Here is a 57,671-nt window from a genome sequence, read left to right as displayed (position 1 = left end):
GCCACGAAGGTTCCTGCTTTCTCAGCCGGCAAGAAATTTAAAGAAGCGGTTGCACCCAAAGATTAGTCATAATCAGCAGATGAAACAACCCGTTCATGGTGGTAATTTAGCCTGGGCAGCAGAGCAAATAGGCTGTCCATTTTCTTCTATTTTAGATTTTTCTGCTAGTATCAATCCTCTGGGTCCCCCTCAATCTGTTTTAACCGCCATTAAATCGGCTTTAAGCAGTGTTCAGCACTATCCTGATCCTGAATACACAGAACTAAGGCAAGCACTCTCAGAATGGCATAAACTGCCCTCTGAGTGGATTCTGCCAGGTAATGGGGCAGCAGAATTATTAACTTGGGCTGGCCGTCAGTTAGCCCAGGAAAAATATACTTATGTCATGATTCCTGGATTTAGGGATTATTGGCGAGGTTTACAAGCTTTTGGGGCGAATATTCTGCCCGTCTCTTTTCCTTGGCAAAGTTCTGATGCTCTTAACTGTCTCTATAATCTTCAGGAAAGGGATGCTGGGATTATTATCAATAATCCCCATAATCCGACGGGTAAGTTATTCACTACAGAGAGTTTATTACCTTTATTAGAACGGTTTAAATTGGTGGTGGTAGATGAAGCTTTTATGGATTTTGTTGAGCCTGAGCAACAAGCAAGTTTAATCCCTTTTATTGCTGATTATCCTAATTTAATTATTGTACGATCACTCACTAAGTTTTATAGTCTTCCGGGTCTGCGTTTAGGTTATGCGATCGCCCATCCTGATCGACTTCAAAAATGGCAATCTTGGCGCGATCCTTGGCCGGTTAATAGTTTAGCTGTTCAAGCTGCGATCGCTGCTATAAATGACGAAGTATTTACAGAACAAACCAGGGAATGGTTATCAGTAACCCGTGAACACTTATTAACAGGATTATCAGAAATTAAAGGTTTAAATCCTATTCCTAATACTGTTAATTTTACTTTAGTTGAAAGCGACATTTCTAGTTCTCAAATACAAAAAAAATTATTACAAAAATATCATATTTTGATTAGAGATTGTTTGAGTTTTGAAACGTTAGGCGATCGCTATTTTCGCATTGCAGTTCGTACTGTCACCGACAACAATAAGTTACTTGAGGGGTTATCATATCTTTTTAGTTGATCTATAGGTATTTTAGGGTTTAAAAGTATACTAATCTGGGTAGATTTAAGTATAACTGAAATTAGGTTTAGATATTTTTATTGAGTTCCTTTTTAACTTTTTCAAATAAGATTAATTCTGGTTCAAGAAGCAACTTAAGTTTATCTAAATTGTCAGGTATTTGGACTGAATTTGGCACTAATCTTCTTTCTCTTTTCTCTATCAAAGGTAACTCCAATTTCTTTGACAGAGAATGCATATCTGAATTCATAGTCTCGGTAAAACATACAGCAGAACAAGATAATATTTTTTCGAGAGCTTCCTCTATGGAATATTCAGGAGAAAACATGTATAGATGTGTCAATAAATAAGGTTTGCGAATTTTATCAAGAAAGTCATCAAAATTATCCCCTAAGAAGACGGTTTCTTTAAAAACACTATCGATGAATGGATCTTCTAAATATTTATTTGGATTGTTAATATTTTCTTTTGTCCAAGTCAAATATTTATAAAATGATAAAACTCTTTTAATAGGATTACGTAACATAGTAATCGTAAAAGTATCTGGAGGTAAGCTAATTTGATGGGCTGGATGATGAGAATGAGCAAAAAAATAATTACCTTCTTCTATTAATGGCTTTACACTATGAACAAAGACTAAACTTTTTTTTATCAATCTTCTCTCTTGTTTTTTTGACTGTAAATCAAAACCGCCCAACTCCCAAAAAGAAGAATTTAAACTTGTTCCTCCTGTTTTTCTAATATGATAATGGTAAATTCTTCTGTATTTTCCTGCTATTAAATAGCGAGATGATAAATATTTTATATATGCTTCATAAGCTGGTCTTGCTAAGTTTTTAAAATTGCTTTTTATGTTTTTCAGCATTAGTGACTTCATTGAATTTCCCCTGATTGTATCATTAATCTGCAATTTCCTAACAGAGAATTGGTAAAATTAACATATCGTAACATCTTGAGAAAATAAGATTTTCAGTTTTTAAGTATTTAATATAATAATCAATTTGAGTTATTATGATTAATAATCTAAGGAAAAAATAGTCAGATATGTTAACAGTTATTGGTTGCGGTAATCTAAATCGATGTGATGATGCAGTTGGGGTTATTATTGCTCAAAGATTGCAAGAGATTTTTAAAGATAAAAATTTAGCTAATCTACACATTTATGATTGTGGAACCGCAGGAATGGAGGTGATGTTTCAAGCAAGGGGAAGCACAAAATTAATTATTATTGATGCTTGTTCTACAGAATCAGAACCAGGAACTATTTATAAAGTACCAGGAAAGGAATTAGAAGAATTACCAGAAGCTAGTTATAGTTTACATGACTTTCGCTGGGATAATGCTTTAGCAGCAGGAAGAAAAATATTTAAAGAGGAGTTTCCTGATGATGTTACTGTCTATTTAATTGAAGCAGAAAATCTAGGATTAGGGTTAGAAATTAGTCCTAGTTTAAAAGATTCTGTTGAAAAAGTAATTGATTCTATTCAACAAGAAATTAATAATTTTTATTCGTAAGGTAATAAAAGAAATTTTTCTGGATATTGAGACTCCTCTCTTTTAATAACTTTGTGTTCATCAGCTTTCTAATTGAACTCTTTTAATATTAAGAGAAGTTCGTATATCTTCTAGAGAAATATTCCAAAATTGATCCCAACGAATACCAAATAGAGGAGAAGCATTATTGGCCATTATCCACCCTTCGGTAATTGCGTTTAAATACTTCTCACTATTTTCAATTTGATAAATAGTAGTTTTGAGGAGATTTTTGGCTAATAAAGATAACCAAAAACGAGAAAAACGCAGTTGTTTAACACAGAATGCTTCTAATTGAATTTCTCCTATAATATCAGTATCAAAACCAGTAATAACGTGCCAGATATCGTGGGTTTCCCGAATGTGTAAAAGAATAAATTCAGAATCATTATTTATTGGTATTTGTTCTAGGTTTAATGGAGTTAAACCTCTTTCTTTAAGATGATTACTGTAACAATAACCTAACGTATTTTCTGGTAATTTATGAAGTTCATTCAAGTCAACATCACCTAAGCAATGATATTCCTTAAATGCTTGTTTTCCTTCTTGATTTTCTTTAAGAAATGTAGCTATTTTTTTGAGACTATCAACATCGAAAAGAACCTCAAATAGTTTACCAACTACTTCGAGGTCTCCATCTTTTGCTCTTAACATCTCTAGAAACCTTTGTAACGCCAACTCTTCCCACTTTTCTCGATTATCTTCTATCCTTAACATGGTAAATTGATTTATTTTCTAAAGTTTATATTTCACCCTTATCCTATAATATAACATTAATTTTTCAAGCGATCGTTAACCACGGGGTCTTATTGACCTGAGTTCGATATAAGGAAATTTCGAGAAAACTGACTCAAATCAGAAGTCTCAAACCTTCATTCTCTCGTTAAAAAATTTATAACTCCTAACTCCTAACTCACGTTACTGTACTCCGACACTTCTTCCATTAGAACCAAAAACAATGGGAGTTTCTTGTTTTAAAGGTTCCCATCCTACATTATAACCTGCTTTCCATGCTTGTTTTCTCGCTGCTCTAAACGCAGAAAAACTATCAGGACGCACCAGAAAAGCTAAATAATCTGTATTAGGATCAAAGTTTTTTAGGGTTTGATTAAAGTTAGAATCTGTTTGAGCAATGGTTTTATAAGATTCTCCTGTTTCAGGGGTTAAGGGTTCATAAATGAGCGCATCAAGGTCATAAAATTTAACTTGATAATGTTTAGTTTCTCCTTGAAAACGTCGAAAACTTTGCATAGTTTGCGCTCGACACTTTTCGTATTCTTCAATTCGATTAAGATAAAATTGATACGTGTAAGTATCGAAATTTTGGGGAATTTCAGGTACAGAACATTCTGGTAAATTTTTCGTTAAAAGAGCGATTTGACGATCCACTTCTTCATCGTTAATATAGGATATTTTGTTATTTCTAACTTCAAAAAAGCGAGGTTTTTTCTCAGTATTAGAAACCAAAGGAGTTGTAACAATGGTACTCGATTCCACTGCAACAACGGTAATAAATAAACTAATAAACATTAATACCCCGACGGTATTAGTTAAAATATCTAAAAAAGAATCTAGGTTTTGACTAGGTGAGTTTAGTTGACGATATCTTCTAGTTCTCATTGTTGTTTAATTCTTCTATTTTTAATGTCCAATCTTCATCAATGGGTTCGTATCCAATATCGATCCCCCGTTTTTCTACTATGTCTCTAACTTGTTGAAACACATCGATTCCTTGGGGACGAAGCACAACAATTAAATACTGTTTGTCTTTGTTTATTTCTACCTCACTAATTAATTTATTTAAAGGTGATCGTCGGTTATTAATATCAGATTTGGGAACAAAAACTTGACTGGGATGTAATAAAATTCCATCTTCGCGACACTCTATATATTTAGGAATTTTACCCTGATTTTCTCCACTGGTTTCTTGTTTAGCAATAATAGTAATTTCTCGTTCATCTTTTAATAATTGGGTGGTTAAAACAATGATCAATAAAATGAGTGTACCAATGGTACAAGCTAAAATCGAAAGAAAGGGAAATAACTCAACTTCTAGGGATTTTTTGGCAAAAGAAAGACGACGCATAAATTAAAGTTCTTCGGAATCAGTAAAGGTGATTAAACGGGGTTTACTTAATTTTTCTAGAATGGGTTGAATGTGTTTTATTTCTGTGATCATAGACTGGGAAAGTTGTCGATTGACGTTTACTTGTTGGTCTAATGTTTCTAAGAATTTGCTCTTTTCTTCCAGACTCATGTTATTAATTTTCTCAATTTGTTCCATTAAATTACCGCTTAATTGTTGTAATTTTTCGATTTCTGTAATAAAGCTTTGAGAAAAGTTTTCTGCTGCTTTTTTAGCATAAATTTCTGCTGGTTCAATTAAAGCTTCAGGGTTGGGTAAATATTCTTTAAATACCTCACGAACCGATTGATTAATACCATCATAATCTAAATTATCGCCCTTTTCTTTCAGACGAGGTAAGACAAAATCATTGATATAAATATCGATTCTTAGTAGCAAACGGGATTCCATCCTTTCCACTAAAACTAAAGGAATCATCACCAAAACACTCAATAACAAAGCTAATAAAGTAGTATCAAAAGCAACAGCTAAACCACTGGTAACAGTACCAATTCCTTCTTTAATTTGTTCAATTTCTCCTGCTTGCTCAAGGAAACTAGAAAACCCATTTACTGCTTGACTAATACCGATAACTGTACCAATAAATCCTAATAAGGGAATCGCCCAAACCAAAACACGGGGAAAGCTATAAGAAGTCTCCGTTGCACTTAAATAAAACGTAGAATCATCTAAAGCTAACTCTGAAGCAACTTTACGACTTCCCGACTGAACATAAGCTCCTAAAACACGACTACAACGAATAGGTAAAAGCTGATTTAGTTTACTTAAATTATTTTGTAAGTTCAATAAATCTCGGGATCTTGGATTATCAAAAGTAACAGTTTGGGGAACCCAAGAACGACGCAAAGCCAAAGATTCCTGTTGTAATTTAATCAGTTTCATGATGGTCAAAGAAATCACAAAACAAGCTAAATAAATAACTAAAAATTGAGTAAACCCTCTTTCATATAATAAAATTCCGATAAAAGTGGGTCTTAAAAATAACAAAGTGAGGGTATAGATAGCGACAAAAAGTAATAAACCCATCAAGGATATCAACCAGAAATTAACCTCTAATTTCTGACGTTCCGCATCTCCCGACAATAATAAATATTTGTTAGACTCTTGAGTTGTTGTTGTCATCCTAAATTAAATATGAAAATAGGGAATAGAGAATGACTTAAAGTTATCATAGTTAATAAAATAAGCAAACCCGATCAAGATAAAGGGAAAACAATTGTGAAAGTTGTGCCTTGGTTAGGTTGCGAAATAACTCTAATGGTTCCTCCCATCCCTTCTACTAAACTTTTGACGATAGATAAACCCAGTCCGGTTCCCCCAACGTTACGACTTCTCGCTTCATCTACCCGATAAAACCGCTCAAAAATGCGAGTTTGATGGGTCAAAGCAATACCCACACCCCGATCGCAGACTTGGATCTTGGCCTCTTGTTTTTCTTGAGAAAGTTTGAGCAAAATGGGTTCAGGAGAATGGGAATACTTAACAGCATTATCGATTAGATTCAAAAACACTTGTTTGAGGCGATTTTTATCCCCTTTTACCTTAACTAAGGAATCAGGAAGAGAAAACTTAATAGGAGTTTGGTATTGATCTACCATTCCCTCAATTTCAGTCAATAACTCGTTCAAGACGATGGTTTCCAGATGAAAATACATCCGTCCATTTTCGGCCCTGGCTAAATCTAATAAATCCTGTAATAATTGAATGGTACGCTCAGCCTCAGAAGCAGCCGTTTCTAAAGCTTCCCGTTGGATATCCGTTAAATTACTGCCCCGACGTAGAGTACTCTGTAAATAACCAGAAACCACCGTTAACGGGGTGCGTAACTCGTGGGAAACATTGCTAACTAACTGACGTTGATCTTCCCAAGCGTGGGAAAGATCGGTTAGGGTAGTTTGTAGCGTTTGAGCTAATTCTTTCACCTCACGAGGAGCATTTTCTAACTCAATTTGTACCTTTCCCAAGGTTTCAGGAGAAATATCTTTTGTCTTCTTGCTCATGCGTTTTAAAGGGTGTAAAGCATTTTTGATATACCAAGCGATCGCTGCTGTCATCAAAACAGTTACCATCAAACCCACCAGCAGCAAACTACTCATGATACTCAAAAACATGGTTTGATCCTTGGTTATGTCTTGCGCAATATAAAATTCTCCCACCGTAACCCCTTTAACAACTAATTTTGTGGAACATAATAACCAATAACGATTATTAATCCGTTGTAAATCAGGTTGAAGAGGAATATCCGTCAAAGAAACTAAACTGGTTTCTCCCATCCCCATTTTTAAAGCTTCAGACTGGGCCAATATTTCTCCTTGGGGACTTTTTACCCAGAGTAAGGTTTCGGGGTTAGACAGGTTATCAATGGCCTTTTGAGTTCCTTCTTCCAAAGAAACCATATCGCTATAGATTTCTACATCAGAAGGAAAACGTTCCGCAATGTAGCGTGTATTATTTTTATGAGTGACGACTAAAATACTCTGCATTTGCCAACAGATTCCAGTCACCACCCCACTCAACCCCAAAATAGACATCGCAGCGATACCTACGGTTAGTCGCACTCGTAGAGAAGTTAGATGAGAAAGTTGTTTCACACTAGGGAAGGATTTAATCAGGAACATGACGGACAATCTATGTGAGTTCACTCTCATCCTGTCACAATTAACTAAACCATAAATGATAAAAAGCTGAGTTTTCCCTGAAAGCATTATTATAATTGGACTTGAAAAGCCATAGCGCAAGGGTAAGGCTTTTTGATAGTATCTTGATAAGAGGATTTATCTTCTCAATTAATTATTGTTATACATTACACAAGTAACCATGCCAGAACCATTTAGATTTAGCAGTGGTCACGTCGCCTATACGGTAGCAGATTTAATCGGAGTTTGCAATCAGTCTCCTCAAGAAATCATATATCATTTAAAAAGTGGGGATTTTGAGAAATGGTTAGCCTATATTGGGGAAGGAGAAATCGCCCAAAAAGTTGAAGAACTTAGGAAAATATTAGTTATAGAAGAAGAACAGTTAAAACAGTTTATCCAAGTTTTACAACCCCCAGAAACTTCTGCCATAGAAGAACCTGAAACGGAACAATCTCTAGAAACTTCTGCCATAAAAGAACCTGAAACGGAACAATCTCTAGAAACTTCTGCCATAAAAGAACCTGAAACGGAACAATCTCTAGAAACTTCTGCCATAGAAGAACCTGAAACGGAACAATCTCTAGAAACTTCTGCTATAGAAGAACCTGAAACGGAACAATCTCTAGAAACTTCTGCCATAGAAGAACCTGAAACGGAACAATCTCTAGAAACTTCTGCTATAGAAGAACCTGAAACGGAACAATCTCTAGAAACTTCTGAAACTTCCGAAGTTACCGAAGAAACAAAAGAATCAAAAAAACCTATTGCTCCACTTAATGAGTCTTCTGATGAAAGTATTGAAGCAAACAGTTCTTTTGCTAAAGCAGTTCAAGGCTTTATGTCTAATTATATTAACAAGGAATAATTAGCTTTTATTAGGTAGGGTGGGCAATACTCACCTTACTAGGTTTTATAATTCTCTTCATGTCCTAATTTTATCCTCACTATTCAACCCAAAATAACCTAATCCTGCCCCCATTAATTCGGCTAAAATACTAATTATTCTAAAAATAGCAATGGTTGTTAAAACGATTTCAATGGGTAAAGATGATGTTTCCAATAAAGCAATAATTGTTGCTTCAAAAACTCCCAAACCACCAGGCGCACCAGGAATTACTAAACCTAGTAACCAAGCAAAACTAAAGGCACTAATTATGATTGGTATTTGCTGAAAAGTAATAGACATAAATGCCATCAAAGCAAAAATAAATCCCAATCCTCTTAATAATAAAAAAATAATTTCTCCTGCTAAAATAATACCAGGATATTTCTCGAAATAAACTGTTTTAATCTCTTCATTTTTCTTCTTTTTTTTAAGATTTTTGGTAAAAAAAATAACTCTATTAATAATAATAGGATGAATTCCTACTAAAACAATAATTAATAGCAAGCATTGTAAGAATAAGATATTAAGATTTTTGGTTGTTTCAATGAGACCAATACTATGACTTAATAAAGCAATTAATAAAGCAGCAGCAGCCATTAATAAAGGTTCTAATAACACAGTTAAACTAGCAACAGATAAAGAAATACCCTGTTTAGAAATAGAAGAAATTCGACCATAAAAATGACCAACATTTCCAGGCAAATACTTATAAATATTGGTAACTAAATATATCTTTAATCCCCATTTATACTGACAAGAATACTTAAATAGTTCTAGTATTTTTATCCAAACAATAGCTGACCAAATATGTGCAAATAAGGTTACAATTAAAGCTAATAATAACAATCCCAAACCCGGAAAATCGATCTTTACCTCTGTTACAGCTTGCCAATGATTTCTAAAGGTCGAAATTATAAAAAATAAGGTAATTCCTAAAACTAGCCATTTTAAATAAACTTTAATTGATGACATAATGACATAATCATAAAACCGCTTCATTAACCCCTACAACCTTAACATCTGTAGTCTAAGTTGATGAAAATGGTATTAAAAAAAAATCAAGGAGTAGGTTTTAAAACCTACTCCTTTGAATACCCCCAAGGGAATTTGAATCCCTGTCGCCTCCGTGAAAGGGAGGTGTCCTAGGCCACTAGACGATGGGGGCTTGTTTTTCTAGACCTTTATTAATATAACAAGATTTTTTGTCAGTGTCAAGCGTTTTGAGAAAATTTTTTTTGACCAACTCATGGTAGAGTAGGATTGCAGGTTAAACGGATAGATAGTAACCTCCACAGCGTGAGATTAGCGATCGCTCACTAAACAAATAAAGAAGAACTGAACTATGACGAGGAAATATCGTATAACCCTACTGCCAGGGGATGGCATCGGCCCTGAGATTTTAGCTGTTACCGTTGATATCCTCAAAGTTGTTGGTAAGCAGTTAGACATTGATTTTCAATTCCAAGAAGCATTGATCGGTGGGGTTGCCATTGACGAAACAGGCAAACCACTGCCAGAAGCAACCCTGAAAATGTGTCGTGATAGCGACGCGGTGTTATTAGCTGCCATCGGCGGTTATAAATGGGATAACCTACCCCGTGAACAACGCCCAGAAACAGGTTTATTAGCTATTCGCGCTGGACTCAACCTTTTTGCTAACCTAAGGCCAGCAACCATTATACCTCAATTAATCGGTGCGTCTTCCCTGAAACCAGAAATCGTTGCAGGGGTGGATATCATGGTAGTTAGGGAGTTAACCGGCGGCATTTATTTTGGCAAACCCAAAGGCATTTTTGAGACAGAAACCAAAGAGAAACGAGGGGTCAACACTATGGCTTATACTGAGTCAGAAGTTGATCGCATCGCTAAAGTGGCCTTTGAAACCGCCCAAAAACGTGGTGGTAAGCTATGTTCTGTAGATAAAGCCAATGTCCTCGATGTTTCTCAACTATGGCGCGATCGCGTTACCTTAATGGGGGAAAAATACTCCGATGTGGAACTGTCTCACCTCTATGTAGATAACGCAGCGATGCAGTTAGTGCGCGCCCCTAAACAGTTTGATACCATTGTTACAGGGAATTTATTTGGAGACATTCTCTCCGACGCAGCAGCCATGTTAACTGGTAGTATTGGGATGTTGCCTTCTGCTAGTTTAGGTTTAGAAAAACCTGGTTTATTTGAACCCGTTCACGGTTCGGCCCCCGATATTGCAGGAGAAGACAAAGCCAACCCCTTAGCCCAGGTTCTAAGTGCAGCGATGATGCTACGCTATGGGTTGAACGAACCCAAGGCAGCTGCTAGGTTAGAAAAAGCCGTTTTCGAGGCTTTAGCCCAAGGATATCGCACAGGGGATATTATGTCTGATGGCATGAAAGCAGTAGGATGTAAAGCAATGGGAGAAGTTTTGTTAAGGATATTGGAATCATAGTTTAGTATTTTTCCGTCCTTTGATGTGTATTCTTTCCATTAATATATTAAAGGCAAACCTCGATAACTTTGTGAGGAGATCATTATTATGGCTTATACACATCACATTAACGAGTCACAAGCGCAAGGGATGGACTCTACTATTATTTTAGACCCGACCCTGTTACGGGCAGCACAACGGATCTATCGTACTTATTGTATGTTACATCCGAGAAGTGCCAAGCGACCTCATGGTATCGCCATTCATAGAAAAAGTCATCGAGGCCAATTAATTTTTCGTCATGATCCCGTTCTTTTACCGGGGGAATGTTTTGTGCCAACCAAGCAGCTAGAAGTTGAAATCTAGTAACATCATATATAAACTTTTTAACATACATGATTGAAGTCGAACACTTAAGCAAAATTTATGGTTCAACTGCTGCTATAAAAGATGTGAATTTTTCCGTTGAAAAAGGAGAGATTCTCGGCTTTTTGGGACCAAATGGCGCAGGAAAAACAACCACTATGCGTATCCTTAGCGGTTTTATCCCTGCCACCGCTGGAACGGCTAAAATTGCAGGATATGATGTTCATGAACAGTCTTTAGAAGTTAGACGCAACATCGGTTATCTTCCGGAAACTCCTCCTCTGTACCCAGATATGACAGTAGGAGGGTTTTTGGAGTTTGTGGCTAGAATTAAAGGAGTAGCCAGCAAACAAAGACAATCTCGGGTAGACTGGTCTATGGAACGCTGTCAACTGCAAGATAAGCGCAAAGTTTTGATCCGTAAGCTATCTAAGGGTTATAAACAACGGGTCGGTATTGCTCAAGCCATCGTTCACGATCCCCCCGTAATTATACTAGACGAGCCTACTGTTGGCCTCGACCCTAAACAAATAATCGAAGTCCGCAACCTGATTAAGAGTTTAGCCGGGGAACATACCCTACTTTTATCTACTCATATTTTACCAGAAGTGAGCATGACCTGCGATCGGGTCACGATCATCAATGGTGGTAAAGTTGTGGCAACGGATACCCCGAATCATTTAATGTCCCATTTAACAGCAAAAGGAGGATATGAAATTGAAATTGAAGGGGATATCTTTAGTTTAGAAACCATGTTAAACGACCTAGCTGGAATTAGTCAATTAGAAATTAAATCCAATAGCGAAACTAAGCGTCATACTTTATTATTAACTACTGATTCCCATCAAGAAATAGGTAAAGATATTGCTGCTTTAATTATTAATCAAGGGTTGGACTTATACGAAATGAAACGAACTCGTGCTACTTTAGAAGATGTTTTCTTAAATGTGATTACAGAAGAAGCAGCAACGGAAGATGAGGAAACTATTTTGGAAAAAAATTCATCCTTGGAATTTGATGGGGAGACAGAGAAGATGGGAGACGGAGGGTAAATTTATTCTATTAAATATTATATTATCAATAACTAAATAAACCTTATAACTATTATTGAGATGATACTAACTAATTTAGCTGCTATTTTTCGCAAAGAATTTCAAAGTTATTTTGCTTCTCCTTTTGCTTACATTATCGCTGCTGTGTTTTGGTTAATTGGGGGCTTCTTTTTTAGTGCTATTCTAGAAGAGATATTACAAACCCTTTCCTTTTTTGAACAAAGTGGTCAATTATCGGTTCCTGTTGATGTTGCTGGTCAATTTATCGATAGTTTTTTTGCGGTAATTATTTCCTTATTATTAGTATTGTTACCTGCTTTATCTATGGGACTTTATTCAGAGGAAAGAAAACGGGGAACCCTAGAATTATTAGCGACTTCTCCTGTAACAAACTGGGTGGTTGCTGTAGGAAAATTGTTAGGAGTTTTAGCATTTTTTATCGTATTAATGATACCATTTTGGATTTATGAAATCATCATTTTTAGTAATGCGAGTCCACCAGTAAACCTGAATATTATTTTATTATCTCATGGGGCTTTAATTTTAGTCGCTACTGCTATTCTTTCTTTAGGAATGTTTATTTCTTCCTTAACCGATAGCGGAATTTTAGCCTATATTTTGACCTTTGTTTTAATATTATTTTTATGGATTATGGATGCGATCGCAGCTAATTTACAAGAACCTTTTAAAAGTATTGTATCCTCTCTTTCTTTATTTGATCGTTATACAGATTTAGTTAGGGGAGTGTTAGATGTTAGTAGTATAGTTTTGTTTATAAGCTATATACTATTAGGGATTTTCTTAACTGCACAATCTATTGAAGCTTTCCGATATCAACGTTCTTAAAATGCTTACCTTAATTTTTATAAAAAGACTTAAAAGTATTATAAACAAATGCAAAAAATAAATAACTATAAAATAATTCTCAAATATCTATTTGTCCCCGGATTAATTTTAACAGTTTCGGGTTTAGTTCCTATCTTTCTCACACAAACTCAGAGTATTCTTTATCTGAGTTTAGTGATCATGGGGGGGATTTTTTTATTTACTTGGTTAGTCTATCTGTTAGTAACAGGGAGAAGTTTTTGGCAAAAAAGATCCACCCAAATAGGAACTAATGCTTTTATTGCAACCCTATCTTTACTAATAATTTTAGCCTTAATTAATTTTATTGCTGTTAGTTATTCTCCTCGCATTGATTTAACAGAAAATGAACTCTATACCTTATCATTAGAAACCCAAGAAATTATCAAAAATCTTGATAAACCCACTAAAGTTTATATTTTTGACAAGGAGATAAAACCCCAAGACGAAGACTTATTAGAAAACTATCAACGATACAATGATAACTTTAAATTTGAACTAATTGATCCCGATATAAAAGTAGGAATCACTCAACAGTTTAATGTTCAATCATTAGGAGACGTTTATCTAGAATACGAAGACAAAAAACAATTAGTACAAACCTTAATTACTTTTAACCAAAGGGAATCCTTATCAGAGATAAAATTAACCAATGCGATCGCAACAATTCAACAAGATTATATTCCAAAAATTTATCTGTTACAAGGTCATGGAGAATATTCACTAGAACCAACTCCCGAAGGAAGTTTATCAGAAGCAACTCAAAGTCTTGAAAGTAAAGGATATGAAGTCAGACCCTTAAATATAGTAGAAAATGGAGGAATTCCTGAAGATGCAGATGTGATTATTATTGCTAGTCCAAAACGTCAACTATTTGACCAAGAAGTAACAGCATTAAAAGAATATTCAGACAAAGGAGGTAACTTATTTTTAATGCTTGATCCTAACACAGATCCAGGTTTAGAACCCATACTAAAAGACTGGGGAATTAAGTTAGATAATCGTATAGTTATAGACGGTTCAGGGGCCGGAAATATTGTCGGTTTGGGTCCGACTACTCCTTTTATTACCAGTTACGGAAACCATCCTATCACAGAAGAATTTGCTAATAGTATTTCGTTCTATCCCTTGTCTCGTCCGGTTGATACTATTGAGGTTGAAAATGTGCAAGCAACCTCCTTAATAGTCACTAGTGAACAAATGTGGGCCGAAAGTAATTTAGAATCAGAAGAAGTTATCTTTGATCCCCAAGAAGACATTTCTGGACCGTTTGATTTAGGGGTTGCATTAACCCGTAGTATCTCTTCGGAAACGGTTGATAATAAAATAGAACCAGAAGAAACTAATAATAGTCAAGACAATTCAGATAATAATAAAACAGAAGACAACAATAGTAAGGAAATAGATAATAATAGTAACAAAGAAACTGATTCCAACAAAGATGAAACAAAAAATAATAATAATGCTGAACAAGAAGATACTGAAAATGAGATGAGCGATACAACTGATAATCAAACTGATTCCAATAAAGATGAAACAGAAAATAACAATGATTCTGAAAAAAAAGACAGTGAAAGTGAAAGCAATAATACAACTGATAATCAAAATGATTCCAATAAAGATGAAAAAAATGAAATAAAAAATAATAATAATTCTGAACAAGAAACAGAACAAAAACATAATGATGCAAACAAAGATAAAATAGAATCTCGTTTAGTCATTATTGGTAATTCAACCTTTGCAACTAATAATTTATTCAATCAACAATTAAATGGAGATGTTTTCCTAAACACTGTACAATGGTTAAGTAATCAAGACGAACAACCTCTATCAATTCGTCCTAAACAAGTAAAAGATAGAAGACTCAATTTATCCCCCTTACAAGCTACTATAGTGCCTATATTGTCATTAGCTGTTTTTCCTTTGTTAGGTTTAATTGCTGCTGGAATAACCTGGTGGCGAAGAAGATAAAAATTAACAATAGAGAGGTCAATTATGAAGTTACAAAAAACAACTTTAATCTTATTAGGAATCGCTACTATTTTAGGAGTAGGAGTTTATGTCTATGAATTACAAATTAATACGCAACAGGAAGAAATTGCCGCCCAAAATAAACAACTATTTACTTTCGATGAAAAAGATATCAAAGTATTAACTATTGAAACCAAAGATACAACCTATAAATTTGAGAGAACTAGCGAAGAAAAACAATCTTGGCAAATGAAAAAACCCCAAGAAACTGTAGCAAATGATGCTGTCATTGCTTTTTTAACCAATCTTTTGGTTAACAGTGAAACTGCGAGAACTTTAACAGTTCCCAACGCTCAAAAAAAAGAATATGGTTTAGATAAACCACTAGGAACAATTACCATTGAACTTGAGAATAAAAAACAACATAAAATCATTTTAGGTCAACCAAATTTTCAAGAAGAATTATTGTATGCTCAAATTGATCCTCAAACCTCACAGCAACAAGAAATTACCATTAACTTAGTCCCCAAAAATTTTCAGTACGCAGTAGATAGAGAACCAGAAGAATGGACTCAAAAAAATTAATTTATCTAACCACAAAATAGGGAACGGTATCTTTGTTTAATCAGTCTCAATAATTAAGATGAGAAGATAATAATGCTATCTTATGAACAATTTTCGTGCTATATGTATAGGAATAGAAGAATATTTACATTATCAACCCTTAAGAGGTGCGGAAAATAGCGCGCAGGAACTTTATCGATATTTTTTTACAGAAGTTAATCTTCGATCCCATCAATTATTATTACTCACTGATACCTCTCCCTCCCCAGGAAAACTTTCAACATATCCTAATCGTAATAACATTTTAGAATGGATTGATGATACTGCTAGTAATCTAGAATATTGTTGTTTTTTCTTCCAAGGATACGGTATTAATTATCAAGGAGAAGATTATTTACTGCCTATTGATAGTAACATTAATACAGTTTTACAAACAGGAATAAAAGTGCGATCACTTTTTGAAAAATTACAAAATAGTAGCCAAAATCTCTTAATTATTTTAGATTTACAAAACCCTTTAAAAGATGGGAAACTAGGACAAACTACTTTAAAAATAGCGCAGAAAAAAGGCATTTCTTTGATTTTTTCCTGTCGTTCCCTTTATTATCAAAATCTTAGTCTAGAAAAAAGTCCCTTAATTACTATCTTAACCGAAGCATTTCGCTATTATAAACATGATCTTAACCTTGCTAAATTAGACTCTTACCTGAGACAAAAATTAAACCCATCTTGTCAGAATAATTTTCCAGCGATCGCTCTTCCCATTATTATTAGTCGTTATAAGACTCGTCATCAACCCCTATTCCCTACTCCTCAGAAACAGTTAGTCAAAACTCAAGCAGATCACACCCCATCCTTCAAAATAAAAAAAACGTCACCCCATTCCCCCCAAAAACACCCCATAAACACCCTTATTTTACCAAAGCTACCAAAAACATCCTTTCAACCAGAACTCCATTTAAACGTTCCTGTAGTAAAAACAAACATTAAACCGGTTGTTGCTAATACCTCTTCCGGTTCAACCCCAAAAACCAATAATCAAACCAAAAAAAAGTTATGGATAATACAATATTTGTTATGGATAGGAGCAATATTAGGAACAATAAGTATTTTGTGGTGGATGTCTCTAAAAATACGTCAACATCTCAACCGGATAAATTATCAAACAACCCAGGAGAATCAACAAATATTAGATTATGGTAAGATAAAACTAAGTACGCAGCAAGCATCAAGGTTTAATGAAGCTATTAGCTATGCTCGTCACATTAAACCCCATACACCCCTCTACAGAAAAGCACAAAATAATATTAAAGAATGGAGTAAAACTATTTTAGATATTGCTCAAGGAAGAGCTATTTTAGGAGATTTTCAAGGAGCTATATCAGCTATAAAATTGATTCCCCAAGATAACCAAAAACTATATAAATTAGGGCAAACACGCCTAAAAGAATGGCAAAAACTAAGCAAACAACAAGAAAAAAATCAAGTTTTAATCGAAGCTGCATTGTCTTTAATTAAACCTAATCAAGCTTCATCATATCAACAAGCAATTAGAATTTTAAAACAGATAGAAAAAAAGGAAATAGGCTATAATCACGCCCAGAAAATAATTGAAGAATTAAGTAATAATATTTATCAGTTAGCTAAAACTAGGGCAGAGAAAGGACAATTAACCTTAGCTATTAAAACCATTAATTTAGTACCGAATGATAGTCAAATTTATCCAATTGCACAAGAAACCAAAATAAATTGGCACAAGGGTCTCACTCAGTAAAGAAACTTAGATCCTATCTTTAAATTATTATTCCGAGAAAACTTGCAATCTAATTATTTGATCAAGATAAAATTACCGTAGTCCGATGGAAAATGCCCACCCTAAAATAACTACAGTAACCATAATGCTGAATGCTATCAGCGACTAGAAATATCAGTAAAATTAACTAAGTAATTTCTACAATAAATTAGACGATAAGAAAAAATAGTTAAAATATCTTAAAACTAAAAACTCCAAAAATACTCAAAATCACGGTTTTTATTTAATGAATTAAGAGTAACAATGGAGGTGTGACGAATATCACATAACTATCCCTTATTAGATCACTGCCAATAGTGAATATATCATTCAAAATGAGTGCCAAAACTATAGCAGTAAAAAAATTTAGTTAGCACATTGTTTGTCTGTTTAATTGTCTTGTCATGCAAAAAACACAATAGATATCATCAACGTTTTAACAATAACTTTTAGTGTGATAGTTAGTGAAAACCCGGTCTAAATTTTTATAGTGACTTTCGGATGAAAATTATGAATACAAGATACACAGAAATATTTTTGTTTCTCTCTCGTCTTTCCCGTAGAAACAATAAAGGGTTTGTTAGCGGATTTGCTTTAGTTGCTGGAGTTTTGATGACACTCACAGGAGCCGTTATGTTAGTCAGAAGCAGCAGCGAAAAAGAGAAAGTTACCGTTCAACAAAACATCGCTAAAGGCATGGCTAAAGCTGAAGTTGGGGTGATACGCATTGCCCAGTTTTTGAATCAAGAACAGCATCAAGAACTTATTAAAACAAAGCTTGAGGACTGGCCAACTGTTGCTACTCAAATCGTTAATAAATACCAACCTAGTGGTGATGGCAATAATAATAACAATAATAATGGCGGTGGTCATGAATTAGAAGCTAAGGCCTGTGATGGTACTCAAATCCCTGGGGAATGGGGACTAGGGGGAGGCAATTCCGATACATATGAGCCAATTGCTCCCTTTGATAAAGACGAGTTTAATGATATGGTTGACAAACTCCGTAACAAGCAGTGGATCGAAGTTGATGATCAGGATTCATCTGCTGGAGAATTTCGCTTAACCAGTTATGAATTGCTGCCAGATACAACTGCTCCAAACATAGTTAAGCTAGAAATAGAAGCTCGCGGACTTGATCAAGACAATAGCAGTAGTGATCTTAAGTTTAATAATTCTATCAGGAAAATTAGTGTTAATTTGCCTATCCTTGAACGGTCTGATAATTCAAGTAACGCTACTGGAACTGAAAACACTGCTCTGACCCCAGGATTATGGGTTAGTGATACAAATAACGGCTCGGGAGGTAATAATGACAACTCAAAACAGTCCAGTGATTCAAGTAAACCCAATAAACCAATTAACGCTGTTACCTGGATAGATTGCTCACAGAATGGTGACTGGAATACTAGCGAGAGTTATGTCAATAGCAACAAATTAGATTCCACTGCCATCGCAATTGGTGAGACAAATGTTAACCCGACTGAAAATGGTGGTGTTCAACAAGTAAGAGATAATCTGCCTGATATTCCCGAGGTTCCTAGTGGTGTTTCCAACTTAGATCCTCTTAACTTTAGCAATTGTGGTATCACTTTACCTCGTGGTGTTTCTGGAAACACTTCGAGTGGTAGTAGCAGCGAACAATGCGATGACTTTCAAAATAATGCTACAGACACCGCCATTGGCAATATCTATTACTATCACTTTAAAGGGGATGACTCTATCATACTGAGTAACGCACAAATCAGAATTAATCCCCCTGTAGGTAAAAAAGTTGTTATTTTTATCGACGGTGGAATTACTATGAGCGGAACAAGCACATTTGATAACGCTCAGACTACCCAATGTCGGAGTGAAAGTGGTAACCAGACTGTAGTGACCTTCATTGGTGATCCTGAAGATCCCAGTAAACTAGAACTTTATAGCCGGTCAAGTTCAAAAGAAATCAATATATCTGGTGGCACCATAATTAGTGGCTTTGTTCACGCCCCGCAAACTAAGTTACTGATATCTCAAGCACAAATACGAGGAGCAGCATGGGTTAAAGTAATGGATGCTTCCAATAGTGGATCTGATTGCGATCGCTCCATCAAACAAATGGATGTTGGTTCAACCCTGGTTATGGGTGATTCAGGAAGTCAACGAGGACGGCCTCAAAACTTCACAGTTGTTGGCCAAGTTTCCTCTTATCGAAGTATAGAAGTAGATTAGGTGGGCAAAGAAACTTTAACTTAAACTCTGAGGATTATCTCCATGTTAAGAGTACCTGTTTTATCCCTCAAAGGAACACCCTTAATGCCCACTAAACCAAGTCGGACTAGACCGTGGATTGAAGAGAAAAAAGCTGTTGGAAAGTTCAATAACTTAGGACAATTTTATGTTCAACTTTTAGTTGAGCCATCTGACACCAAAACTCAGTATATTGCTCTAGGAATTGACCCAGGAAAACTCTTTTCTGGTAAGCGCAGTATATTTTCTCTGGCTGGTGTTCTGGCCATACCGCTAAACAAATCTCAACAAATCTCAGTTTCCGATTTTAATTGGAAAAGATTGGGACAATTTACTGCCTCGAAAGTTGTGTTGCTTCAACGCTCTACGGGGCTTATTTGTAAACAGGAAACGGACTTCGTTGGAGCAACTATTTGTTAGTTGATGCTCGTTTCCTCCCCGACGTTTTGAGACGACGGGGTTTCCTCTCGCATATTTTAGGATGAACAAACTACTACTGAAACTAATTCTTCATCGCTCAAAACCGAAAAATAATCAAGGTTTGAGTCTCCTTGAGGTCCTTATCTCGATGTTAATGACCTCAGCCTTTCTAATGGGAACCTTACAAGCGATGACCATTAACGCTGTTTTACAAGTTAAATCGGAAAGACAAGCTCAAGCTAACTTTTTGATCCAACAAGACATTGAAAGAATACAGGCAACCGCCAGTAATATGGGTCTTGATAATATTCAAAATAGTTCAGTTCTTAACCCTGGTAATCTGACTAATGAAGAAATTTGTAACCGTTCTCGGGGAGCGGCCGCCATTGACAAGAAAGATAAGGGTTTTGGGGCAGATTTAGTCAACGAATTAGATGATTTATTAAGCAAAGATATAAATAGCCACGGTAATAACGACACTACCACTAAATCCTCTCCAGCTATTAGTAATAAAGACAAAATCTTTTCCAACGCTCCCGGAAACGTCGTGGTGCAAATACTCATGAACGGCAGTGATAATGAATCAGACCCAAATTTTGACAATAATCTTCTCAATAAAAATTATCGTCTGGTCCGATTAATGACAGTGGATGACCAGACCAATTACGACGTTTTACAAGTTTATTATCGAATGGGAGAACCCTATGTACCAGGTCAAGGAGGACAAGATCAAGATGGTGACACCTTACGAGATGACGAATCAATCATCGCTGAAAATTACGCAGAAGTTATGCCGGCCGCTGTTGCTGAGTGCGCTTTGTCACCGACATCCGAATAGGGGAATGACCCTCTTAGAAATAATGATTGTCACAGTAATTACTGGGATTATTGCTGCCATTGGCACCCCGAGTTTAATGGCAATGCTACAAGGAGATCAAGTCAAACAAGGTCTTAATCAAATTCAACTGGCCTTGCAAGATGCCCAAAAACAAGCCATTCGCAACTCTAAAAAATGCACCATTAAAATCGAGAAAAAGTCCGGCGATGATTATTTTTCTCTTGATATTGATAGAGATGATCCAGACGAAGACAATGATGGTTGTCTAGGTGGCGTTGACAGGGAATTACCCGAAAGCGTTGAGGTTGTCATGAATGGCAACCAACTCCAAGGGGGTGTGACTTTTTCCTTTAAAGGTACAACAACAGAAAAAGGGACTCTTGTGGTTCGACCCACAAAAGGTCAAGGTGTACAAAGATGCTTGGTTATCAGTGATGGACTAGGAATCATGAGAACAGGAATTTACGATGCAAACGCAGCCAACAACACCATCGATGCTAACTACTGTGAAAAATTAACACCAAACTAAGAAAAAATTATGTTAAAAATCTACTTAAAACTCTTACAAAAATCCCCTCCTGCTGGTGGTTGGACTCTTGTTGAATTAATGATTGCTGCGGCCATGACTTTGGTGGTTGTCATGGTGTCGGGGTTCGGGTTGATTATGATTTTAAAGGAGAATAAAGTTGCTAATGCCACTGGAGCAATGCAATATGAACTTAACAGAGCAACCGAATTTATTAGCGAAGAAATTCGTACTGCTAAAACTATTGAAACCAACATTGACGATATTAAATTATCTGCTCCCACCTTTTTTAGCAAACATCCTGACAAAACCCCCATTCTCGCTCTTAAAATTGACGGAATTTATGAACGAGTGATTTACTATATAGATGAGGTCGATGACGCTCGAGTTTGGCGTGGTCCTGGGGAGATTAAACGTTTTGGACCAGGATTCTACGGGAATGGAACCCATAAACATCCAGACGAGCCGGAGAATGTAGACAAGGATAAAGGCAGAAAACCCAGTAAGTGGAGAAGTCTCACTCTTGTAGACATGATGGTAGTAGACTTGGATGACAAGCGAAAAGATTGTCGCAACCTAACACGTGATCCCACTGAAGAAGGTGTATATACCGATAGTGAAGGTAATCAATGGTTTCGTTTTCCCAAAGAAACAGCAGATGTCAAGGGATTTTTTAGTTGTGTGCGAGAAGATAAACAACTAGCACAATTTAGTCTTGTCGGTACCACCCTCCATGAATTCCAGCATTTGGGGTACGAACAAGAAGGTATTAGGAGGAAAGAAAGCCGTCATGCCCATAAGATGGAGTATGAAGTGGTAAGTATGGCTCATGCCCGTTCGGAAGTCAGTGGTGGCAATGGAGGAGATATCCCTGGTTTTCGGGTTAACCCAGACATTACATTTAAGGAACCTGGTAATGCAATTATTGATGTTGTGTATGCGAAAATTCCTTGTTACGACAATACCACCAGTGATGAAGTTACAACCGTTTTTTATACTAAAGCTGAGGGTGGGGTTGATGGGGCAAACCGAGGTTCTGCCGTTCGATTTGATAAAAATGAAAGAGCTAACCCTCATATCAAAGAAACGCGATCCGGAGGATGTAGCCGTGAAAATATGCAATATGAGATCAATGCCACAGTTACAGATAACGTCAAGTATGCTACTAATGACACCAGTAATTATACTAAGCTCAATGATATTGTTCCTAGTTCATCAGACAATTTTCAGGAAATTGTCAATCAGTTAAATAGTAAAGACTTAATTAAGAAGGGTGAAGGTGATACTTACAACTTCTTTCTTCCTGATAACAAGGTTCTCTATTTTGTAGAGTTTGAATTTTTGACAACTACACCCGAAAATATAGATCCAGTCACTTTGGAAATAATCTCTTTTCAGAAGCAAAAGGATTCTCCCAATTTTGATGATGCAGTTATTTTAGTGGAACTAAACGAAACAAAATAGACCAGCTAATCCAACAGTTTATAATTGTTGAGTAAATTCTTAACCTTTAATTATGAACTGGTGGCAAAAACTTAAAGATAATCCTTTAGCCCGCTTTGGAGCAGTATTACTGATAATTTTTTATGTAGCCGTCATTGCTGCGGATTTCGTTGCCCCTTATAATCCTTACACATCCCAGGCTGATGGCTCTCTCCTTCCCCCCACACAAATTCATTGGACAACCCAAGATGGTCGCTTTATTGGCCCTCACGTCTATCCCACAACTCAAAGTCCTACAGATGTTGAAACAGGAAAACGCAGTTTAAACGTCGATTTTGAGCAACCCTCACCCATTCGTCTTTTGGTTAAGGGTGACAGTTACCAATTCTTGCAAGTTCGTCTCCCTTTACCTCCTTCTTTTGAAGAGGTAGAGTTGTTTTCTGGGATACCCCTCAACCGTCATCTTTTTGGCACTGTCGGTCCGGCCAAACTCAATTTACTGGGAACGGATGAACAAGGACGAGATCAATTCAGTCGTTTACTGTTTGGCGGCAGGATTAGCTTATTTATCGGTCTAGTGGGGATTATTATCTCTTTTCCCCTGGGAATGCTAGTAGGTGGTATTGCAGGTTATTTTGGTGGCTGGCTCGATGCGGTTTTGATGCGTCTGGTAGAAGTTTTAATGACAATCCCTGGCATTTATCTTTTAGTGGCTTTAGCTGCTGTACTTCCCCCTAGTTTGACCAGTGCGCAAAGATTTTTGTTGATTGTCTTAATTACTTCTTTTATTGGTTGGTCGGGACTGGCCAGAGTTATCCGTGGTCAGGTTTTATCCCTCAAAGAACAAGAGTTTGTTCAGGCCGCAAAAGCAATGGGGGCAACCCCTTGGCGCATTATTGTTCGTCATGTACTCCCCCAAACGGCCACCTATATCATCATCTCAGCTACCTTAGCTGTTCCTGGTTTTATTGTTTCTGAGTCTGTCCTCAGTCTCATTGGTTTAGGGATTCAACAACCTGACCCAAGTTGGGGTAATTTACTGTCTGTATCAACCAATGCCTCCATTTTAGTCCTTCAACCCTGGTTAATTTGGCCTCCTGCTCTTTTAATTATTCTTACGGTTCTCTCCTTTAATTTACTGGGAGATGGTTTGAGGGATGCCCTCGATCCTCGCAGCCTTGAGTAAGAGAGTGTGGGAGGGGTAGGAAGTGTGCGGAGTCCCTAACTCAGAACTCCAGCTAGTATATTTTGTATATTTTTGTTAACTTCCGACCTTGACAGCAAAGTTACCCTTGACTTTTTTCGGAAGGTTAAGGGAAACTTACAATAAACTGAGCCGACCACTAATCAAATGTTAATTTTTGCTAAGATTTGATTAATAATGCTAAAGTTGATCAAGATTTATGTCTTGACCAGAATGGGCGAAATTAATCCTCCTCCGGAGAAAGATAACGCCTAAACTTTGTGTAAACTTTTGTTCTAGTATCAACCATGAATATGGAAACCCTAGAATTTGTTATTTATCCTGATGGCCGTGTTAAAGAAATGGTCACGGGCATAATTGGTTCCTCTTGTCAAGAGGTAACAGCAGCGATCGAAGCCCAATTAGGGCGAGTCGTTTCTACTGAAAAGACTTCGCAATACTATGAGCAACCCATTACTGAATCCACAAAAGCGACTAATCAAACGTCTTTTAGCGATTGGTAATGGTTTATTTGCCTTGGTTTTCTTACCCTTTGTAACCTTTAACATTCCCAAGAATATGTCACACTTTAGCAACATTAAAACCCAAATTCGTAACCTAACCTCCCTCAAAGCAGCACTCAAAGACATGGGTATCGACTGGAAAGAAGGCCCCCATACCGTTAGAGGATATCAAGGTCAAACCCGTAAAGCCCAAATCGTAGTTGAACAAGAAAATAACTATGACATTGGTTTTAGCTGGAACGGTAGTGAATATGAATTAATTGCCGATTTACAATATTGGCAACAACCTTTATCAGTTGACGGATTTTTGAAAAAAGTAACTCAAGGATATGCCCTGCATACCATTCTTGATGAGTCTGCGAAACAAGGGTTTCAAGTTGCCCAACAACAAAAGAATGAAGACGGTTCTATTCGCCTTGTTGTTCAACGCTGGAGTGCATAGTCAGCACCCCTGGTTGAAAGCGGAGGGGTTTGAGGCCCCTAAGCTTTCTCCATAGTTAACCAGCTTAAGTTCTTGTTAACTTTAATTTCGAGCTAAGTCCCACACTATAAACGAGGGGAACGCATCGAAGCGCAGGTGAGTACCTGCTCGCGCGTTCACGCTGGTGAATATGATTAGCTGGGGTCGCTCGCCAAGGTTTTAGCGCGCGGATACAGCCCGACCAATATATTAACGTGCGACTGTACAAACTTGCTCAGACAACTTATATTACCACTAGATTGATTGTGTGCTAACACCAGGATATGTTGACTCTAAACTACTCATACCGAATTTATCCTGACAGCAAACAAGAGAGAATGTTAGGCGAATGGCTGGAAATTTGTCGCTGTTCTTATAACTATGCTTTGCGTCAGTTAAAAGATTGGATTGCTTCTCGTAAGTGTCGAGTAGATAGGTGCAGTTTAGAGTCAGAATATATTATGTCTGCTGATTATCCTTTTCCTAGTTATCATCAGCAACAAAACCAATTACCAAAAGCTAAAAAGAAATATCCTGATTTAGCTTTAGTTCCAAGCCAAGTCTTGCAAACTAATGTCAGAAGACTTCATGATGCCTGGGACTTTTTTCGTGATAGAGGATTTGGCTTTCCTCGGTTCAAGAAATACGGACAGATGAAGTCTTTATTATTTCCTCAATTCAGAAGTAATCCTTTGACTGGGTGGCAAATAAAACTACCAAAACTAGGAAAAGTCCAGATAAATCTTCACCGTCCAATCCCTAATGGTTTTGTCATTAAACAGGTAAGAGTAGTCAAGAAAGCAATAGGATGGTTTGCGGTAATTAGCATTCAATCAGACATTGACTTACCTGAAGTTGAGGCTCCTTTTGGCCATGCTTTAGGGTTAGATGTCGGGCTATATAGTTACCTAGCTACCAGTGATAACTATATAGAAAAAGGTCGTAAATTCTTCAAAAGCGAATACCGCAAGCTGAAATTGCTGCAACGTCGCTTAAGTAGAAAGCAAAGACAGTCTAAGAACTACGAAAAGGCTCGGCAGAAGGTAGAAAGGCACCATAATCATATAGCTTTCAAGCGTAAAGATTATCAGTTCAAATTAGCTCATAAAATCTGTGATATGGGAGACTCTATCTTTATGGAGGATATTGACTTTCGTACAATGGCTAAAGGCTTTTTGGGCAAGCATACCCTTGATGCAGGTTTTGGGCAATTCAGGGATATTTTAAAATATGTCTGTAAGATAAGAGGTAAGTATTTTGGCTTGGTTGACCATCGTGGTACTAGCCAAACTTGCCCTAATTGTCGTGCAGAAGTTAGAAAAACCCTTTCTGATAGAGTTCATGATTGTCCTGAATGTCATTACCGATGTGATAGAGATGTGGCCAGCGCACAAGAAATCTGTAATCGAGGTATCGAAACTACTACTCTGGGACTCAGAGGAAAGGAAACCGTCTGTCAAGTCGAGGTGTCGGGGGTGATGAGCCTAGATAACTGGCGTAGGGGTAACTTACCTCTGTGGGCAGAAATATCCCATCGTGAGTTGGGAAGCCCAAGCTATACTGCCTAGCAGTCAGCGTGGGAGGATGTCACGACGTACGTTATGGACAAGAGTTGAGGATTTTTATGACTGATTTTTCCCTAACCCCTGATCGCTCCGGGTTAGAACCAGAACTAGGAGGTATTTTTCGGGATGCTCCCGATCGCTCTGGGTTAGAACCGGAGTTAGGGGGGCAACTACGACAAAAAGGGGTTTATGTCGATGAGTTAACCTGTATTGGCTGTAAACACTGCGCTCATGTTTCCCCTAATACCTTTTATATCGAGGAAAACAATGGGCGGGCCCGGGTTTACAATCAAGATGGAGACGAAGAGGATACCATCCAAGAGGCGATCGATACTTGTCCTGTTGATTGTATCCACTGGGTTGATTATACAGAGTTAAAAGAACTCGAAGATGTTCGTCAAACTCAACAGATTAAACCTCTTGGTTTCCCTCAAGCACATCGCACTGCTAAGAGAAAGAGGAAAAGGCCAAGAAGAAACTGAGAGCATGAATAATGGCTGGATTTATCGAGAACAGATTAAACCGAAAAATGCTGGTTTAACGGTGATAGAATATTACACTAAATATTATCATCATTCTAGTTCTCAACAATGGTTAGAGAGAATTTTGTCGGGTCAAATTCTTCTTGATAATCAAGCTGTTGCTCCGACTACTGTTTTAGAAAGGGGACAATGGTTAAGTTATCATCGTCCTCCTTGGCAAGAACCAGAAGTACCTTTATCTTTTGAGATTATCTATGAAGATGATCATCTATTAATTGTTAATAAACCCTCTGGCCTTCCTGTGTTACCAGGGGGAGGATTTTTAGAAAATACTTTATTATGGCAGTTGAAAAAACAGTATCCTCAAAATGAACCGATTCCTATTCATCGTTTGGGCAGAGGAACATCAGGATTAATGTTAATGGGAAAAACTGCGATCGCTCGTTCCAATTTAACTAAACAAATTCGAGAACATAAAATCAGCAAAGTCTATCATGCTTTAATTGGAAAAAGTGATCTTCCTGATGAGTTTGTTATTGATCATCCCATTGGCAAAATACCTGATCCGGTTTTGGGTTATATTTATGGGGCAAAGGTTGATGGAAAATATGCTTATAGTGAGTGTTGTGTTTTAGAAAGATATGCAGATAAAACACTTTTGGAAGTTACTATATTAACCGGTCGTCCTCATCAAATTAGAATTCATCTAGCTACTATTGGTTATCCTTTATTGGGTGATCCTTTATATGTTGTTGGGGGAATTCCTAAAACGGGGTTTAATAAGGAAAAGGACACAATTAATGTTCCTGGAGATTGTGGTTATTTTCTCCATGCTTATCAACTTTCTTTTGTTCATCCAGTTACTAATCAATGTTTGACTTTGACTTGTGAAAGACAGTTTGTGGAAGAATAAACTCATGAGTAGTTGTATCGCATTGACATACTCCCCCGTTAAGCTCCTACGTTATTTAACTTTATTCAAGAGGGGTTTTGTATCTTCTATTAATTGTTTACCCCATAAATTGTCTTGAAGATGATTAATATCTTTTAAGCGTTCATCTATTTTAATAGCTTCTTTGGCTAAAGATAAGGCTTTTTCTGGTTGTCCTTGATGGTATAATCCCACAGCTAAAGCTAATTTAGTGTCAGCTAAATCGTCTTGAATAGTAAGAGCTTTTTGCCATAATTCAATAGCTTTTTGTTTGTCTCCCTGTTCATATTTTATGGAAGCAATACAGGAGATTGCAGGGGCAAATTGATCATTCTTACTCAATGCTAATTCACAATCAGATAAGGCTTTAGTTGGGTTATTTTGCGCCCAATACATAGCTCCTCTTAACCAATAACCAACAGGAAAAGCCGGAGCAAGTTCAATGATTTTATTAGCATCTTTAATGGCTGCTGAATAATTCTTTAAACCACTATTAAGAGCAGCACTAGATAAATAAACTTCTGGGTTATTGGGAGCAATTGCAAGGGCTTGATTACAATCTTTCATAGCCTGATTATAATCTTTTAAATCGGTATAAACCATACAACGATAGGTATAACCTTGATGATTTTCAGGTTGTAATTTAATGAAAGTAGAAAAGTCTTGAATTGCCTCTGGATAATTCTTTGATTGTTGATGTAAACGTCCTCGTCCCATATAAGCAGTAAAGTATTGAGGATTAGCTATGTTTTCATTTAATTTAATTACTGTAGAGAAATCCTCAATGGCTGCTGAATAATTTTTAACTTGAGTATAAGTTACACCTCTTTGTGCATAAGCTTGCATTGATTGGGGTGAATTAGGCTGTAACTTAATGAAGCTAGAAAAGTCTTCAATTGCTCCTTGATAATTTTTTGTTTGTTGATATAATTCTCCTCGTCCCATATAAGCAGCAAAGTATTGAGGATTAGCTGCTTTTTCATTTAATTTAATTACTGTAGAGAAATCCTCAATGGCTGCTGAATAATTTTTAACTTGAGTATAAATAACACCTCTCTTTGCATAAGCTTTTATTGATTCCGGTGTGTTCGGTTGTAATTTAATGAAGGTAGAAAAGTCTTCAATTGCCCCTTGGTAATTTTTTGTTTGTTGATATAGTTCTCCTCGGAACGTATAATAATCAAAGTATTGAGGATCAGCGGCCTTTTGATTTAATTCAATTATCTTAGAATAATCCTCAATGGCGGCTTGAATATTTTTAATTTTTAAATATTCCAATCCTCTGAAAACGTATGAACCTGGAGAATTTGGTTCAAGTTCAATCACTTTAGAAAAGTCTTTAATTGCTAATTTATGTTCTTTGATCTCTGAGTAAAGACTACCTCTGAATATATAGAAAGATTTAGGATTATTAGTAGTAAGAGTAATAGCTTTACTATAATCAGCAATGGCGGCTTGATTGTTTTTGAGTTTTCTATAAACCTTTGCACGATTAGAATAAACAAAAGCTACTTGATTAGGATATTTGGGGTCAGTTTTGAGGGTTTCTGAATAAGCTTCTATGGCTTTCTTGTAATCAGCCTGTGCTTTTTCTGCTTGGTTGGTTTGGGCATAATAATCACCTCTGCCGACATAATGATCTCCATTATTAGGATTTCTTCTTATTGCTTCGTTATAATCTTCTAATGCTCCCTGATAATCTTTTAATTGCAAACGAACATCTCCTCTCTGTCCGTAAGCTGAATCATATTTGTTATAAGAGGTTTTTAATTGGTAAGGAAAATTAGATGGTACATCTTCTGGGAGCGATCCCAGATAGACAGAATCAACAATAGGATCGGGAGCTTCTATTAAGGCAATGGCTCGATTATAATCTTCTAAAGCCCCTGGTAAATCAGACAATAGCTTGTGTCGCAATAATCCTCTAGACTCATAAGCTTGTCCATATTTAGGATTAATTTCAATAGCTCGATCATAATCTTCCATTGCTTTTTTATAATCCTGAAATTGATCTGTATATAAGCTCGCTCTCTTCGAGTAAGCTGAAGCATTATTCCGATCTAACTCAATGGCTCGATTATAATCTTCTAAAGCCCCTTGATTATCACCCAATGAAGATTTAAACCCCCCCCGTTGATGATAATAATCTGCATTATCTGGCTGAAGTTCGATGGCTTTGGTCATATCTTGTATAGCTAGATTATATTGACCATTAAAATTGTGACTTTGACCTCTTATTTGGTACGTTAGATGGTCACTGGGGTCTAATTCAAGGGCTTTAGTAAGGTTGACGATCTGTTGTTGATAATCATCCATCCTCTGATACACAAAAGCCAATCCAGAATATAAACTGGCTAAATGGAAACTGGCTAAATCACGATTCTGTGGATATACTTCAATCGCTTTATTATAGTCGGCGATCGCTAGTTCATATTTCCCCGTAAAGAAATACATACCAGCGCGCATTTGATATAAATGAGAGCTATTAGGGGCGAATGCGATCGCCTGATTATGGTCATCTAAAGCAGCTTGTTCTTTACCTAAAGCAAAATGAGCAATACCACGATAAGAGTAAGCTTCAATAAAACCTAAGTCAATGGCTTTGTTGCAATCATCTAAAGCTGCTTTTGGTTCTTTTATATCGAATAATAGAAGTAAACATTTTGAAAAATAGGTTATAGGTAAGGGAGAAATTTTCAGAGACTCGTCATAAGCTTCTTTTGCCTCTACATAACGCTCCAAGTCCTGTAAAATCAATGCCCGTTGTCTATAAAATGTAGCATCATCAGGATAAATTCCTTTAATTGCTTGATTGATAGCAACTAATGCTTCTTCATCTCTTCTTAAATTTCTGAGACTAATACTCTTCAAATACCAAGCTTGTCCTTTCAACATGAAATCCTCACTCAGAGAAATTGCTTGGTCAAAAGCAGCGAGCGCCTTCATATCTAAGGAGTCATTACCTGTATTTATTGCTTGGGTTCTATAAACTAAGCCCAAAGCATAATAAGCTTCAGCAAAATTATCATCATCATCAAGTTCAATGGCTTTATTCAAGGCTGCAATAGCTTCTTTATATTGTCTGATTCGCCATAACTCATTACCATAAGTTAACCAAGCATTTTCATTACTATTTTCTGGAGGTTTTTCTATAATAAAGGCTGGATGTTGTTTGGCTATTTTGAGTTGCTGTTCTTTTAAGGGTACAGGCATTTCATCGACATAGTTTAAATTGATTTGTTTTTGATTAGCAAAACCGATTAAAGTTGAGGCAGGAACTCCAAAGGCATAACCTAATTTACCTATTTCTGTTAAGCTTCTCTGTTCTCCGTCTTGTCCTGTATTAATGCCAATTACTTGACCATTAATATCTAAAACTGGTCCGCCACTCATTCCTTTCCTGCTGAGGTTAGTGTACCGTAATTCATAACCAGAAGTATCGACATATTTTTTGATATCTTCACTATTACTTCTGAAGGATGAAGCTAACCCTTGATCTAGGTGTAATTGATAACCGGCGGTAAATTTTCTCACCCCATTTAATTCACCAGGAAACCCAGAAACAAAGACTAAGTGTTTCTGTAATCTGCTTGTGTTGTATTTGCCAATAGTTGCCACTTTATACTCTTTTTCACTCTCAAATTTAATGATGGCTGCATCCAGTTTTTCAGGCAAAATTATATTATTTTTAGTCAAGGGATACTTCTCACCATCAGGAGTTACTAACGTATAATTATCTTTGACTTCTCCTGACATACAATCATAATCAGAAACCACATGACAAGCAGTGAATACATAATAAGTATCCCCATCTTTTCCTATGATCGCACCTGATCCTATTACCTGATCTTCATTATCAATTCTGACAGTAATTTGTCGAGCAATATTATCCACATTTTCTGCTACATTTAACCCTGTTTTCCACTCATCAGGAATTAAGGCTAAATTCGGAGCAACTTCCATTAAAGTTTCTACAGGAACAGCAAAACTTAAATTTCGATAGGTAGGAATATTTTGCTCAAAAGGTTTAGAACCATCTAAATAATTATAAGCATCGTTTAAAATAGGTCTTTTCAGTAGTCCATTTACACCAATTAATTCCCCTTTTTCGTTTAATAATGCACCTCCACTCATACCTGATTTAACATCAATATCATAACCAATTTGATAACCCCCTAAAAAGGGTTTGGGTGCTTGTAAATTGATGTTTCCTTGAGTGAAATAAAATTCATCAGTTTCTTCAGTAAAACCCACCGAATAAACCCGTTGATTTTCTTGAATATCAGAGTTAGTAGCTAAAGTGGCAACTTGATAACTATCAGAAGAATTAAAGGTTAATACAGCTAAGTCATTACCTTCCAAAGAATTACCTTGTTTAATGACTTTTGCTTCATGACTTTTACCATCAATGGTAACAATTTGATTAGGAATTTTGCTATTAATAACATGAGCATTAGTTAAGACAGTGTAAGTATTCCCTTCTTTAGCGATAATTACCCCAGAACCTGCACTATTATCCGATTTAATTTTAACGGTAATTGCTTCAGCTTTTTGTTTAATTTTTTCAGAATTTATATCTTGACTAATTAGCACATTTCTGATCCCGTTCTCAGATAATTCTGGTAACACAGCATAGGCAAATGGTGCTGTCAAAAGAGTTATTAAAGAAGTGAGAATTAAAAAGTTGATGTTTTTCATTATTTTGAAGCTTAGTAATGTTAATTGAATAAAAGAGAGAAGAAAATGAACAGATATTATTTAAGGTGAGCAGTTCATCGGCCTAGGTTTTTTGTTTGTAGGGGTTAAAGTTGAGGGTAGTCGAAGCGTTAACCCCTACTTTTTGGAATTGGTATATTGGTATTAAAGAGATTCCTCGTTCCTCGGAATGACAATTTAGGAATATCAAGAAGGTTCCAACTAATTTTGGTACTGCTAAATTATTCAACAGGTGTTAGTCTGAGAAAACGGTCAAAATTAATTTTGTAGTATTGTTGTGATTTGCCTTCAGAACTATGGTGAATGATTCCTCCACCGCGACCTTTTAAGCCATTAGAAACCTTTTTAGCCATCTCAATGGGGTCATCTTCAGGACGTAATGTCATCAATGTGGTAACACATTTTCCCCCTTTTTCATAGGCTGTACACACAACTGGTTGATTATTTTCCACACCATGAGTAATGTATTTTTGTAAACTGCCATTTTTGTATGCTTCTTGGAACTTTTTAGAGACAGTTTCGCACCGAGTTTGAGGTGTCCATTGTTCACTATTCCCCCAAGCTTTTACCCAACGAATGACCCCCCGTTTGCCTTCAGGAGTCCAGAAATAAGTGGTAGGTTGGTCTTGATTGGTTCGTTTATCGTATCCTTCTTTACAAACAAACTCACCTTGGTCACTATTTTGTGTTAATAGCATTCTGTTGATGCTGCTATTGTTGACAATATTTTCCCTAGCAGATAGGGGTAAAACTATGGTCACCAAATTAGCGGTTAAAACAGTCGCAACAGAAGTAATTACAGTTTTGTACTGCATTTTTTTGTCTCCTCACAATCAATAATCTCATGTTGTTATCCAACAATATATATCAATTCACCTGGGTTGCACAGATGGTGAAAAAAACTTCACCAATCATTACCCCTGTGGTGAAGTCGTCTATACTCTAAACTAATCAAACACATAAGAACTTAGTGAGGAATGTAACTCATGCTATACAAAGCGTCAGCAATTTTCGTGTTAGGTTTATCAATCACAGTGACTTTTACTAATGCGATTCAGTCAAACCCAGTCCCATCAAATATCTCAGTTATCGACCAAGAAGTGAGTGGAGACAACAATAATTTATTACTCGCTCAAAACAGTAATAGAAGAGTAGAGTTTATTTGTCGTCAAGGATATGATAAACAAAGCGAACAAGAGCAGTACACTACCTATGCTTGGACTTCTAAAGGGAAACAAGCGGTGGTTCGCTGGGTGAAAGATTGGCATAATAATTCTGAATGGACACCACAAAAACGGTGTGAAGCAGTTTCTTCAAGGTTTCAAGAAGCTTATGATAATGGGAGTATCAAATACATCGCCAATGGTTGGGAAAATAATCAACCTGTTATTTGTACTGCGCGAGAAAGAGGAGGCGACTGTGTGACCACTTTAATAACACTTCGTCCCGAGGATGACCCTATTGAAATGACAACAAAAGTTGTAGAAAAATTGAATGGCCGAGGCGGAATGATTAGACATAGTGCTACAGGACAATCCCAACAATACTATGAAATTGATTTTGATAGATTTCTTAGACTTGCTCCTGTAGAAGATAAGACCCCTCTTGAATAACTTTGACGGGTAGAAGGGAAGAAGGGGTGTAAATTCATCCAATCTTCCCAGAAAAAAAATAAAGGCTTTCTCCTATTACCTAATAACAACAAAGAAGAAAATGAAACTACCCTTAATAAGGTTATCCACGGTTGTTTGTTTACTAATAAATAGCAGTTTTTTTTATCTAACTCCTCAAGCAAAAGCCCAGGAAAGATTACGCTTTACTTGTGCTTCTGGAAGGGAAAATAATCAAACCTATCCTACTACCTATGCCTTTAAATCTCATCAACTTAATGATAGAGTTCCCATAATTTATTGGAAATATGATTGGGTTGGTAATGATACTATTACCCCTTTAGAAAGATGTCGTTCGGTTTCTCGTCGCTTTCAAGAGGCAGCTAATAACGAGAGTCTTAATTTCATCACCAATAGTAAAGTTAATGGACAACCTGTAATTTGTACTGCCAGAAAAATACGAGGAAAGTGTATAACTGTTCTTTTAACTTTACGAAATTCTGATGATCCTATTCAAGTATTAACGCACCTCAAAGATAGATTACGGGGACGAGGTGGCAAAGTTATTCGACATAGCACCAACGATAACGATTATCAGATTTATTACGAAATTGAGATCGAAAAATTTCTACAATCTTGAATGAAGTCAGAAGTCAGAAGTCAACCCACACCTAACCCCTTCCAGGAGGGGAACAGGAGGGGAAGTTCCTCACTACGTAGGGCGCACTATGGCACAGAAATATAATTTATAGTTGACGATTCTAACAAGCAACTAAAATTAAGTGGAATGACACGACTAATTTTGTGCATTAAAATCCGATTTTGTTGGGTTTCATTCTTTAAACTAACCTACTACTTTTTTTATCCTTGTAAATATCATTACTTCAAAACTATGAAAAAGAATCGATTCTTCATTTTAAGTTCTCTCGCTAGTCTTTTTATTGCGTCGGTTGCCTACGGAAGTTTACCAGTTTCTTTAAAGCAAAATCCTTCTAATTTGTTGATTAGTCAAGCTTTAAATAGAGAAACAATTCAAGAAAAAGCCCAAGCTATTAGTGTTAAAGTTGAAACAGATAATAGTGCAGGTTCAGGGGTCATTATTGGCAAGGAAGGCAATACTTATACTGTACTTACTAATGCTCATGTTATTAATAGTAAAGCAGATAATACTATTATTACTAATGATGGTGAATCTTACACAGCTAAAGTTATTAGTGAAGGTAACTCATTAGAAGGTAATGATTTAGCTGTTTTAACTTTTGAATCTGTTAATAGTTATCAAGTTGCAACTTTAGCGGTTAACACTAATTTAGAGGAAAATAGTACGGTTTATTCTGTTGGTTTTCCTGAAGAAACGGAGCAATTTTATTTTACTCAAGGATCTATTAAAAAACAAGCATCTAAACCCTTTATAGGTGGCTATCAAATTGGTTATGACATTGAAGTTAAATCAGGAATGAGTGGGGGAGCATTATTAAATGAGAAAGGGGAATTAATTGGGGTAAATGGATTACTACAAAATCCTATTCTTGACGATGCTTATACTTATTTGGATGGTTCTCGACCCTACGAACAACACATAGAAAGCTATAGAGATTTAAGTTTTGCTGTTCCTATTCAAACCCTTATGGCAGTTGCTCCTAACTTAGCTTTCATTCCTAATGAGTGGAAAGTAGGGTTAAATATAGCGGAAAAAGTTGATAATATTGCTCGACAAATTACAGTTAGAATCGATAGTGATAAAGAGGTCATAGGCTCAGGGGTTATTGTTGGGAAAGAAGGGGATACTTATTATGTTTTGACTGCTTGTCATGTTGTATATGATTATAATGAAAGTGAAAATCATAACTCTTGTGAACCAGGAAAAATTAATAGTAATTATACGTTAGTTACTCCTGATGGAATACGGCATGATATCCAATCTCAAGACATTATCTTACCCAAAGGAATAGACGCAGCCATTGTTAAATTTAAGAGCAAAAATCTTTATCAACTGGCAACTATTGGTCAATATAATATTCCCATTTCTCGACGACAATGGGTATTCGTTTCAGGGTTTCCTGGTGAATTAAATGGACTGAGAAAATTTACCCCAGGTTATCGTTTTCAAAGAGAAAGAGGCTTAGCAGTTTTATTCGATCAACAGAAACTAGATATCAATATTTCTGGCTATGAATTAGTTTATAGTAACCTTACCTATAAAGGGATGAGTGGTGGTCCGGTTTTGGATACTAATGGTCATGTTATTGGTATTAATACTGGTGAAGAAGGACAACAGATTACTTTAACAGAAACTCGTCAACTGGGTTATGCTCATGGGGTTCCTGCAAGCACTTTATTGAAATTTGCTGAGGATAAAAACGTCAATACTACCTCTTTTAATATTTCTAATCAAGTTCCAACCCCTCTCAATGAAAATGAATCAAAAAGTCTGAAACAACACCCTGCTTTTGTTGTAGAAAAACCTCCCAGTAACGCATCAGAAACAGACTGGTTAAATTATGGTAATAATTTATGGCGACTCGAAAGATCAACGGAGGCTATTTCTGCTTTTAAAACAGCCATCCAACTTAATGAGAATCTAGCTGAACCTTATTATGCTTTAGGATTAGCTTATGCTCAACAGAATAAGGATGAAACTAACTTAAAAGCGATTGAAGCTTTTGAGCAAGTAATTCCCCTTACTTCTAATTGGTATTTAAAAGGAAAAGCTTGGTATCAGAAAGCTATTGTTCTCGATGAATTAGGAAAGACAAACGAAGCATTAGTTGCTATCAATGAGGGTATTAAACAGATTGAAGATGAACCAAAATTTTATCTTGAAAAAGCCAGTATTTTAGATAAACTTAAACGTTATCCTGATGCCATAAATGCCTATACTCAAGCAATAGAAATTCAGTCCTCTGGTATTGCTTACTTTCAACGAAGTTTAGTTTATGGGAAAATAGGGGAATATCAAAAAGCGTTAAATGATTGCAATCAGTCCCTTGAATTAGGGTTAATAGAAGGATACTTTTGTGAAGGACGTATTCATGATGCGTTGGGAAATTATGAACAGTCTATCAATGCTTATAATAAACTAATTGAATTTGACTCCACTGATACTGATTATTATATACTTCGTGGAGGTTTGTATCGTCTGTTAAAAAACGATCCGAAGGCCATAGCTGACTATACAAAAGCTATCGAGTTAGATCCTCAAAATGATTTACTTTATTTTGTGAGAGGCAATTACTATTTCTTGGCGAGTCAAGGTGAATTAGCAGTCAAAGATATGTCCAAAGCTATCGAAATTAAACCAGATAAAGCTCAATACTATTATGATCGTGCTAAAGTGAAAATTCATTTTTTAAAAGACTATGAAGGTGCGATGGAAGATGTGAATGAAGCCATTAAATTAAAACCAAATTATGCTTCAGCCTATTCATCAAGGGCAGAGATTCATAACGGAAATTTACTTCAGCAAATGCGAGAACTGCAATCGAATACAAACCTGACTGAACAAGAAAAATTCGAGAAAGCAGTGCCAATAATTAAGCTTTATCTCTCTCAAGCGATCGCAGACCTTGATAAAGCAATTGAAATTGCTCCTAAATATGGTGGTGCCTATTATGAAAGAGGTAATTATATGTTAATAATAGCATCAGTATCTAATAAAAAAGATCAATTAGTGCAAAACGCTTTAAAAGATTTTAATAAAGCTATTGAATTGATGAATGATCCAACTCCTGGAACCTATAAATTATGGATTGGAGAGCTTCCCGAAGATTTTGAAATGTTTTCTTCACATATATTACAAAAATTAGAAATGGATAACAATGATGGTACTCTCTATGCTTTTGTCTATAGAGATAGAGGGAACCTTCTCTTAAAAATGAATGATACTCAAGGAGCATTAGAAGACTATACAAAAGCCATTAGTCTTGACCCAGAAAATGCAGATTTGTATAAGGAGAGAAGTGAAGTTTATCGTCGATTAAATGAGCCTGAAAAAGCTAGAGAAGATGCTAATAAGGCCATTGAGTTAAGTCGTTAAAAAATCGATAATTACAAATTGGTTCAGTAGGGTGTATTACGCTCTGCTAATACACCAGGAAACCCATTTTAAGGTAGTAGTTCGTTTAGGCTATAAGGGCATTGATTTGGTACTTTTACGCCGTACTCTAAAACCACCAAACTCACAGCATCTTGATAAATTTCTTCTAATTCGGCTTCAAGTCTTGGCTTCATACTGGGTGCAATCTTGCGTTTAATCCCAATCCTGAAAGCTTGTATCTCAACCTGCCATTTTTTATAGCACTCTTCTAAAGGAACATAATCAATCTTTAAACGATGTTCAATTTGTCTCATTAATAAACTGACTACGGCATTATATTCACTACGTCCCAAGGCTTCAATCTCCTCAATAATATTTTCTAAATCTAGTGTTCCTAGATGCCTTAGTTCGCCATGAGTATCCAGAAGCTCTCGCAAAGCCTTAACTTGATCTATTGTCCATTGGTGATAATCTCTCTCATAAGTTGATTCCGGTATTGTTTGAGTCATGAGTTAAACTCCTAAGTCATAGTCTGAAATGGTGGGTTACGACTGATTGTTAGATTCCTGTCTTGACACTCCCACCGTTAAGCTCACGCTGTAACGGGGGATTCTTTGATCACTGAGGTTACTTGCTTAGACAGGATTTCTCCTGAAAAAGTAGCGGTATCCTCTCCCAAAGCGTTTAGGCTATCTTGTAGCCAAGTTCCGGTGTGACCCACCGTACTTAATCCAATTTTCAAAATATTGCGTGCAGCATTTTCGTCACGGTCTAAATGGCATCCACAAGCACAAATATGAGTCCTTGTTGAGAGAGATTTTTTAACTATTTCTCCACAGTTAGAGCATTTTTGGCTAGTGTAGTGAGGGGGTACAGCAACAGTGATTTTGCCGTGTTTTTTCCCCAAATACTCTATCCATTCTCTAAACTGATACCAGGCTGCATCGTTGATTGATTTTGCTAGACAATGATTTTTTACTAAGTTCTTTATCCTTAAATCTTCGTAGGCAATTACGTCGTTAGAGTAAATTACGCACCTTGCTAACTTCACAGCAAAGTCTTTACGTTGCCTACTTATTTTAAGGTGAGCTTTAGCTAATCGCTGTCTAGCTTTTCTTCTATTAGAAGACCCTTTCTTTTTTCTAGATAGTCTTCTTTGCAGTTTTTTAAGCTTCTTTTCTCCTTTTCTTAGGAATCTAGGGTTATCAATTTTGTCGCCATTTTGGTCAGTGTAGAAAGACTCTAAACCTACATCTAAACCAATTACACTATTAGCTGGTTCAGTGTCTATTTTTACATCAACTGACAAGATGAACTGACAATAGTACCCATTAGCCCTACGAATTAACCTTACTCGTTTGATGGACTCAATCGGGTAAAAGTTTAAGTCGTAAGTTCCTACTAGCTTGACTCTACCAATATTATTCTTATCAGTAAAAGTAATGGCTTTTCTGGTAGTTAAGTCTAACTTCCATCCCGTGGTCTTGTATTCTACAGAACGGCAGTTTTTTTTAAACGTTGGAAACCCTTTTTTACCAGGAATCTTTCGTTTACAATTGTCGTAAAATCGAGAGATAGCTGACCATGATCTTTCAGCACTAGACTGTCTAGCTTGTGAGTTTAGTTTGTCAGCAAAGTCAAAAGTATGGGCTAATACACGACAATACTTGTTGAGGTCATACTTGCCGACTTTTTGATTGTCCATCCAAAAGCGCAAACACTTATTCTGGACAAACTGAGCGGTACGTATCGCCTCATCTATAGCTGAATATTGATGCTTTTTAGCTCTAACTTTGAACTCTAGGACTAACATTTATGCCAACCTTGCAAGCCTAAATATAGTTTAACACAAAGGTTTCTTGCTTGACCAAACAGTTGCTAAAATATTGTTGCTCCGCAGTTTATATACTGGTCGAGGTTTCATCCCACCGTTAACATTCGTGTAACGGGGGTCTTCACCTCGACATTAAAGATAACAACGATTATAGCCGTCTAACCCACCCTACTGTTATGCACCGTTTAGATTCCTGGTGACGTTTTGTTCACCAAAATATTCACCAAGGAAGATAAGGAGAAATTTTCGGCACCTATTCTCACAAGTTTGGTGAATTGAATTATTCTGTTAAGTAATCAAAGATGAGGAGATAAACCCATGAAAAAACAACTATTGCGACTCAGTATTAGTGGCCTACTAACTGGATTAATTAGCGTAGGTGGATATATGGTAATTGATAGTTTTGATTTGAAGGGAAATAGTATTATTCCTTCTGCTTCGGTATCGGCAGAAACAGCAGAAGAAAAAACCCGTATTCGTGTTTATGAACAAGCGAGTCCTAGTGTGGTACTTATTCTTACTGATAAGGGAAGTATAGGAAGTGGTTTTATTGTCAGTTCTGATGGATTAGTGATAACAAATTCTCATGTGATTGAGGATAGTAATTCTCCTGTTGATATTAAGTTAGCAGATGGAACAAAAGCCGTAGCTGATATCGTAGCTTTTGAACCAAATGGCATAGATTTAGCTGCCATAAAAATTCGCAATCAAAATAATTTGCCCTTTCTTCCTTTCGCTTCTGCTAATTCAGTTAAAGTAGGTCAATCTGTTTATGCCATTGGCACTCCTTTACGTGAAGATTTTCACAATACTTTTACTTACGGAGTTGTTAGTCGTCTTCATGAAGGAGGAGGAATGATTCAACACGATGCAGCCATTAACGGTGGCAATTCTGGTGGACCATTATTAAACTCCAAGGGAGAAGTAATCGGGGTAAATACCGCATTGATTAATCACACAGGAAAGAAATTTTATATGGGCATTAGTTTAGCCTTATCGGTTAAACATTTACAACCCTTTTTAGTTGCTATTGAACAGGGAAATGCTCCAAAAATTGCTCAGCGTCCACAACAGAATAATACCCGACAATCTCAAGTACCAGAATTACCCCCAGAAGGTACTATTATAACGGCTAGTTTTAAAGCAGGAGAAAAAACTTTACCCAATAATAGTTATTATCATAGATATCAATTTTCTGGCCGTGCTGGTCAAGAAGTCATAATTGAAATGAATAGTAATCGTATTGATGGTAACTTATTTTTAGTCTTTCCTAAACAAGAAAAAATCATTGCTCAGAATGACGATATTTCCCCTAATAACTTCAATGCAAAAATTAGAGCTAGATTGCCAGAAGACGGTCAATATATAATTGTATCTAATACCTTTGAACCTGGAGAAACGGGAGATTATAAATTAATCATCAAATAAAATTTAAAGGAGGCAGGAGTTGAAAGGCAGGAGGCAGGAGGTCGGTATAGATGGGGATTTAAACCCGCATCTAACCGAAGACTGCCAAATTAAAAATTTTGGCAGGGGACTTAAACCCAATTGGGCGAGGCAAAAAGGCTTTACTACTAACTAAAATATCTCCTTCTGCCTCCTGCCCCCTGCCTCCTGCCTCGCCCGAAGGGCTGTTAATGCCGTGCAATCATCATGCTTGCTATTTGTACAGCAAGTGAGCAAGATGCTCAAATTCCTGTTAACTCATTTTAGCTGAAACAGTCTATTACTTAATATTTTGGTTTGCAGAAGTACAACGAGAATATTCTTCTTTGAGTTGTTGGGGATGGGTTAACCAATAATCATCTAACCAGCGACAACTTTGATTCAATAATGTTTGTATTTGTAGAGGCCAAACTATAACGACACCTTGATTATCCCCTGAAATAAGGTTTAATCCATCCTCAGTAAAACGAAGACTATTAATCTTTGTTTCAGACGCGTTAAGGGTGATTAAAGGTGTCCCTTCTTTATCCCATAATTTAATCACTCCTGCTGCATCTCCAGAAGCAATTATTGAACTATTAGGGTTAAAAACAACTTGATGAATGTCTTGGGTATGTCCACTCAAAGTTTTGATTTTTTCACCCTCGACTGTCCACAAATTTAAGGTTGTGTCTTTACTAGCAGATACTAAATATTGACCATCGGGACTAAAGGTTAAATCCAGGATTTCTTGCTGATGATTGTTTAAAGATTTAAGTAACTTTCCTTCCTTTGTCCATAAGTTAATTATCCCATTTTCATCCCCCGATGCAATTATGTTTTTTTGGGGATGAAAACTCAGACTTGTTATCCAACCGGGTTGAGTTGGTATAACATTAATTGAGTTTCCTTGAAAGTCTAATAATTCAATCTTTTCTTGATCAGTTCCAATCGCTATTATTTTTTCTTTGGGGTGAAAAGTAAGACTTGATATAAATGAATTTTTAGTTGAAATTTCTTTGATTAATTCTCCCTTTAATGTCCATAATTTGATGAAAAAATCATCAACAGTTGCTATTATATTTTTTTCTTGATTAATCTGCGATCACATTGATTCTTGTTGATTCAAGTTTACTTTTTGAAGAGAATTATTTGCTAAGGAAAAATAAGATATATTTCCTGTGATATCGCTGATAATAATTTGTTGATTTTTTTGATCAAAATCAAGATTAACAATAGAACCTGAGACAGTAATTGTTGGTAATCCTACCTGATTTAATTTCCAAAATTTTACCAGTTTCGAGTAACTTCCCGAGACTAAAATTTTGCCGTCGGGACTAAAATCAAAGTGAGTACCAGCGTTATTATAATTTGATAAAATAGTAGTTGAATTTTCCTCCTGTTTCCACACTTTAATTGTTTTATCTTCACTACTCGATGCAATTAATTTACCGTGAGGATTAAAGCGAATATCTGTAATTCCGTTTTGATGTTCTTCTAGTGTTTCTTTCAAAGTTCCATCCATCTCCCACAACTTTATTATCCCGTCATCACTTCCAGTTGCGATCATTTTATTATCAGGACTAAAGCTAATTTTAGTAATAAACTTTTCATGCTTTGATAATGTCTGTTTAACATTTCCATCCCTATCTAAAAGTTTAATTATTCCATCTTCGTTTCCTAGAGCAATAATACGATTATCAGGACTAATATTCAAAGTTTCTACTCCTGATGTTTGAACAGAAAATTCTTTTTTTAATGTTTTATCTAGTTTCCAAACTTCTAAAACTTGTCTTAAATTTTGAGAAGTAATAATAGCAATGATTTGACCATCAGAACTAATTTTTGCTTTTAATAAATCATTGTTATATGAAGTCAATAACTGTAATTGATCAATATTTTTATCCCAAATCATAATATTTCCTTTTGTTGTTATTATAATCAGATTGTGCGTTATCTTATCCCACTGTAATGTTTTAATTGAGTCTTCTGATTTTAAAGTAAATGTCTGAATTATTTTCCCTGATTTTGATAAGATTATCAGATCGTTATCTCCCGAAATAGCAATTAAATCTCCTTGGGGACTAAATTGAAGACTTCTTACATTTTCAATGTTTGTTTGAACTTGATTAAAAATTTTAATTTCAGTTAAAATTTTTAGTAATACTAATACAGGTGAAAAACTTTTGTATTGTTCAATAAATGACAAATTATCAACTAAATTTTCTAAGCTTTCTCCAGCTTTTATTCCTGATAATAAACCTTCTAAGGGTTGAGAATTAAATTGTTGTTCTGCATTATAACTTTGTTGTATTGTTTTGACTTGGTTTTGAAAAATGTTAGCTTTTTTACGCTGATATTGGACAAAAATAATACTACTTACAACTAAAAATAATGAAAAAATTGAAAAAATACTCCCACCTAATACTAACCGTCTTGCTTTTTTATTTGCTTGTTGCAACAGCAAATTTGCCTTAATTTTTGCTTCTTTTTCTAAGGTTTCTTGTTTAACAAAAAACTGTTGAGATGCGGTAATAAATTGATAGTCAATTGAACTTAGTTTCTGGTTATCTGACCATTTAATAACCTCATCTAATGTTTCTCCTTGTAATAAGTAATCTGAATTATAATTAGACTCAATCCAAGCATTCATTTTTGCTGCATAGGGACGTAACTTAGCTAATTTACTTTTTACCCAATCTAAATTAAAAATATATTCATAAATTGGATTATAAACTTGTAAATAGTTGTCTTTAATTCCAACAATACCAGATAATCTTAACTGCACTTGTCCTAAAGAATTATCAACTTTTATAGGAAAATAAGATGAATTAGTATTAGATAATAAAACTTCTTGATATAATCCTAATAGTTGAATCGCTTTTGTCTCATCATTTAATAAGCGATCGCGAATTGTTTTCAAATGTTCAGGTTGATCTTGAAATTCCCAATTATCTAGTATAGATTCTTTGACTAATTCATTAATATTAATACTATTAATTTTGTTTTTTTGTTGAACAATACGACATAATTTTTGAGTTAAAAAAGGTTGTCCACCTGTCCAATCTAAAATTTGTTTAAGAATAGACTCAGCACATTGTAAATCATCGGTTAATCCTGGTAATAAAGCTGCTTTAGATTCTTCAAAGGTAAAACCTGTTAACCTGACTAAATAAGTAATATTAATTTGATATATTTCTGGGTATTCAAACAATTGATCAATCTCATCTAAAGCTAAGATAATTCCTTCAGGAATCTGCTTAAGCAATATTTCTAATTGATGAGTTAATTTCAACATATTAAAGTCTTGTCTTTCACCACTATTGGGCCAAGACAGCTGTAATAAGATATAATCAAAAAAGCTCTTTAAAAATTGTTCCTGTTGTGACATTTTTTGCTTTTCGATTAAACTAAAATTCAAGTAAACTGTTTTAAAATTTTTCTTTTTACCACGAGCAAGTATTCTTTTAATCAAGGAAGTTTTTCCCATTTTCCTGGGAGCTTTAACTCGTATTAATGCCCCAGGTTCCTGAATTTCTGCATAACAACTTTCTTCAACAGAGCGAAGTTCATAGAAAGGGGAACCTAACGGTTCTGTTCCCTCAGGAAAGCGAATTTCTTGGTTAAATAATCCATATCTATCTAAAACTTTCTTACTCACTAACTCAGGTAAATATTGAGCAAATAATTCTACTAAAATAAATCGATAATCCGGTTCAATTTCCGGGGGGTAACCGAACTTTTTTCCCACATTAGTTAAGTGCTTAGTAGCTGTTGCTCGATTTGTTGCGTCCATTTTGTAAGCAATATCTAAATCTGACAACCCTGATAAAAATCCTTGTAAGGCTTGCCTCTGTTTTGAGGTAAGTTTATTGTAGTAAATTTCTTTAAATGTTTCTCGATCCATAAACTTTTGTATGATAAAAAAGATGATAAAAAACCAGGAGACAGTTAATAAGAATTATAACTGCCTCCCGGTACTCTAAATAAGATCAAACTCAGAAATAATTAACTTCCTTCTTGTTGTAATTTTTGTCCAACTCTCGGTTCAGTTCCTGCGAAAATACGCATAATATTCGTACGATGACGGAACGTAACATACACTCCAGCAATTACCCCAAATAAGCAATAGGGTAAAGGTTGATGTAAGGCAAACATGAGGATATTAACAGCAAGAACTCCAGTAATAGAACTCAAGGAAACTATACGGGATAAAGCTAACATCACTAAAAAGCTGCCTAACGTACCTAAAGCGACAATGGGGTTAAGTACCAATAACACTCCCAAACTAGAGGCCACAGACTTTCCTCCTGTAAAATTGAGAAAAATAGATTTACTATGACCAAAAATAGCAGCGATCGCGGCTAAAACAACTAACCAAGATTTCCATTGTAAAGGCAGAAGATCAGCATAAGGCAGCAAAAACCATAATTTAACCACAACAACAGCTAACATAGCCTTAACTACATCTGCTATGAAGACAAATATCGCTGCCCGTTTGCCAACTGTCCGTAAAATATTGGTGGCACCTGTAGATCCTGAACCATGTTCACGGATATCAATACCTTCAAGATAGAATGCGGTCAAGTATCCTGTGGGAATTGAACCTAGTAAATAGCCGATAAGAGTTAGTAATGCGCTAATCAAAAAAGCCATAAGTCACTAAGAAAATTAATAAAGATAACTATTCATTTGCTGTGGATCTGGTGCAAAGGCCAACCACAAGGAAAATTGTAGTAAAGAGAGACTAATTTGTTCTTCTGTTTCATCGATGATCACCAGAGGGATAAACTCATCTTCCTCTAATCTTTCTGCTTTTTGAACCAAAGCATCTGGGGACTCGAAGAGAACAACTCCTCTTTCTGGTCCAAAATCACCACGAGAAATACCTAAGCAGTCTTGCAGTCCCCGTCGCCATTCTCCTAGTCTTTCTGGGGTGTTGGCCAAAATTAGAAAACGAGTGCGATCGCCGTGTAGTTCGTTCAAGACAGAAATAACAGCAGAAGCGACTAAAATATTTTGTAAACGACTTCCCATTGACTTGATTGTACCTCTCCCTCCTTGAGAAAAGAACCATTTCTGGACTCTTTCGGCATGAATAGGTTCAAAGGTTCGACGTAACTGCCAGGGAGGACCATAGTAGTCAGGGTTTCTGCGATACTGTTCTAAAATTTCCTGAATTTTACGGGTTTGTTCCGCGAATTCTTGAGGAGCAAATTGGAGTGTTGAGTTACTTACTGAAGGAGAGTTGACTGGTTCTGATGGTTCTTCCCAACTCTGTTGAGTTGGTAAGTCTAACTGTTCGGCCGCTGCTGCGAGATCCTGTAAACTGCCCACCAGATAATCTTTAAATCCTTGTACACGGATAGCCAAGTCTTGAGAGATTCCTGCAAAAGAGGTCTTCATTTCCTCACGAATTCGGTCTCGACGACGTTCTAATTGTTCTACAGATAGTTCCAGGGTTTGTTTTTTTTGCTGAAGTTCTTTGAGTCCTTCAACAATCATTTTTTCTAAAGTTGCTTCTACTGTCTGGGTTTTTTCTGACAGTTTTTGGGCTTTGCTGACTTCTAAGGCTTCTATTTCAGCGATTAATACCTGTTTATGTTGTTTTAATTCTTCAACCTCTTGGGTAAGTTCCTCAATGGTTTTTTCTAAATTCACGGGTAATAATTTCTCATCAATGGGGGATAAATCTTGATCTGATGAGTCAACAACTGGGTTTTTTTCCCCTTCTAGATCGGGAATTTTTAGTGATTCTAATTCTTCTGTTTTCTCAATAGCAACGTCCTCTTGAGGTGTATTAGGAGTAAGGTCGATGTTAGAAGATTGGGGAACGTCTGAGGTCATAGATTTATATTTTAAGGACAGAGTTCAATATTTGAGAGTCTGGCAATTGATACCATTTTCATCAACTTAGACTAGATAATTTTATATTGTAGCGTTCAAAGGGCGTTGACCCCTACGGAGATGTGTAGCCGAAATTTAAGAAATTGGTATTGCTAGAAAAAATCACACTAAAATTATTAGCTTTTGCCTATTTTTCCAGAAATTTTATGGTTGAGTTGTTGCTTATTTCAACTCATTTGCTTACCTGAGTTCGATATAAGGAAATTTCGAGAAAACTGATTCAAATCAGAAGTCTCAAACCTTCATTCTCTCGTTAAAAAAATTATAACTCCGAACTCCGAACTCCGAACTCCGAACTCACGTTGCTTGTATTTTTTCAAGAGGACAAAACTGCTCTAAACAAGCCTTAAGTTCTTGGGGATCAAATATAATAGGTAAAAAATGAATACTTTTTACTTCTTTAAAATAAAATAAAATTGGGACAGGTTGCCAGAAAATTTCCCAGTTTTGCCAATCGCTGTAGGGAAAACTACGAAGACACTTATCTGAACGATACACTTCTAAAGTGGTTGAAGTAAATTTTAGGCGGATAGTAACAGTTTGTAATAGTAGGAATAAACCTAGTAATGCTACAGGAAGACTAGCCCAAGGTTGTATGATTAGGATGGCGATCGCTATCAAGACTAGGATAATAGGAATTTTATAGCTTGGGGCTAATTCTATGGTTTGTTGGTTTTGATTGAGAGGGTTTACAGAAGTCATAGTAAGGGCAATAATCTGTATTGAGTAGAACAATTATGAGACAATGGAAAAATAGATAGATTATCGACAAATTTAGCTTTTAGGATAACATCTATGTTGGAATTTATGTTTTTTTGAGAGTCAATGCTGAAGTTGTTATTTTTGTCAACCCCTGTGGGACCTTTAGGATCAGGGATCGGAGGAGGGGTTGAGTTAACTTTACTCAATTTAGCCCAAGAAATGAGTCAACGGGGACATCAAGTAACTGTTGTTGGACCAGAAGGTTCAAAGGTTGAGCATATTTCTTGTCAAGAAATTTCAGGAACTTGTCAAGAAATGATTCAAAATAATCATCGGGATACACCAATTATTTTGCCTGAAAATTCTGTTTTGGCTAATATGTGGGACTATGGGAGAAAGGTGCAAAATGATTATGATTTAATCGTTAATTTTGCTTTTGATTGGCTACCTTTTTATCTTACTCCTTTTTTTACTACTCCTATTGCTCATTTTATCAGTATGGGGTCAATGACGGATACTTTTGATGAGATGATGAACCGAGTAGCTGTTAAATATCCAAAAAATATTGGGGTTTATACTCGTTCTCAAGCTGCCACTTTTCCTTTTAATGATGCGTGTCGTATTTTAGGAAGTGGCTTAAATTTATCTTTATATAATTATTGTGAAAGCCCTGATAATTATTTAGCTTGGGTTGGAAGACTATCCCCAGAAAAAGCCTTAGAAGATGCTATAGAAGCAGCAGAAATTGTTAATATTCCTTTGAAAATTTTTGGTAAAATTACTGACGAGGAATACTGGCAAACTATTCGTAAAAAATATCCTCATGCCCCTTATCAATACGAAGGATTTTTTAATACCATAGAATTGCAGGAAAAGTTAGGCAAATGTCAGGCTTTATTAATGACTCCACGATGGATAGAAGCTTTTGGAAATGTAGCTATTGAAGCCTTAGCTTGTGGGGTTCCTGTTATTGCTTATAGTCGGGGTGGCCCTGCTGAAATTGTTCAACATGAAAAGACAGGATTTTTAGTGGAACCTGATAGTATTTCTGGGTTAGTAACTGCTATTAATAACCTGCATAAGATTGAGAGGAAACAATGTCGTCAACAAGCAGAAACGGAATATTCTCTCAAAGCATTAGGAGATCGCTTTGAAGGTTGGTTTAATGAATTATAACAGTTCTGCTACTTATGAGGGACAGGAGTTTTTACTATTAGGGAACAGGGAATAAAAACAAAACCAAGCTATCCCTCATGAGTCGGAGAAACCCTATAGTTTAAAAATAATAAAGAATGTCTACCAATCCACACGGTAATTTGTTTAAGTATTACAATATTGTTTAAGCCGAGAAGAACTCAAGACAATTTTTGTTCCTTGTCGGTGTGAGGATGTGTGTATTTCAGGTTTAAATTATGTTTACTACGAGCTATGGCTTAATTCCCAAGACCGTTGAGCAGATCAGTAAGTTCCCTTCGTACTTAAAACAGTCTTCCACTTGGTTCTGTTTTTTCCTATTAACCATTGGTTCAACTTCAGTCAGTTTGGCGCAAACTACCTCTAACCGTGAGTTACCGCCACCTCCTGTGCCTAAAATGGTCAATTCTGAATCTCCTATTAATCCAGTAACTCCTGCTACTGAAGGGAGTTCAACCCCAATTAAAGAGTACACTTTCTCTGCACCCCAAAGTGTACGTACTCAACCTTTGACTGAAGATACGGCTCCTTCTGAGATCAGAACGATCAATACCCAACCTACTCAAAATGCTAATCTTTATCGGGTTGAAGTGGCCGGTCAAAACAATTCTTTATTATCCCAAGTTAAAACTATTGAACCCATGGCTTTTATTCGCGAAAGTGAAGGGGTTATTCATGCTGGAGTTTTCCAAAATTCTAAACAAGCAGAACAACGAGTACAAGAACTAAAAAATCAAGGACTACCCGCAACAGTGGTTCCCGTTTATCAACAAACAAGAACCTCTTTATCTGTAGAAGTTAAACCTTAATAAGTGAACAGTGAACAGTTAAAAGACTGTTCACTAATGTTCTAGCATAAGTAACTGATTGTTAATTTTCTTGTCAATTTTGAGTAATCTTTTCTGTTTGAAAGTAAATAATTTTACAATGAAAGTAAAAGGGTGTGCGGAGCGGATCTTCTCAGCACAACAGTGATGTTTATGAAAGGAAATAAAGCCTTAATTAAATCTATTTTTCTGTGCTGAATACTAATGGAGGATTTGCTATGAATTACCGCAAATTATTGGTTAATCTAACTATTGGAACTTTAGTAGCTTTACCCATCGTTTTAGGTACTCCAGAAGTTGCCAAAGCGAATAGAAGAACCCTCATCATTCATAATCATACAGAAGCCAACATTACTGACTTATATGTTTCTCCTGAATGGTCAAGGTATTGGGGAAGTGATTTACTATCTTATACCTTAAAACCTGGTGATAGTATTCCTATTGATATAACTTTCCAAGAAGGTAATTGTCTATATGATATTCTTGCTAAAGATATCAATGGCAATGAAGTTCCCCCAGGAGGGTTTGGTGAATTAAACATTTGTAAAAACGATCGTTTTGCCCTCACCGATACTACTATGCGCGTTGTTCTGTGGCCTTGATCTCAAATTCCTGTAGAGACATTTACCGAAATGTCTCTACAGAAAAAGTTAGTTGTTATTCTTCTTCTCTCCAAAAAACAATTGAATTATCTAGGGGAATAATTTTTGTTCCAGGATAATAAAAAGCAAGAATTTTCTCAGGACTCCAACCTAAATTAGCTAAATTATAAGAGCCAAATTGACTTAAGCCAACCCCATGGCCAAAACCACCTCCGACAAAAGCATACCCTGTTAATACTTTTTGGCTATTGTAGATAGGATCGAGGTAAAAAAGAGTGCTTATTGGTGGACCGAAAGCACTGCGAACCTCATTCTTTTGTAATGTAATTGTTCCTTGATCTGTTTGCACAATCATGGTTAAAATACGTCCAGAATCAGAACGTTCTGTGACTTCAATCGAGCGAATACTTTTGATGTCTTTTAGTGGATGTTTTCGTCTTTCTAGATATTTCTTTAAATCTTTAGTTAAACTTACTAGAGTAGCTTTACGGTTCCAACGGAAAACACGGCGGCCACTTTCATTAAATCCTTGTTTTAAACGAATAAAATTCCGAAAAGTTTCCTCCTCAGCTAAAGATTTTTGAGAGAGATCCCAAACAGTTTTAGGAGAGTCAATCACTGCTCGTAGATAAGGTCTTTCTTCCCCATTCCAAGCATCACTAAAACTTGCTGTAACACCCCCAGTAGTAGAAGAATAAAGAGCATCTACCAACTCATTATTATAGGTTAAAACTAATCCTTTGGTGGCTGCGATCGCTCGATCAGCTTTGGGACTGGTTCCACTCAATCCATAATAAACTTGACAATGAGTACTTGCACATAATTCGTAATTATCTGCTTTAAAACGGCGTAAATTACGCAAAGCATAGGTACGGGCAATAATTGTTTGCGCTTTGGCTGCATTTTTCGGTGCTTGGGGACCTATTTCGTGGGGAACGACTCCTCTCAAATAGGTTTCTAAGGGGACATCATTGACTAAAGTATAAGTCCCGTAAGAGTTTGGTTGTAGCTTTAAACTGCCTCCATAACGCCGTGTTTTTTGTTGAGAATGACTCACCTGTATGGGATTTTTTCCTGGAATAATCTCTAAATAATCACTTTGATATTGTTTGCCCGCAATAGTAAAAGTTGCTTGAGATTTAGAATTTAAAATAGCCGATTCTAAATAAGCATCATTATAACCTTTTTCTTGAAGATTTTTTAATAATAAACGGCGTAATAAAGGAGTTTCATAAACATCTCTTTTAGCCCATACTTGCCATCTTCCAGGTTGGGTTACTTCTGCTTTTATACCTTTATCTTTCCATTGGTTTGCGCTATCTTCTGCTGTTTCAAAGGTTGCATGATCGCTCAAAACAATGTACTCTTTTAGCATTGATTGGGGTAAAGATTCTTCAACAATATTTAGAGTTAGTTGAGTTGTGGTTAAGGTTTTGGTTTGTCCCTGACTATCTTTAAAGGTAACGGTTAAACTGTCCCCACTCGTCGCACTAATAGTCAGTTTTTCTGCTTCTTTCTCCCCGAATCTTTGTATGATACCCACTTCGATATCAACATCTTTGGCCGCACTTGGTACACCTAAGATTCCTCCCCAGATAAGCGGAAGGGAAAACAGGGTTAAGAACAAGTGTTTACCCTTAATGGGTTGAGTCGTCTTAGTCATCAGCATATCTCAGTATATTGTTTTTTCGCATTATAGACCCCATGAGCGATGATTGAGGGTCGTTATGTTAAGATTTTTCTATTCTTTGTCTCTGTCCTATTTGTCGCCCTAATAGTTCCCTATTTCATAATTTATTTAGAAACTTTTCAGTAAGGTCAAAGTCTGAAAAGATAGCTATCCAAGTTAAGAAACACGCTATAATTGAAACTAAATTGACTGTACAAATTTTAATCAGGGGAATCTAATGACACCTATTATTGTTGATAAAATGACTAATGAAGAAGTTACTTCAATAACAATTAAAGAAGCTCAAAATCATTTAAGCGAAATAATAGCGCAAATTCAAACTGACGATATTCCTGTTATAATTACCCATAAAGGAGAAGAAAAAGCAGTCATAATTTCTCTAGAAGCTTTTGCTTTTTTAGAAAGAATTATTGCTGAAAAAGAAGATGAAATAGACAGAAAAGCATTACACAAAGCAAAGCAAGATTTAGAGCCTACAACTTCATTAGATGAGTTAAAAAAAGAATTAAAATAATGAATTATCAGGTTGAGTTGAAATCATCAGCTAAACGACAGTTTAAAAAACTTTCGGCTGATATTCAAACAATAATTATAGGAAAACTTGAGCAATTAAAGGTTAATCCTCGTCCTCGTCAGTGCAAAAAAATCGTAGGAGAAGAGAATACTTATGGAATTCGTGTAAAAGATTATCGAATTATCTATGAAGTTTTTGATTAGAGATTAGTTGTTATGGTAATCCGCATTGGTCACAGAAGAGAAGTTTATCGGAAGTAGAAGAAAAAAAGCGTCTTTGATATAATTATAGATTGGACGTTTAAAATATGCTTAATAACCATGACCTCAACCCCACGCCGTTACCATATCACTACCTTTGGCTGTCAGATGAATAAAGCTGACTCAGAACGCATGGCCGGTATTTTGGAAGATATGGGGTTTAAATGGTCTCAAGACCCCAATGGGGCTGATTTAATCCTTTATAATACCTGTACCATCCGAGATAATGCCGAACAAAAGGTTTATTCTTACTTGGGAAGACAGGCTAAACGTAAACACGAAAACCCTGATTTAACTTTAGTAGTAGCTGGATGTGTAGCGCAACAGGAAGGGGAGAAAATCTTAAGACGGGTTCCAGAATTAGATTTAGTGATGGGACCGCAACACGCTAACCGCTTAGAAGATTTATTAACCCAGGTATTTGATGGCAATCAGGTGGTGGCGACTGAACCTATTCATATCGTAGAAGATATTACCAAACCCCGTCGAGATAGTACGGTCACCGCTTGGGTGAATATTATTTATGGTTGCAATGAAAGGTGTAGTTATTGTGTGGTTCCTAATGTTAGAGGTGTGGAACAATCTCGTACTCCTGAAGCTATTTATGCAGAAATGGAACTATTAGGAAAACAAGGGTACAAAGAAATTACTTTATTAGGACAAAATATTGATGCTTATGGGCGAGATTTACCAGGGGTTACTCCAAGTGGAAGACATCAACATACGTTGACTGATTTGTTATACCAAGTACATGATATTTCCGGTATAGAAAGACTAAGATTTGCTACCAGTCATCCCCGTTATTTTACCGAGAGATTAATTAAAGCTTGTGACGAATTACCCAAAGTTTGTGAACATTTTCATATTCCTTTTCAATCAGGAGATAATGAGGTTTTAAAAGCGATGAAACGGGGTTATACTCACCAAAAATATCGGAGAATTATCGATAAAATTCGTGAATATATGCCCGATGCTTCTATTAGTGCAGATGCGATTGTGGGCTTTCCTGGGGAAACAGAAGAACAGTTTGAAAACACTTTACAATTAGTTGATGATATTGGTTTTGATCAACTAAATACTGCTGCTTATTCCCCTCGTCCTGGAACCCCTGCAGCCCTTTGGGAGCAACAATTAAGCGAAGAAGTGAAAAGTGATCGCTTACAAAGATTAAACCATTTAGTGGCACAAAAGGCGGCACAACGTTCCCAAAGATATTTAGGGAGAATAGAAGAGGTATTAGTGGAAGATCAAAACCCTAAAGATAAGAGTCAAGTTATGGGAAGAACTCAAGGCAATCGTTTAACCTTTTTTAAGGGAAATATAGATGAATTAAAAGGACAATTAATCAAGGTAGAAATCACAGAGGTTCGTGCTTTTAGTTTGACAGGAGAAGCCATTTTTTAATAAGGTAAATGCTCTTAAGCAAGATAATCTGTATAAATTTCCTAACCTAATCAACTCTGATGGAATCTTAAGCTAATACTCAGTTAGTTGTTCAATGGTTGAAATACTCTATATAAATACGTTTGAGCCACTTTTGATGTTTAATTCCTTAACTTCTGATTTAACTCCTTAAACTTGGGTTGTATCTTTGAGAGATAAGTTTGATAATAGAAGTGGTTAGGGAACAACAGTGGAGCAGTTAGTTTAGCTGCTGAAAGTAAAATCCTTAAAAGTTGGTCGTCTAAATCTTGGCGAACTTGGGAATTAAGTCGGATTACCCGAAAGTAAAATGACTATTCCATTGGATTAATCTTGCAGTCAGTGCTAACTGTTTTTTCCTTATTTGATTGATTATCTTTATATTAGTTTTCAACAATTTTGAGACACAGTAGTTTTAGCATCCTCCTCACTATGTTAATAATAATACTTGCTCACGATGCTAACAATAACTATAATTTTGATGATATAAAGTGTCTCGTTGTTGATAGGGACGCTTAAGAGAAGCGATCGCTTCTTGTAGGGTTTCTACCTCCATACAAGTTCCTCCCATTGCTCCTGCCATCGTGGTAATATGCTCTTCCATGAGGGTTCCACCAAGATCATTACATCCCCATCTTAAGGCTTCTTTTGCACCGTCTAAGCCTAATTTCACCCAACTGGGTTGATGGTTAGGTATCCATTTTCCTAAGAAGATTCGAGACACTGCAGTTAATAATAAACTATCTTTTAAACTGGGTTGCTCTCGTTTGACACGCTTTCTTAGGGGTAAAGGGGCATCTTTTCCCACAAAAGGTAAGATTATAAATTCTGTTATTCTGGCTGGATAATTCTTTTCTATGGCAATTTTTTGTAACTGTCTTAATTTACTTAAATGCTGTATTTGTTGTTGGACAGTTTCAATATGTCCAGATAATAGGGTACTGGTGGTATATAAACCTAAAGAATGGGCTAAACTAATAATTTCTAACCAGGTTTGGCTATTGATTTTTTCAGGACAAATAATCTGTCTTACTTTATCATCTAAGACTTCGGCTGCTGTACCTGGCATTGATCCTAAACCAGCGTTTTTCAAAGTCATAATTACCTCAGCATAACTAATTTTATCTTCCCTGGCAATAAATTGAATTTCTTGGGGAGAAAAAGCGTGTAAATGGAGGTTAGGAAATGTTTGTTTGAGACTAATAATTAATTGTTGATAATATTGTAAACAACTTCCTTTTATTTTAGCTTCTGGGTTTAAACCTCCCTGCATACAAATTTCTGTTGCCCCTCGTTTTACAGCATCTGTCGCTTTTTGGATAATTTGCTCTGTATTTAACCAAAATGCCCCATCATCCCCTGCATCTCGTCTAAAGGCACAAAAGTTACAATGTTGTTCACAAATGTTGGTAAAGTTTATATTACGATTGATAATATATGTTACCGTGTTTCCTACTTGCTTTTGACGGAGTTTATCGGCGGTTTGACGAATGGCATTAATTGTGCTTTCATCAGTTTGAGATAGAAGAGTAACTGCATCGGTTTCTGATAGTTCCCTATCATTTTCTACATCTTCTAAAATATTTTCTATTGTTTTTATTCGATTAACCATAGGAGGAGAAAAAATTTTAAATAAATACCCATTTTCCGTCTATTATAACAAATGTTTGCTTATTTTCAACAGGTTAATTAATTGATGAACATTTCGACAAAAACTATTAATATCATTCTTTTAGTTGCGATCGCTTGTGGTGTCATTCTCAGAATTGTCAATTTGGGTAGTAGAGAATTTTGGTATGATGAGGTCTTATCTTTACTTCTTGTCACTGGACAAAAAGTACAATATCAAAACCCTCAAGATGTACCAGTTATTTTAGCCAATTATAATAGTTTATTAAATCTTCCTCTTGAAAGTAGCTTGTCTGATATTTTAACAACTTTTGAGAGTTTTCTTAAAGGTTTAGTTACTGAACCTCATCCTTTTCTTTTCTTTTTAGAACAGCATTTTTGGTTAAGAATTTGGGGTAATTCTGAAGCAGCAATGCGCAGTATTATTGTGTTATTTAGTTTGGGTTCTATGGGCTGTGCTTATAGTTTAGGAAGAAGATTATTAGGATTTCAAGGGGGTTTATTATTTGCTGCAATTTTAGGATTAAATCCTTATTATCTATTTCATTCTTTAAACATCAGGATGTATTGTTCATTAGTCTTTTGGGTTTTATTAAGTAGTTTGTGTTTACTAGAATTAATAACTATAAATACCTCAGAAAAAGACAATCTTTCTTCTAAAAAAATCAACATTTTCTGGACAATTTTGTTAGTTTTTTCCGCAGCATCAGGGTTAATGACATTTTACTACTTTGCTGTTTTATTTTTAGTATTTGCTGTCTTAGTGTTATGGTTAGATCGACGAAAATGGTGGCAATATGCGCTGTATTTAATCACTAGCATTATTCTTACTATTCCTTGGGTTTGGTGGGGAACGAGACAACAATTAAGTAATGCTGACTTAGGGCGTTTTGCCAGTAAAGGCGGTTTGGTAAATGCTATGACTAGACATTTAAAAGAATTTCTTGATGTGTTAGGAATTCATTTATTAGTTGGTGATTGGTCGAGTATTTTTCCTAGTTATGTGGTGACAATTGCTGGATTATTTGTTTTTCTTGGTTTAATTTATTGTATATGGCAACTATATAAAAATAATCAAAAAAAATTACTAATTATTAGCTTATTATTGGGGTTATTCCCTTTATTATTAATGTTAATTTTAGATATTATTACCAAAAAATTTACTTTAGCATTTGGGTTTGGCCGTTCTGTTATATTTGTCTTACCTGGCTGTTTATTATTATTAGTTACTTGGGTAGAAAAAGGAGGTATAAAATTTAAGAATATTGCTATTTTAAGTCTCTTGCTATTATATTTAGGAATTAATGTTGCTGATTTTAGTTTACGTTCTCGTCAGATGTT

50 protein-coding genes, 1 tRNA gene and 1 pseudogene (1 of these 52 running past the window's edge) are annotated in these 57,671 nt (G+C 35.9%); 33 read left to right on the top strand and 19 right to left on the bottom strand.

Annotation, left to right across the window (positions count from 1 at the left end; all coding sequences use genetic code 11):
• Together QNJ66_RS01810 and cobD are read left to right on the top strand one after the other, a co-directional pair.
• A protein-coding gene (locus tag QNJ66_RS01810; RefSeq protein ID WP_300502471.1) for an HU family DNA-binding protein crosses the window boundary here: on the top strand, positions 1–66 show its 3' end. The gene continues 216 nt to the left of window position 1, outside the view; the window shows 66 of its 282 coding nt (coding positions 217–282); its start codon lies off the left edge, out of view; its stop codon occupies positions 64–66.
• A gap of 13 nt (positions 67–79) precedes the next feature.
• Entirely contained in the window at positions 80–1,141 is a 1,062-nt protein-coding gene (gene cobD / locus QNJ66_RS01805) for a threonine-phosphate decarboxylase CobD (protein WP_300502469.1), read from the top strand.
• 67 nt (positions 1,142–1,208) lie between these two features.
• Here the strand turns inward: cobD and QNJ66_RS01800 are convergent, their stop codons facing one another.
• Positions 1,209–2,018, bottom strand: coding sequence for a sulfotransferase family 2 domain-containing protein (locus QNJ66_RS01800; RefSeq protein ID WP_300502467.1), 810 nt, complete (start codon positions 2,016–2,018; stop codon positions 1,209–1,211).
• A gap of 167 nt (positions 2,019–2,185) precedes the next feature.
• Here QNJ66_RS01800 and QNJ66_RS01795 point away from each other — a divergent pair, with 167 nt between their 5' ends.
• A complete protein-coding gene (locus QNJ66_RS01795) occupies positions 2,186–2,656 on the top strand; it encodes a hydrogenase maturation protease (RefSeq protein WP_300502465.1) in 471 nt (156 codons plus the stop codon).
• 60 nt (positions 2,657–2,716) lie between these two features.
• Here QNJ66_RS01795 and QNJ66_RS01790 read toward each other — a convergent pair whose 3' ends face one another.
• From QNJ66_RS01790 to QNJ66_RS01770, 5 genes are all read right to left on the bottom strand, one after another.
• The gene (locus QNJ66_RS01790) at positions 2,717–3,391 is read right to left on the bottom strand and encodes a Coq4 family protein (RefSeq protein ID WP_300502463.1); all 675 of its coding nucleotides are present in this window, start codon (positions 3,389–3,391) and stop codon (positions 2,717–2,719) included.
• Between the two features lie 201 nt (positions 3,392–3,592).
• The gene (locus QNJ66_RS01785) at positions 3,593–4,294 is read right to left on the bottom strand and encodes a hypothetical protein (protein ID WP_300502461.1); all 702 of its coding nucleotides are present in this window, start codon (positions 4,292–4,294) and stop codon (positions 3,593–3,595) included.
• Positions 4,284–4,760 carry a hypothetical protein gene (locus QNJ66_RS01780; RefSeq protein ID WP_300502459.1) on the bottom strand — a complete coding sequence of 159 codons (477 nt, stop codon included), beginning with the start codon at positions 4,758–4,760 and terminating at the stop codon, positions 4,284–4,286. The genes QNJ66_RS01785 and QNJ66_RS01780 overlap by 11 nt, the downstream gene beginning before the upstream one ends.
• A 3-nt stretch (positions 4,761–4,763) precedes the next feature.
• Complete coding sequence (locus tag QNJ66_RS01775) at positions 4,764–5,942, bottom strand: MotA/TolQ/ExbB proton channel family protein (protein WP_300502457.1); 1,179 nt, start codon at positions 5,940–5,942, stop codon at positions 4,764–4,766.
• A 74-nt stretch (positions 5,943–6,016) separates the two neighbouring features.
• Positions 6,017–7,438: a HAMP domain-containing sensor histidine kinase gene (locus QNJ66_RS01770; protein ID WP_300502455.1), complete on the bottom strand. Its 1,422-nt coding sequence runs from the start codon at positions 7,436–7,438 to the stop codon at positions 6,017–6,019.
• 199 nt (positions 7,439–7,637) lie between these two features.
• On the opposite strand from QNJ66_RS01770, the gene QNJ66_RS01765 reads away from it, so the two are divergent.
• Positions 7,638–8,324 (top strand): hypothetical protein, encoded by a 687-nt coding sequence (locus QNJ66_RS01765; RefSeq protein WP_300502453.1) that lies wholly within the window; start codon positions 7,638–7,640, stop codon positions 8,322–8,324.
• 57 nt (positions 8,325–8,381) lie between these two features.
• On the opposite strand, the gene QNJ66_RS01760 is transcribed toward QNJ66_RS01765, so the two are convergent.
• Both QNJ66_RS01760 and QNJ66_RS01755 read right to left on the bottom strand, forming a co-directional pair.
• The gene (locus QNJ66_RS01760) at positions 8,382–9,317 is read right to left on the bottom strand and encodes a lysylphosphatidylglycerol synthase domain-containing protein (RefSeq protein WP_300502451.1); all 936 of its coding nucleotides are present in this window, start codon (positions 9,315–9,317) and stop codon (positions 8,382–8,384) included.
• Positions 9,318–9,437: 120 nt separating this feature from the next.
• Positions 9,438–9,510 (bottom strand) — tRNA-Glu (locus QNJ66_RS01755).
• 177 nt (positions 9,511–9,687) lie between these two features.
• Here QNJ66_RS01755 and leuB point away from each other — a divergent pair.
• From leuB to QNJ66_RS01665, 18 genes and pseudogenes are all read left to right on the top strand, one after another.
• Positions 9,688–10,773 (top strand): 3-isopropylmalate dehydrogenase, encoded by a 1,086-nt coding sequence (leuB, locus tag QNJ66_RS01750; protein ID WP_300502449.1) that lies wholly within the window; start codon positions 9,688–9,690, stop codon positions 10,771–10,773.
• 87 nt (positions 10,774–10,860) lie between these two features.
• Positions 10,861–11,118: a hypothetical protein gene (locus QNJ66_RS01745; protein WP_300502447.1), complete on the top strand. Its 258-nt coding sequence runs from the start codon at positions 10,861–10,863 to the stop codon at positions 11,116–11,118.
• A gap of 29 nt (positions 11,119–11,147) precedes the next feature.
• On the top strand, positions 11,148–12,170 hold the full coding sequence (locus QNJ66_RS01740) for an ABC transporter ATP-binding protein (protein WP_300502445.1): 1,023 nt from the start codon (positions 11,148–11,150) through the stop codon (positions 12,168–12,170).
• Between the two features lie 60 nt (positions 12,171–12,230).
• Entirely contained in the window at positions 12,231–13,016 is a 786-nt protein-coding gene (locus tag QNJ66_RS01735) for an ABC transporter permease (RefSeq protein WP_300502443.1), read from the top strand.
• A gap of 48 nt (positions 13,017–13,064) precedes the next feature.
• A complete protein-coding gene (locus QNJ66_RS01730; protein ID WP_300502441.1) occupies positions 13,065–15,005 on the top strand; it encodes a Gldg family protein in 1,941 nt (646 codons plus the stop codon).
• A 24-nt stretch (positions 15,006–15,029) separates the two neighbouring features.
• On the top strand, positions 15,030–15,590 hold the full coding sequence (locus QNJ66_RS01725) for a DUF4340 domain-containing protein (protein ID WP_300502439.1): 561 nt from the start codon (positions 15,030–15,032) through the stop codon (positions 15,588–15,590).
• An 82-nt stretch (positions 15,591–15,672) separates the two neighbouring features.
• Positions 15,673–17,343 carry a caspase family protein gene (locus tag QNJ66_RS01720; protein ID WP_300502437.1) on the top strand — a complete coding sequence of 557 codons (1,671 nt, stop codon included), beginning with the start codon at positions 15,673–15,675 and terminating at the stop codon, positions 17,341–17,343.
• 528 nt (positions 17,344–17,871) lie between these two features.
• Positions 17,872–19,572, top strand: a complete 1,701-nt coding sequence (locus QNJ66_RS01715; protein ID WP_300502435.1) for a hypothetical protein — start codon at positions 17,872–17,874, stop codon at positions 19,570–19,572.
• 42 nt (positions 19,573–19,614) lie between these two features.
• Positions 19,615–19,842: pseudogene (locus tag QNJ66_RS01710) on the top strand (RRXRR domain-containing protein); the annotation flags it as partial.
• 322 nt (positions 19,843–20,164) lie between these two features.
• The gene (locus tag QNJ66_RS01705; protein WP_300502434.1) at positions 20,165–20,848 is read left to right on the top strand and encodes a hypothetical protein; all 684 of its coding nucleotides are present in this window, start codon (positions 20,165–20,167) and stop codon (positions 20,846–20,848) included.
• Positions 20,849–20,852: 4 nt separating this feature from the next.
• Positions 20,853–21,377 carry a type II secretion system protein gene (locus QNJ66_RS01700; RefSeq protein ID WP_300502432.1) on the top strand — a complete coding sequence of 175 codons (525 nt, stop codon included), beginning with the start codon at positions 20,853–20,855 and terminating at the stop codon, positions 21,375–21,377.
• A gap of 9 nt (positions 21,378–21,386) precedes the next feature.
• Positions 21,387–22,838, top strand: coding sequence for a hypothetical protein (locus QNJ66_RS01695; protein WP_300502430.1), 1,452 nt, complete (start codon positions 21,387–21,389; stop codon positions 22,836–22,838).
• Positions 22,839–22,890: 52 nt separating this feature from the next.
• On the top strand, positions 22,891–24,003 hold the full coding sequence (locus QNJ66_RS01690; RefSeq protein ID WP_300502428.1) for an ABC transporter permease: 1,113 nt from the start codon (positions 22,891–22,893) through the stop codon (positions 24,001–24,003).
• A 305-nt stretch (positions 24,004–24,308) separates the two neighbouring features.
• Positions 24,309–24,524 (top strand): DUF2997 domain-containing protein, encoded by a 216-nt coding sequence (locus QNJ66_RS01685; RefSeq protein WP_300502426.1) that lies wholly within the window; start codon positions 24,309–24,311, stop codon positions 24,522–24,524.
• A gap of 55 nt (positions 24,525–24,579) precedes the next feature.
• Complete coding sequence (locus QNJ66_RS01680) at positions 24,580–24,966, top strand: DUF1257 domain-containing protein (RefSeq protein WP_300502545.1); 387 nt, start codon at positions 24,580–24,582, stop codon at positions 24,964–24,966.
• A 302-nt stretch (positions 24,967–25,268) separates the two neighbouring features.
• Positions 25,269–26,552 carry a transposase gene (locus QNJ66_RS01675; RefSeq protein ID WP_300502424.1) on the top strand — a complete coding sequence of 428 codons (1,284 nt, stop codon included), beginning with the start codon at positions 25,269–25,271 and terminating at the stop codon, positions 26,550–26,552.
• A 56-nt stretch (positions 26,553–26,608) separates the two neighbouring features.
• Positions 26,609–27,031: a ferredoxin gene (locus tag QNJ66_RS01670; RefSeq protein WP_300502422.1), complete on the top strand. Its 423-nt coding sequence runs from the start codon at positions 26,609–26,611 to the stop codon at positions 27,029–27,031.
• Between the two features lie 4 nt (positions 27,032–27,035).
• Positions 27,036–27,944, top strand: a complete 909-nt coding sequence (locus tag QNJ66_RS01665) for an RluA family pseudouridine synthase (protein WP_300502420.1) — start codon at positions 27,036–27,038, stop codon at positions 27,942–27,944.
• A 51-nt stretch (positions 27,945–27,995) separates the two neighbouring features.
• Here the strand turns inward: QNJ66_RS01665 and QNJ66_RS01660 are convergent, their stop codons facing one another.
• Together QNJ66_RS01660 and QNJ66_RS01655 are read right to left on the bottom strand one after the other, a co-directional pair.
• Positions 27,996–32,660: a serine protease gene (locus QNJ66_RS01660; protein ID WP_300502418.1), complete on the bottom strand. Its 4,665-nt coding sequence runs from the start codon at positions 32,658–32,660 to the stop codon at positions 27,996–27,998.
• 239 nt (positions 32,661–32,899) lie between these two features.
• On the bottom strand, positions 32,900–33,493 hold the full coding sequence (locus tag QNJ66_RS01655) for a COP23 domain-containing protein (RefSeq protein WP_300502416.1): 594 nt from the start codon (positions 33,491–33,493) through the stop codon (positions 32,900–32,902).
• 171 nt (positions 33,494–33,664) lie between these two features.
• Between QNJ66_RS01655 and QNJ66_RS01650 the strand changes: the two genes are divergently transcribed.
• The 3 genes from QNJ66_RS01650 to QNJ66_RS01640 all read left to right on the top strand — a co-directional run bounded on the left by QNJ66_RS01650 (position 33,665) and on the right by QNJ66_RS01640 (position 38,324).
• Positions 33,665–34,291, top strand: coding sequence for a COP23 domain-containing protein (locus tag QNJ66_RS01650; RefSeq protein WP_300502414.1), 627 nt, complete (start codon positions 33,665–33,667; stop codon positions 34,289–34,291).
• Positions 34,292–34,391: 100 nt separating this feature from the next.
• A complete protein-coding gene (locus QNJ66_RS01645) occupies positions 34,392–34,928 on the top strand; it encodes a COP23 domain-containing protein (RefSeq protein WP_300502412.1) in 537 nt (178 codons plus the stop codon).
• A gap of 252 nt (positions 34,929–35,180) precedes the next feature.
• The gene (locus QNJ66_RS01640; protein WP_300502410.1) at positions 35,181–38,324 is read left to right on the top strand and encodes a serine protease; all 3,144 of its coding nucleotides are present in this window, start codon (positions 35,181–35,183) and stop codon (positions 38,322–38,324) included.
• 68 nt (positions 38,325–38,392) lie between these two features.
• On the opposite strand, the gene QNJ66_RS01635 is transcribed toward QNJ66_RS01640, so the two are convergent.
• Positions 38,393–38,833, bottom strand: a complete 441-nt coding sequence (locus tag QNJ66_RS01635) for a DUF29 domain-containing protein (protein WP_300502408.1) — start codon at positions 38,831–38,833, stop codon at positions 38,393–38,395.
• Positions 38,834–38,916: 83 nt separating this feature from the next.
• Positions 38,917–40,137, bottom strand: a complete 1,221-nt coding sequence (locus tag QNJ66_RS01630; protein ID WP_300502406.1) for a transposase — start codon at positions 40,135–40,137, stop codon at positions 38,917–38,919.
• Between the two features lie 339 nt (positions 40,138–40,476).
• Here QNJ66_RS01630 and QNJ66_RS01625 point away from each other — a divergent pair, with 339 nt between their 5' ends.
• The gene (locus tag QNJ66_RS01625; protein WP_300502404.1) at positions 40,477–41,586 is read left to right on the top strand and encodes a trypsin-like peptidase domain-containing protein; all 1,110 of its coding nucleotides are present in this window, start codon (positions 40,477–40,479) and stop codon (positions 41,584–41,586) included.
• Positions 41,587–41,884: 298 nt separating this feature from the next.
• Here QNJ66_RS01625 and QNJ66_RS26145 read toward each other — a convergent pair whose 3' ends face one another.
• The 5 genes from QNJ66_RS26145 to QNJ66_RS01600 all read right to left on the bottom strand — a co-directional run bounded on the left by QNJ66_RS26145 (position 41,885) and on the right by QNJ66_RS01600 (position 48,192).
• Positions 41,885–42,607 carry a hypothetical protein gene (locus QNJ66_RS26145; RefSeq protein WP_366146269.1) on the bottom strand — a complete coding sequence of 241 codons (723 nt, stop codon included), beginning with the start codon at positions 42,605–42,607 and terminating at the stop codon, positions 41,885–41,887.
• An 81-nt stretch (positions 42,608–42,688) separates the two neighbouring features.
• Positions 42,689–45,490 carry an AAA-like domain-containing protein gene (locus QNJ66_RS01615; protein WP_300502400.1) on the bottom strand — a complete coding sequence of 934 codons (2,802 nt, stop codon included), beginning with the start codon at positions 45,488–45,490 and terminating at the stop codon, positions 42,689–42,691.
• 101 nt (positions 45,491–45,591) lie between these two features.
• On the bottom strand, positions 45,592–46,239 hold the full coding sequence (gene plsY, locus QNJ66_RS01610; protein ID WP_300502398.1) for a glycerol-3-phosphate 1-O-acyltransferase PlsY: 648 nt from the start codon (positions 46,237–46,239) through the stop codon (positions 45,592–45,594).
• Positions 46,240–46,254: 15 nt separating this feature from the next.
• The gene (locus tag QNJ66_RS01605; RefSeq protein WP_300502396.1) at positions 46,255–47,430 is read right to left on the bottom strand and encodes a DUF3086 domain-containing protein; all 1,176 of its coding nucleotides are present in this window, start codon (positions 47,428–47,430) and stop codon (positions 46,255–46,257) included.
• A 357-nt stretch (positions 47,431–47,787) separates the two neighbouring features.
• Positions 47,788–48,192, bottom strand: coding sequence for a DUF3119 family protein (locus tag QNJ66_RS01600; RefSeq protein WP_300502394.1), 405 nt, complete (start codon positions 48,190–48,192; stop codon positions 47,788–47,790).
• A 123-nt stretch (positions 48,193–48,315) separates the two neighbouring features.
• Between QNJ66_RS01600 and QNJ66_RS01595 the strand changes: the two genes are divergently transcribed.
• The 3 genes from QNJ66_RS01595 to QNJ66_RS01585 all read left to right on the top strand — a co-directional run bounded on the left by QNJ66_RS01595 (position 48,316) and on the right by QNJ66_RS01585 (position 50,815).
• On the top strand, positions 48,316–49,368 hold the full coding sequence (locus QNJ66_RS01595) for a glycosyltransferase family 4 protein (protein ID WP_300502392.1): 1,053 nt from the start codon (positions 48,316–48,318) through the stop codon (positions 49,366–49,368).
• A 236-nt stretch (positions 49,369–49,604) separates the two neighbouring features.
• Positions 49,605–50,195, top strand: coding sequence for a hypothetical protein (locus QNJ66_RS01590; RefSeq protein ID WP_300502390.1), 591 nt, complete (start codon positions 49,605–49,607; stop codon positions 50,193–50,195).
• Positions 50,196–50,431: 236 nt separating this feature from the next.
• Positions 50,432–50,815, top strand: a complete 384-nt coding sequence (locus QNJ66_RS01585; RefSeq protein WP_300502388.1) for a hypothetical protein — start codon at positions 50,432–50,434, stop codon at positions 50,813–50,815.
• A 55-nt stretch (positions 50,816–50,870) separates the two neighbouring features.
• Here the strand turns inward: QNJ66_RS01585 and QNJ66_RS01580 are convergent, their stop codons facing one another.
• A complete protein-coding gene (locus QNJ66_RS01580) occupies positions 50,871–52,484 on the bottom strand; it encodes a SpoIID/LytB domain-containing protein (protein WP_300502386.1) in 1,614 nt (537 codons plus the stop codon).
• A 238-nt stretch (positions 52,485–52,722) separates the two neighbouring features.
• Between QNJ66_RS01580 and QNJ66_RS01575 the strand changes: the two genes are divergently transcribed.
• From QNJ66_RS01575 to miaB, 3 genes are all read left to right on the top strand, one after another.
• Positions 52,723–53,019 (top strand): type II toxin-antitoxin system Phd/YefM family antitoxin, encoded by a 297-nt coding sequence (locus tag QNJ66_RS01575; RefSeq protein WP_300502384.1) that lies wholly within the window; start codon positions 52,723–52,725, stop codon positions 53,017–53,019.
• The gene (locus tag QNJ66_RS01570) at positions 53,019–53,222 is read left to right on the top strand and encodes a type II toxin-antitoxin system RelE/ParE family toxin (RefSeq protein WP_300502382.1); all 204 of its coding nucleotides are present in this window, start codon (positions 53,019–53,021) and stop codon (positions 53,220–53,222) included. The genes QNJ66_RS01575 and QNJ66_RS01570 overlap by 1 nt, the downstream gene beginning before the upstream one ends.
• A gap of 111 nt (positions 53,223–53,333) precedes the next feature.
• Positions 53,334–54,683, top strand: coding sequence for a tRNA (N6-isopentenyl adenosine(37)-C2)-methylthiotransferase MiaB (miaB, locus tag QNJ66_RS01565; protein WP_300502544.1), 1,350 nt, complete (start codon positions 53,334–53,336; stop codon positions 54,681–54,683).
• Positions 54,684–55,161: 478 nt separating this feature from the next.
• Here miaB and cofH read toward each other — a convergent pair whose 3' ends face one another.
• A complete protein-coding gene (gene cofH / locus QNJ66_RS01560) occupies positions 55,162–56,313 on the bottom strand; it encodes a 7,8-didemethyl-8-hydroxy-5-deazariboflavin synthase subunit CofH (protein ID WP_300502380.1) in 1,152 nt (383 codons plus the stop codon).
• Between the two features lie 84 nt (positions 56,314–56,397).
• Between cofH and QNJ66_RS01555 the strand changes: the two genes are divergently transcribed.
• On the top strand, positions 56,398–57,671 hold a 1,274-nt coding region (locus tag QNJ66_RS01555), incomplete at its 3' end, for a glycosyltransferase family 39 protein (protein ID WP_300502378.1).

Source organism: Crocosphaera sp. (assembly GCF_030064895.1).
In the GTDB taxonomy this organism is placed as follows: domain Bacteria; phylum Cyanobacteriota; class Cyanobacteriia; order Cyanobacteriales; family Microcystaceae; genus Crocosphaera.
Note: the sequence above shows the minus strand (reverse complement) of the source record. Positions and strands in the feature narration are given on the sequence as shown.

Coding starts and splice junctions, on each gene's coding strand:
- QNJ66_RS01705 (WP_300502434.1), top strand. CDS start 20,165: ATGACCTCAGCCTTTCTAATGGGAACCTTACAAGCGATGACCATTAAC.
- QNJ66_RS01625 (WP_300502404.1), top strand. CDS start 40,477: ATGAAAAAACAACTATTGCGACTCAGTATTAGTGGCCTACTAACTGGA.
- QNJ66_RS01590 (WP_300502390.1), top strand. CDS start 49,605: ATGTTTACTACGAGCTATGGCTTAATTCCCAAGACCGTTGAGCAGATC.
- QNJ66_RS01605 (WP_300502396.1), bottom strand. CDS start 47,430: ATGACCTCAGACGTTCCCCAATCTTCTAACATCGACCTTACTCCTAAT.
- QNJ66_RS01790 (WP_300502463.1), bottom strand. CDS start 3,391: ATGTTAAGGATAGAAGATAATCGAGAAAAGTGGGAAGAGTTGGCGTTA.
- QNJ66_RS01675 (WP_300502424.1), top strand. CDS start 25,269: ATGTTGACTCTAAACTACTCATACCGAATTTATCCTGACAGCAAACAA.
- QNJ66_RS01695 (WP_300502430.1), top strand. CDS start 21,387: ATGTTAAAAATCTACTTAAAACTCTTACAAAAATCCCCTCCTGCTGGT.
- QNJ66_RS01645 (WP_300502412.1), top strand. CDS start 34,392: ATGAAACTACCCTTAATAAGGTTATCCACGGTTGTTTGTTTACTAATA.
- QNJ66_RS01655 (WP_300502416.1), bottom strand. CDS start 33,493: ATGCAGTACAAAACTGTAATTACTTCTGTTGCGACTGTTTTAACCGCT.
- QNJ66_RS01670 (WP_300502422.1), top strand. CDS start 26,609: ATGACTGATTTTTCCCTAACCCCTGATCGCTCCGGGTTAGAACCAGAA.
- QNJ66_RS01575 (WP_300502384.1), top strand. CDS start 52,723: ATGACACCTATTATTGTTGATAAAATGACTAATGAAGAAGTTACTTCA.
- QNJ66_RS01690 (WP_300502428.1), top strand. CDS start 22,891: ATGAACTGGTGGCAAAAACTTAAAGATAATCCTTTAGCCCGCTTTGGA.
- QNJ66_RS01730 (WP_300502441.1), top strand. CDS start 13,065: ATGCAAAAAATAAATAACTATAAAATAATTCTCAAATATCTATTTGTC.
- QNJ66_RS01580 (WP_300502386.1), bottom strand. CDS start 52,484: ATGCTGATGACTAAGACGACTCAACCCATTAAGGGTAAACACTTGTTC.
- QNJ66_RS01765 (WP_300502453.1), top strand. CDS start 7,638: ATGCCAGAACCATTTAGATTTAGCAGTGGTCACGTCGCCTATACGGTA.
- QNJ66_RS01785 (WP_300502461.1), bottom strand. CDS start 4,294: ATGAGAACTAGAAGATATCGTCAACTAAACTCACCTAGTCAAAACCTA.
- QNJ66_RS01745 (WP_300502447.1), top strand. CDS start 10,861: ATGGCTTATACACATCACATTAACGAGTCACAAGCGCAAGGGATGGAC.
- QNJ66_RS01720 (WP_300502437.1), top strand. CDS start 15,673: ATGAACAATTTTCGTGCTATATGTATAGGAATAGAAGAATATTTACAT.
- cofH (WP_300502380.1), bottom strand. CDS start 56,313: ATGGTTAATCGAATAAAAACAATAGAAAATATTTTAGAAGATGTAGAA.
- plsY (WP_300502398.1), bottom strand. CDS start 46,239: ATGGCTTTTTTGATTAGCGCATTACTAACTCTTATCGGCTATTTACTA.
- QNJ66_RS01770 (WP_300502455.1), bottom strand. CDS start 7,438: ATGTTCCTGATTAAATCCTTCCCTAGTGTGAAACAACTTTCTCATCTA.
- QNJ66_RS01715 (WP_300502435.1), top strand. CDS start 17,872: ATGAATACAAGATACACAGAAATATTTTTGTTTCTCTCTCGTCTTTCC.
- QNJ66_RS01630 (WP_300502406.1), bottom strand. CDS start 40,137: ATGTTAGTCCTAGAGTTCAAAGTTAGAGCTAAAAAGCATCAATATTCA.
- QNJ66_RS01570 (WP_300502382.1), top strand. CDS start 53,019: ATGAATTATCAGGTTGAGTTGAAATCATCAGCTAAACGACAGTTTAAA.
- QNJ66_RS01680 (WP_300502545.1), top strand. CDS start 24,580: ATGTCACACTTTAGCAACATTAAAACCCAAATTCGTAACCTAACCTCC.
- QNJ66_RS01615 (WP_300502400.1), bottom strand. CDS start 45,490: ATGGATCGAGAAACATTTAAAGAAATTTACTACAATAAACTTACCTCA.
- QNJ66_RS01775 (WP_300502457.1), bottom strand. CDS start 5,942: ATGACAACAACAACTCAAGAGTCTAACAAATATTTATTATTGTCGGGA.
- QNJ66_RS01585 (WP_300502388.1), top strand. CDS start 50,432: ATGAATTACCGCAAATTATTGGTTAATCTAACTATTGGAACTTTAGTA.
- QNJ66_RS01725 (WP_300502439.1), top strand. CDS start 15,030: ATGAAGTTACAAAAAACAACTTTAATCTTATTAGGAATCGCTACTATT.
- cobD (WP_300502469.1), top strand. CDS start 80: ATGAAACAACCCGTTCATGGTGGTAATTTAGCCTGGGCAGCAGAGCAA.
- QNJ66_RS01600 (WP_300502394.1), bottom strand. CDS start 48,192: ATGACTTCTGTAAACCCTCTCAATCAAAACCAACAAACCATAGAATTA.
- QNJ66_RS01685 (WP_300502426.1), top strand. CDS start 24,309: ATGAATATGGAAACCCTAGAATTTGTTATTTATCCTGATGGCCGTGTT.
- QNJ66_RS01740 (WP_300502445.1), top strand. CDS start 11,148: ATGATTGAAGTCGAACACTTAAGCAAAATTTATGGTTCAACTGCTGCT.
- leuB (WP_300502449.1), top strand. CDS start 9,688: ATGACGAGGAAATATCGTATAACCCTACTGCCAGGGGATGGCATCGGC.
- QNJ66_RS01780 (WP_300502459.1), bottom strand. CDS start 4,760: ATGCGTCGTCTTTCTTTTGCCAAAAAATCCCTAGAAGTTGAGTTATTT.
- QNJ66_RS01735 (WP_300502443.1), top strand. CDS start 12,231: ATGATACTAACTAATTTAGCTGCTATTTTTCGCAAAGAATTTCAAAGT.
- QNJ66_RS01795 (WP_300502465.1), top strand. CDS start 2,186: ATGTTAACAGTTATTGGTTGCGGTAATCTAAATCGATGTGATGATGCA.
- QNJ66_RS01660 (WP_300502418.1), bottom strand. CDS start 32,660: ATGAAAAACATCAACTTTTTAATTCTCACTTCTTTAATAACTCTTTTG.
- QNJ66_RS01635 (WP_300502408.1), bottom strand. CDS start 38,833: ATGACTCAAACAATACCGGAATCAACTTATGAGAGAGATTATCACCAA.
- QNJ66_RS01665 (WP_300502420.1), top strand. CDS start 27,036: ATGAATAATGGCTGGATTTATCGAGAACAGATTAAACCGAAAAATGCT.
- QNJ66_RS01800 (WP_300502467.1), bottom strand. CDS start 2,018: ATGAAGTCACTAATGCTGAAAAACATAAAAAGCAATTTTAAAAACTTA.
- QNJ66_RS01700 (WP_300502432.1), top strand. CDS start 20,853: ATGACCCTCTTAGAAATAATGATTGTCACAGTAATTACTGGGATTATT.
- QNJ66_RS01640 (WP_300502410.1), top strand. CDS start 35,181: ATGAAAAAGAATCGATTCTTCATTTTAAGTTCTCTCGCTAGTCTTTTT.
- QNJ66_RS01595 (WP_300502392.1), top strand. CDS start 48,316: ATGCTGAAGTTGTTATTTTTGTCAACCCCTGTGGGACCTTTAGGATCA.
- QNJ66_RS01760 (WP_300502451.1), bottom strand. CDS start 9,317: ATGTCATCAATTAAAGTTTATTTAAAATGGCTAGTTTTAGGAATTACC.
- QNJ66_RS01650 (WP_300502414.1), top strand. CDS start 33,665: ATGCTATACAAAGCGTCAGCAATTTTCGTGTTAGGTTTATCAATCACA.